The following is a 57,671-nucleotide window of genomic DNA, read 5'->3' as shown; positions in this document are numbered from 1 at the left end:
TTCACCATGACAAGCCAAACTTTTAGAGGCTAGCCTGCGATTAGCCAGCCCCTAGTCTTTGCAAGGCTTAGGCCTTGCGTTCTTTACCTGCGTCATAGGCAAGGTCGTCTGCATCAACATTTGCCCAGCCTGCTTCTTTCGCACCACGTGCGACCACTCGCTCTCGATAAATATCAGAGATTTTGGCTGCATCACCTGCAAGCAAGGCTTTGGTTGAACAGAGCGACGCACACATTGGTAGCTTCCCTTCAGCAATACGGTTAGCACCGTATTTTTGCTTCTCCTCAACTGAGCCAGGTTCTACACCAGGACCGCCTGCACAGAAAGTACATTTATCCATTTTTCCACGCTCAGCAAATGCGGTTTGCTTAGGAAACTGAGGCGCACCAAATGGACAAGCAAATAAGCAGTAGCCACAACCAATACAAAGGTCTTTATCGTGACGGACGATGCCATCTTCAGTTTGCTCGAAACAATCTGCAGGACATACGGCCATACAAGGCGCGTCACTACAGTGCATACAAGCAACAGAGATTGAATTTTCGTTTGGCTCACCATCGTTTAGTGTTACTACGCGACGGCGTTGAATGCCCCACTCCAAAGCATCATCATTTTCGTTCTTACAAGCTGTCACACAACCGTTGCACTCGATACAACGTTTAGAGTCACAAAGAAATTTCATACGTGCCATCTGAATGACTCCTTACGCTTTCGAAATCTTACAAAGGGTTACTTTCGTTTCCTGCATCTGAGTAACAGGATCATAACCATAGGTAGTTGCAATGTTTGCCGACTCACCAGATACATACGGTGCCGAGCCTTCAGGGTAGTTAGGACGTAAATCTTCGCCCTGGAACTTACCGCCGAAGTGGAATGGAATAAATGCCAAGCCCGGTTTTACACGACGTGTCACCATTGCCTTAACATGAATTCGACCTTTTTCTGCACCTTCAACCCAAACCATATCACCATCACGGAAACCTAGGTCATTCGCATCTTTCGGGTTCACTTCTACAAACATTTCTTGCTGAAGCTCTGCTAACCATGGGTTTGAACGGGTTTCGTCACCACCACCTTCGTACTCAACCAAACGGCCAGAAGTCAGTACAATTGGGTACTCACCCGACACGTCTTTGTCTTGAATAGATTTGTATAACGTTGGTAGACGGAACATTGCTTCACTGTCATTCCACGTTGGGTAATCTGTTACAAGGTCACGACGAGGTGTATATAGCGGCTCACGGTGAAGTGGAACAGCATCAGGGAATGTCCATACCACAGTTCGTGCTTTTGCGTTACCAAACGGAATACAACCATGTTTGATAGCAACGCGCTGGATACCGCCAGATAGATCTGTTTTCCAGTTTTTTCCTTCAGCCTGAGCTTTTTCTTCTGCGGTTAGATCATCCCACCAACCCAGTTGCTTAAGCATTTTGTCGCTGAATTCTGGATAACCGTCTTCTAGCTCACAGCCCAGTGAATAGCTGCCGTCAGCCAATAGGCTTTCGCCATTACGTTCAACCCCGAAGCGAGCACGGAAGTTACCGCCGCCCTGTGCAACAGTTTTCGACGTATCGTAAAGAATATGGGTACCAGGGTGCTTCATTTCTGCTGTACCCCAACATGGCCAAGGCAGACCATAGGTTTCACCATCAGCAACCCCACCTTCTGCTTCCAGCGAAGTCTTATGGAAGGTATGCCAGTTTTGCTGGTGCGCTTTCAAGCGTTCAGGGCTTTGACCGGTATAACCAATTGTCCACATACCCTTGTTAAACTCACGGGTGATGTCTTCTATCACGGGTTGGTTGTTTTCAACTTTAATGTGTTTAAACAGCTGATCCGCTAAACCTAGCTTCTGAGAAAGCAGGTACATAATTTCGTGATCAGGTTTAGATTCAAACAGCGGCTCAATAACCTGATCACGCCATTGAATTGAACGGTTAGTCGCCGTCACCGAACCCGTTGTTTCAAACTGCGTGGTTGCCGGTAATAGATAAACGTTATCTTTACGGCCATTCATTACTGCAGCAACACCTGGGTATGGGTCGACAATCACCATCATATCCAGCTTGCCCATTGCTGTACGCATTTCTGGACCACGGGTTTGAGAGTTAACCGCATGCCCCCAGTAGAACATCGCGCGGATATTATCGTTTTGTTCGATGTTTGCTTTGTCTTCTAATACGCCATCGATCCAACGCGATACAGGAATACCGGCATTGTTCATTGGTTTCTTACCGCGGTAATCAGCCTGATCAAAGCGACCTTTTAGCCACTCGTAATCGACATCCCACACTTTTGCCCAATGCTTCCAAGCACCTTCAGACAGACCGTAGTAACCAGGAAGATTATCAGACAACACACCAAAGTCAGTTGCACCCTGAACATTATCATGACCACGGAAGATGTTTGCACCACCGCCCGATTTACCCATGTTGCCAAGCGCAAGTTCAAGAATACAGTAAGCACGTGTATTGTTATTACCCGTGGTGTGCTGAGTACCACCCATACACCAAACAACACAACCAGGACGGTTTTCTGAAAGTAGTTTCGCCGTTTGATAAACATCTGCTTCTGGTACGCCAGATACTCGTTCAACTTCAGCCGGATTCCACTTCTCGACTTCTGCTCGAACTTCATCCATACCCCAAACACGCTGGCGAATAAATTCTTTATCTTCCCAGCCGTTTTTGAATATGTGGTATAGAACGCCCCAAACGAAGGCAACATCAGAACCTGGGCGCAATGACACGTAGTGATCTGACTTAGCAGCAGTACGGGTACGGCGCGGATCGGCAACTACAATTTTACAGCTGTTCTTCTCTTTCGCGATCAAGATATGCTGCATCGCTACTGGGTGGGCTTCTGCTGGGTTAGAACCAATAAACAGAATCGACTTACAGTTATGCATGTCGTTCAGTGAGTTGGTCATTGCACCGTAACCCCACGTGTTTGCTACACCTGCAACTGTTGTTGAGTGACAAATTCGTGCTTGGTGGTCAACGTTATTGGAGCCCCATAGCGACACCATTTTACGGAACAAATAAGCCTGTTCGTTGTTATGTTTAGCGGAACCAAGCCAGTAAACGGAATCTGGGCCCGACTCTTCACGAATTTTTAAGACCTGCTGGCTAACTTCATCCAGCGCCTGCTCCCAGCTTAGTTTTTTCCATTTGCCATCAACAAGCTTCATTGGGTATTTAATGCGACGCTCGCCGTGGCCATGTTCACGAAGCGCTGCGCCTTTTGCACAGTGTCCACCAGCATTAAAAGGGTGATCGAAAGCGGGTTCTTGACCAGTCCAGACACCTTCTTGTACTTCTGCGTAAATACCACAGCCCACAGAACAGTGAGAACAGATTGTACGCTTTACTTCCACCGGCGCTTTTGGATCAACGGCTTTCGCTTGCGCTTTTTTCATCATACTTGGTGCAAACATTGAAGCACCAGCCACACCACCAGCAGCTGCAAGTGATGTATTACGAATAAAGGAACGACGAGAAATACCTAGCTGGTTTTCGTCCTTGCTCACTTTGTCGGAACGTTTTGTCAGTTTCATTTATAGCTCCGCCTTACAAGGTTTCGTAGTAATCGCGAACATGCTTTGTTTCACGATAACCTGTTGTGTTTTCGCTCTTCTCTTCCGGCATTTCAACCCCAGCTTGAACAGCCGTCGTTGTACCAGCTGCAACAGCACCAGCAGCCACAGTCAGACCAATATTTTTTAATAACTGACGTCGGCCTTGATCAGGTTTTTTGTGCTCACTCATAAAAGCTTGCTCCTTTATTATCTTGCTTCCAGATCTGCTTAGGTTACTTAACAGTCGGAAGTCTATTATTTTGCTAAGTTTTTCGATTGTTCGAACGCAATAAGCCTTGTAAATAGCTGTATAGGGTTACGTCGTCACAAAAATCAATTAGGAAGATTTTAGTTCACTTCCACAAAACGCGTTTTCTCGATAGTCATGAATTGCAATAGCAATTCACCCACTGCGCTATAAAACACAGCATTCTTCGCTGATTTCAAATCTAGGCAGAAACGTTCAAACCACGTTGCGATATGGCGATTAAAGAAAGTGCGCTGTAAATGCAGATCACCGCCTTCCACCAGCATTGCCATCACTTCAAGCAATGCTGCAATGTGATCTTCAGGCTCTTTAACCGACTCATCACGCTGAAAGCCCAGCTGAGTTAAATCACGACGAAGGTTGGCAAGCGGCATTTCCATTAAAGACCCGGTTAAGTACCAAGATCCAAAAGGCACAATTTCACCTCGACCAATACCAATGAATAAATCTTGATATTCATCTTCTACCGCTAAAATTGTCGTCTTCTGTGCCGCTAACTTAAGCACAGGCCAAGCCGCTGCTATTGTCGTGGTATTGTGAACAGCGGTTTGCACACCGACGTCAAGATCAGAAAGCCAATCAAGAATTGATTGATCCGGAGCTTGACGTAAAAGCGTGGCAAGCATTGCGTAAATATCTACGCGAAGTGTGTCTTGTTGTGCTGACATTTCGGCTTGCTGAGTACTCATTTTTTGTTCCATTTCTTCGCCCTACACCTTCAACTGGCTTTCTGGATCATCGGTAATGGTGGTAAAAATATCTTTAACTCGACAATCTTCACACATCGATAATCGACGAATTGCATCACCCTGAAAATGAGAGTGACCTTGTAACTTTTCAGTTAACATTTTCACCATAGATGCAGGGGCAAATGGTTTCCCACAACTCGTGCAGCAAGCCGCTTCTTCTTCATGAACAACACGTGCAGTTTGTCGAGCTTCACTTTCCCAAGTTAAACCAGGCTTAAGTGAAATCACTTTTTCAGGACAAGCCTTTTCACACATGCCACATTGAACACAATCTTGCTCAATAAATAATAATCCTGGGCGATCACCAATGGCATGCAATGCCCGAGTTGGACAAACAGCCACACAGCTCATGCATAATGTGCAGTCATCCGTTTTACACTCGACAGATCCATATGGTGCATTTTCAGCAACATTCGAAAATGCTGGTTTCTCAGGAGCTTGAGCATAAAGCGCATCAAGTACAGTAAAGAGCTTTTCCCTCTTAGTACCCTCTAAACGATCATGACGCGCTAACAATGCAGCATTAAAACCTTTGAACGCCTCTGCTTCTGCAAAATCCAATAAAGTAATACGATCTGCTTCGTAGCCAAGTTCAGCTAGAAATGTTTGTGCAATAGTCAGTTCATCACCAAGAACACGATCGATAGTGTCTGGGATATAAGCGGTATTTGTAGCTAAAAGTACTTGATGCGCACCATATGCTAAGGCACTAAACCAAGTATCAATTCCAACTGTCGCTAGCTCTTCCAATGCAACCGGAATAACCGTTGTCGGTAATAAAGGCAAAGCATTGGCAACCGCAGTTTCATCCCGATTTCCAAATAGAAGCAAAGTTGGAGCCTCGCCTCCTTCCTCGAAATAACGTGTTAATAGGCGATAAACAAAATGCTGAGTATTATCAGGATCAGGTAATGCGTAACTAATCGCTTCTGTCGGACAAGCAGTTGCACAAGTACCAACGCCCTGACAAAGGTAAGGATTGATTTCAATAGAATGCCCAGTGCTTGATAAAGCGCCTGCTGGACATGCGTCAACACAACGATCACACCCACTAATGCCACGAGATGAATGGGCACATAAATCAGGATTTAAACGAAAGTACTTTGGTTTATCGAAGGTACCTAACATATCAGGCAATTCTTCAATCACATCTGCGAGTGTTGCTTTACCTGCACCAACGGCATAATAACCCGGAGCAGGAATTTCAACGGCAATCACACCCTCTACTGTCATATCTACCACAAGATCAAAACAGTCAGTACCAATTGCAACTTTTGCGAGGTTCGCTGTTGAAAGTGCATTCCCATCAACAGCACATGTCACATAAAAAGCCCCTAGGTATCCTTTAACTGTCACAGTCTGCGTGTAATATAGATTCGCACATGTTTGAGGTAATTCTGCTTTTTCAGTGGCAAGTAGGGTTACCGAATTCAATGCAGAAAACTGAGCTGCCATTGAGGTAATCGTATCTTCCGCCCCAATAATGACAACGTTACCCCGGCTCTCATAAGAAACCGTAGGGGGAATTAAATTAGACAGCTCAACCGTGCCATTAATTGCCGCTTGACGTGCTTTTCCATTATTACAAGTAAACTTACTATCAGATAATGCTTCGAGTGTACTATTTAACATTCTTATTCCTGTCTATTCGTCACCGCAAGTCAGTGCCGATTGAAGGTCATTTAGGTTATGAGCAATAACCGATCCAACTTTTCACGGAATAAAATGACCTATAAGGCGCTAAAGTCAGAAAGAGACAACTTGGCTAACACTGCAAGCGACAATTTGTCCCACACATTGCTGTATATTGCGCCAATTTGTCCCGATGATTTTTAAGGGTATTATTCCCTTTTTGTCTCAATTATCATTTGTTGTCAGTGCACCGCTCGATGAAGAGTTAGTCTGTGTTATAGCTAGTGCATCCGCACCATTACCGAATAGTGATGCCTCAACCATTTTGTATTTATCATCATCGTAATGCGTTAACGTATCAGGTAATTCAACACCTGATTCAATCTGATCAATGTCATAATTTGCTACTGCTGGTTCAGCACCGCTTGCGTCTGTTAGCAGTTCATCGACTTTTTCTGCTGCTTCATTTACCCAATGGCGAAGTTGTTTGGTGACATTAGAATCAAGTGTTGGGATATTAGAAAAATCTTCAGTGTGATCATCCATATCACTAACATAGTTAAATTCATCTGAATGAAATAGCTTACGTAATGCAGCCTTCTTAACTGATCTTTCAACACCTTCTTTCATAAAAGACGTCACACCAGAATCAAAACTGACTCTTGCCACATCAGCAAATGTCAGTTGCGACTCTTCGTTCTTTCGGCCACCTTCTTCACTAACAGCCAATGAACTTGAAGATGAATCGTCAGAATGCCCTATGCCAGCCTCTTCATCGTTGCTATGACACAGCGGTTCAGCCGTTTGAGTTATCGCTTCATCCGTAGAAGATGCTGTTGATAGAGCATCAACATCATGATTTCCTGTGGCTTTTTCTTCCTTAGCCTTAAGTTTCCTTGTTGACCAACGCTGAAGAAAATTAGTTGCCACTTGAACGCCCTTTTTTCTCTTTACGTTTATCTTTACAACGCTTGCCACGAAATTCGATAAGCTCGCCATGACGACCGATAAACGCTTCCATCCAAGCCTGAACTTGTAGCGGTGCTTTAATGTGAAGCACTTGGTAATCCCCATCCATGTAGCTACCAGCGACACTCTGTGCCGCCGTGACTAATAATGGCGAAAGCTGTTCATTTTCTTCTTCACATACAAAAAATAGGTGCGGGTCTTGCGAGCTCAAGTTAAAGCGGTAATCAGTACGTTCATCACGATATAGCTCTAGTGCAAGCAAATGCCCGTTGTTAGTCTGAACGAGCTGATCTTTTTTTTCTTGGTCGTAAAGACAAACGTCTTCAATAGACCAAGATAGTGTCGACCAACGACCAATTTGCTTTTCTTCAGACACCAAGCGGAAGGCAATAGGCCAAATAGATTCATCTTTATGTAGTTCTGGCACTTTCTCTCCTTAAACCGTTATGCTCATCTGATACTGGATTTCAGTCATACAAGGCAAAGATTAGGCCAACTATGCAAAATCAATCCTTTAGCCTTTATTAGCTGTACTCTGTTATCTTTTTCACCTACTAATTAATTTTGCCTACAATCAGTAATAAATGAACGATGCTTGATTTAACGCTTTAATATCCTGCATACACCCATTTAGAATAATGACTTATGCATTATTGAGAATAGACCGACTCTATAGGTTCGCGAACGCAAGAATGAGATAACATTTCGCTATTTGCCTATAGAACATCGGGACAAAATCTCTTACCTTCGATTTGTATTTGAAACAGCAGGAATTTTTGATGAGCACACTGCCAAAAATCATAAAAACCAACTCATCGGTTAAACAAACCATGACCGTTCACGTTATGGATGAATATGGCGACATGATGGAAAAAGAAATTGCCTGCGAGCATCCTTTAACGGTTTATCTAAATTGGGTTGAAGTCGTTACGCTAATGACACTGGGCGAACGCCCCTCTGCACTCGTCTTGGGCTATTTAAAGAACCAAGGGTTTATTGAAAATATCGATGCCATTGAATCAGTGATCATAGATTGGGAAACCAACTCAGCAGCCGTCATTACCAAAGAAAACACATCAGGTCTTGCTAAACAGCTGGAAAAGAAAACCGTTACCTCTGGCTGTGGCCAAGGCACCATGTTTGGCAATGTAATGAAGAAATTAGAAAATGTGACTCTGCCGCAACCCTCTATTTCACAATCAACGTTATATGGCTTACTTGAATCGCTTACCCATCATAATGAAACCTATAAAGCTGCCGGTGCTGTTCATGGTTGCGCAGTATGTAAAGACACCAACATCTTATCGTTTGTTGAAGATGTTGGCCGCCATAACGCGGTAGACACGCTTGCTGGTGAAATGTGGCTAAAAGGTGAAACTGGCGAAGACAAAATTTTTTACACCACAGGCCGCCTGACCTCTGAAATGGTCATTAAAGTCGCGCAAATGGGGATTCCAGTGCTACTGTCTCGCTCTGGTGCGACACAAATGGGTTACGATTTAGCACAGAAGCTTGGCATAACCATGATTGCCCGTGCCAAAGGTCATCGCTTCCAAGTCTATAGCGGGAAAGAGAACCTTATCCTCGATGTAAAAGGTGAGCGTTAAACGCTAAAAGAATAAACTGCCACCATTAAAAAGCCCCTGCATTGTTAGCGGGGCTTTTCTTTACCCCCTACTTTCTATTTATCGCTTATAGTCTTTATAACGTTATTTTCTTTAACTCTACATTCTGATCGTTCAAAGCTACTTTTTGTACAAATAGAGATGAAAACTTTAAGTGCTAAGTAAGGAAATATGTCGCACTCAAGGCTTTGTTCAATGAGTCTATTATACAATCTATTACGTTTTTATGACAACAATTATGTAAACACTCAATAAAGCACCCTCACAGGTTCATGCCCAGCCTTATGTAAATTCGCATTACCTGATGCCACACTTTGCAATCACTTATGAAACATCTATCGATTAAATACTCGTGAATATGCAATCAAAATAAGCGAAGCACCAACCCTCCATCATTATTTAAGATGCAAACACCTTACCCTAAGTTTTCAAATAATCATTATTTACAACTACTCGAGAAAAAGCCTTGAGCATGTTAACAACTTGTTACCCTGACACCTGTAAAATTGACGATATTTATCACTGGTCGGATGTGAATTATGAAATCTGCTCGTAGATTATGTGAGCTATTACTCTAAATTTAGATATTCCCTGATAGAATAGTGATCTATCACTCATTTCACTGGCTTTCCCTTTGAGCAATTGTGCCACTAAGTGCACACTATTTTCAGTCGTCTGACCAGTAAATTACTCTGCAGTATAACAGGTCATCCGATCAGTAAATTACTCTGCTATTGAATGTTAAAATAATAACCGCGAAGGAGTGGTGATGAATTATTTCATAACCGGCGCAACTGGATTTATCGGTTCACAGTTACTACAACGTCTGGCAAAACGTCCTGGTGAAATCTACATCTTGTCTTATGATCAAATGTCAAACGACAGGCTGGCTGCGCTCATTGAAAAACACAACTTACCTAAGAATAAATTCCATTCTATTAAGGGTTCTATCACTGAAAAGAACCTAGGTATTTCCGCTGAAGATACAAAATCACTGACTGGGAAAATTGATCAATTCTTCCACCTTGCAGCTATATATGATTTGCAAGCTGATGAAGAAGATATGATGCGTGCCAATATTGAAGGTACCGATAATACACTTCGATTTGCAGAACGTATCAATGCGGGCTGCTTCCACTACTTCAGTTCAATTGCTGTTGCAGGCCAATACCGTGGTTGGTTCCGCGAAGACATGCTTAACGAGGCGACAGGCCTTGATCATGCGTATTTCTCAACCAAGCATAATGCTGAGAAGTTAGTTCAAGAGAGCGCAACAATCCCATGGCGTGCTTACCGCCCTGGCATTGTGATCGGTGATTCAAAAACTGGTGAAGCCGATCGCGTTGACGGCCCTTACTACTTCTTCAAAGTTATTCAAAAAATCCGCCGTGCGCTTCCTGAATGGGCGCCACTCATCGGACTTGAAGGTGGTCGCTTAAATCTTGTTCCGGTTGACTATGTCGCCGATGCCATTGACCATATTTCCCATAAAGAAAACCTTGATAATCAATGCTTCCACATTGTTGACCCAGATCCTTACCGTGCTGGCGAAGTCATCAACATGTTTGCAGAAGCAGGCCACGCACCTCGTATGGCAATGCGCCTTGATATGCGTGTATTCCGCATGGTGCCATCACACTTCTGGGGACAACTAGGCCAAATTCCAGTACTGAAACGCTTTATTGATGCCATCAGTACTGAAATGGATGTACCAAAAGACGCAATGGGTTATTTCAATGCCCCTACCCAGTTTGATTGCTCAAACACATTAAGCGCTCTTGAAGACAGCAGCATCTCTTGCCCTCGCTTACCAGACTACGCAGGTAATATTTGGGATTACTGGGAACGTAACCTCGATCCTGAGCTACACGTCGAAAGAACACTTCAAGGCCGAGTGAATGGCAAAGTCGTTGTTATAACAGGTGCTTCTTCTGGTATCGGCCACACCACCGCGATTAAGTTAGCGTCAACTAAAGCCCGTTTGGTTCTCGTTGCTCGTGACCTAGAGCGCTTACAACAAACTCGCAATGATATTGAACGCCTTGGTGGTACTGCCTTTATCTACCAGTGTGACTTGAGCCAAGATGAGCCAAGCAAAGCTGTTATTGAACAAATTAAGAAAGACCACGGTAAAGTCGATATTCTTATCAACAATGCTGGTCGCTCTATCCGTCGCTCTGTAGAAAAAGCAACTGACCGTCTACATGACTACGAACGTACAATGCAAATCAACTACTTTGGCTCACTTCGTATGATCCTTGGTAACTTGCCTGAGATGATTGAAGCGGGCGAAGGCCATATCATCAACATTTCGTCTATCGCTGTGTTGACTAACCAACCGTTGTTCTCTGCTTACGCCGCATCTAAATCGGCGCTGGATAGCTTTACACGTACTGCCAGTATCGAGCTAGGCAGCCAAGGGATCAACTTTACGACCATTAACATGCCGTTAGTTGAAACTCGCATGATTTCTGATCACTATCGCGAAGCTGAAGGCGGTATTCCGCTATTGAGCCCTGAAGAAGCAGCGGATCTCATCATCAAGGCGATTATCGAAAAGCCGAAACGTATTGCGACCAAGTTGGGTCTGTTGGGTGCCTTCATCCACGGTGTCTATCCGAAAATGGGTGAATTGCTAATGGCTACGGGTTACAACCCTAACCACGGCAAAGAGCTAGAAGAATCAGATAGCAGCGAAAAGAAAAAACCAACTGCAGATGTTGTGGCATTAAATAGCCTCATGCGCGAAATTCACATGTAAGGGTAGAATATGCAAGTCTCCGTAATTCATGATTACAAAGAAAACTTAGATACTCTACTGCGTTACTTCAGTGAAGAAGAGCTGATTGTTGAAAAATACCAGCAGCTTGGCGCCAAGAATGTACGTGTAACTAAGATTGCTGAAACTGATGATGGCTTTATCGTTGAAACGCAGCGTGAAATGCCAGCAAATGTGCCAGGTGTATTGAAGAGCCTGCTGGGTAGCCATAACGTTATTAAACAATCTGAAACTTGGCATTGGCAAGAAAACGACCAGCTACTGTGTAAGCTGAACGTTGAAATTATTGGAGTACCAGCCTTCATTAGTGGCCAGATGATGTTTAGCGAACCTGCCGACAGAAATGGCATTGCGACGCAGAATAACGTGTCTATGGACGTGACATCATCAATACCGCTTGTTGGTAGTACCCTTGTCTCATTCATCTGTAATGATATGAAAGCGCAAATGGATGGCGAATACGATTTCTTATGTCGTGCTTTACCGCAGCTTGTGACTGAAGAATAACAGCATGATCACTGATACCGTCAATCGAACTGCTTAGCGGTTTGATTGACGGTTATCATGTAAAGACAAGGAAAGGACTATGAAAACCAAAGATAGGATTTTATCGGTCAGTCTTGAACTGTTTAACCGTGATGGTGTTGCTCAAGTCAGCACGTTAATTATTGCAACTGAAATGGGGATTAGCCCTGGTAACTTGTATTACCATTTTAGAGGCAAAGAAGAGATCATATCGACGTTAGTCGCTGAACTTCAAAACTCGATGACAACAATCAGTAATGAATATGTAAAACAAGTCAAAGACTTTGATGACTACTGGCCATTTATGCATACTGGTATGGCCTTGTTTACCCATTACCGATTTTTGTTCCGTAATCTTGACAACCTCAATGGCCAAAATCCGCTGCTTAAACGGAAAATTAAAACATTAATATTAAAATTCCGTCACTTAATCCTCGATATGCTGACCCACTTAGTTGATCTTGGCAAACTCAAGTGTGACAAAGAAACGTTGCCATTGTTAGCTGATAACTTGCTGTTAGTGAGTTTAAATTGGTTAAATTACCAAACTCTTCTTGATGGTAAGTACAGCGAGAGCGACCTTGTTCGAGCTGGCGTGTTAAGGCTAATTTCAATGGTAGAGCCCTACCTAACAGAAAGTGCTGAGTCCCCTTTCTATACCCATCAAGACTTGCTTGATGAGCTGGTTAGCTAGCTTTACCTACCAAGAACAAGTTTTAAAACCAAGGTTTCGGCCTTGGTTTTTTATTAGTGGCACACCGACTAACTACACTTGATTTAGGCATAGGTATATTAAGGCTCTGATAATGTCAAAACATGTGTTGACCATCTTCTATGATGGCGCCTGCCCGAGTTGCATCAAAGATCGCGATTGGTTTGAACGAAGGCTGGGGAAGCAAAGTAATGTGCGTTGGTGTGACATTACAGGCAAAGAAGACTATTTAAAGTCAATAGGAATAGACCCTTACTGGGCTGTTAAAGAATTGCATGTCCAGCATGAAAACGGTTTTATTTATAAAGAGCTTGATGCCTATATTCTATTATTAAAGCAAGTTTGGTACCTGCGTCCGCTGGCCTGGTTAATGAGCATTCCATTGATAAAAAAACGATTATCCCGGCGATACCGAAAAGCGGTTGATCTACGCCTCGAACAACAAGGTAGAACGTCTAAACGTTAGTTTAAATCCACACCACCCTATCATTCATCGATAGCTCGCTCACAACCCACTTGTACTGGCTCTATTTAACTAACTTGCTTTCTTAACAACGCCCTTTGCACGCTTAAATTGCTCAGTTATAAAACCCACCATCAACTTTCGTGCTTCTCGTGCTTCGCTGAGCTGTTGGAACAACGGATAAACATGAGGTACACCCTTGACGATATGGATGGTGACATCATTGCCAGCCTCACCCATGCGTTCAGCAAGGTGAATCGAGTCGTCCATCAAAAGCTCTTCTGTACCAGCGGTGATAAAGACAGGCGGCAAGTCATGGTGATCGGCATAGTATGGTGAGATATCAGGGTCACAGGGATTCTGCGTTCCGATATAATTGTTTCTCATTAACAATAAGGTACTGAGATCAAAGAAGGGATCATCTTTACACTTTTTAAATGCTGACTCGCCCGTTACTGCCATATCAGAAACCGGTGACATCATTATCGCCCCTGCTGGCAATGGTAGGTTAGCATCCCGGAGTCGCAACATGGTTGTCAGAGCGAGATTGCCACCAGCAGAATCACCAGCTAAAAAGATTTGATGCGGTTGGTAACCTTTTACCAGTAGAGACTGGTACACAGCGAAACAATCATCAGGCGCGGCAGGATAACGATGCTCAGGCGCAAGGCGATAGTTCACCATTAAACCACGTGATTTGGTTTGATTTGCAAGGCGAGCAAGAAAGGCATTGTGAATTTTGGGACTATGAAAACAAAAGCCTCCACCATGAAAGTAGAGAATAATTTTATTTCCACTGCTGTTGGGCATATTTACCCATTGGCATGGCACATCTGCGAAATTAGCGGGAATCACCTCCATACCTTTAGGTGAAGCAATGAAAGGTCCATAATTATCAACAGATAAGATCAGGTCTCGCATCTCTTCTGTCGAATTACAATTTGCTAGCCGCTGCCTCATGATTCGGAATAAAACCTTGTTAAAAGCCCTATTTCGCCAACTTTCCATATACGCCACCTTTGTTACATATCTTTTACAAAGTTAGAGTTAAATAACMCATTTGGTCAATATTTGGCATTAAATGATCGACTAATTACTCAGAATACTGCTTAAATTTCTGTCAATTATGACAAACACTGCTGTTTTATTCTGCTGACACTCACTCTTCACTTTGTAAGTAGTTCGTGATATAACAAAAAAGTTGCGCGTGCATGGCCCACGCGCAACCTAAAAAGCATTGTCATCAGCAGACTGGGTTTGTGATAACAACGCCAACAGGGTTACTTATCGTCTGGCTGGCTATAAACGTAACCCTGCATTGGCAGTTACTCTGCTTCTGCCAATTTCTCGACCGCGTAAGTTAGCTTATCGATTTTCTCATCCATACGTTCTAACTTTTCACGGTCTACGCCACTTAAGCGGTAGAACAAGTCATTCATACCTGCTTCCACTTCTTCTGTGGCTTTTTCTGTGTTTTTACCAATGCATTCTTTTGCTTGGATTTCAACTTCTTTACCGCGCTCAACAAGATCGTCAAATGCTTGGTTTGATTTCTCATTAATTTGTTGCGCTTCTTCAAGGCTACGGCTGTAAAGACCTAGACCAGCTAACCAAATGTTGCGCGCAACGCCTTCACCGCTTTCTACGACATTTTTAGCCGCTTTTACTACTGTATTATCACTCATAATCATTTCCCCCTGCGTTAATACGCTGGATTAAAGTATCTAATTACTATCATTGGTCGTTGACCGGTAAGTCACTTAAACCACTGCTGGCTTAACGCTATCCACTGCTTTTTCAACGTCTTTTTTTACATCCGTAACAGGTTTAGCTGCTACGTTTTGTGGCTTTACCGGCGCTTCTGTCTCTTTCTTCACTTCATCAACTTTCGCAACTACAGGCTCAGCTGCTTTTACTGTTTTACGGCGAGCAACACTTGGCTTTTTAGCGGCTGCTGGCTTATCTTCAGCTTTAACTGCGCGTGAGCGAGTTACTTTTTTTGCAGGTGTTTGCTTTTCAGCTTGTTGACGCTCAAGAAGTGCTTCAATGTTCGCTGTTAATTGATCAATCTTGTCGTCAACACGATCAAGACGCTCATTATCAACACCAATAAACTTTTGCACCATGTTGTGCATACGTTCTTCAATCGCAACTGAAGTTTGGCTGCGTGCAGTGTGCACTTTCTCTTTTGTTTTTGATTCAACAGCGCGGCCGCGCTCAATTAACTCATCAAACAAACTTTTGCTTTTATCAGAAAGTTGGTTCACTTCTTCTGCGCTTTTTGCATAAGCACCTAGACCAGCTAACCAAATGTTGTATACCATTGCGTCACGAATCTGCTCTTTTTTTGATTCTGCCGCAGTCTCTTTAAATAGACCCATCAGTGTGCCCTCCATACTAATTGCAACTGTGCCAGCCATTGGCTCTTGCCTGACTGCTTAACTACAATTTACGAATTTCAATTAGAATGTTCTCCCTAAAACAACAATTTATCGTTAAAAGATTCATTCAGGCTTGGAAGTACAGAAGCGATACCTAAAAAAGATATTCAGAGGTAAGGTAAGTAGTAAGGTAAATAGTATGTAAGTTGGTCGTTAGCGATCAAAAAAGGGCTCAAAAGAGCCCTAATAAGGTTTAAATCGTTATACCCGTCTTCAAGACGTCTTTACGCAAAGGTAATCAAATAACCATTGTTAACTTGCGAGTAAGAGTTTATCAAGCCGTTCAGAAATGTGAGATTCAATACTGCCAGCAAAAAAACTGGCCGCAAAACCAACAAGCTGTAGCTCAATCGTTATTTTACCCTCTTGAGCATGGAGAAAGCCCCTAGCAGAAGCATGGTTAATATGTAGTTTATTCTCTTGCCAAGTCCAGGTTAGACCATATTCTTGTTCTAACTCATCAGCAATTTTTTGACTTAAGTTCGTAATATCATCATGAGGTTTGTCATGATGACGTTCAATTAAAATTGTCACAGATGTTCCCATGCATTAGTGTTTTTACTCAGTTACCTTTTTGTAACATACTGTGAAATGCATTGAGTTTCTGTGTGCAAGATCGAAGTCTTCGTATTTAGTTGGGGTTGTCAGTAATAATATACATACAAAAAGTCACAATTTAGAGCGGTTTGGCCAATCGCCTTGCAATTGTACTGATCAATAAACTTGATCCTACCGCTATTTTTGCCCCTAACACGGCCTTTTTGTAGGGAGAGCGTTCAGAGGTAGAAGCAACTGCGCCGAGCATGATACCTACCCCTGCGATTTTTAAGATTGGGGTACTGGCACTCAATGTGATGTAGCCACCAGCCGCGGCAACGACAAGCCGCTGAAACTGCGTACACTCTATGGGTAAGCCATGAGCTTCTCGAACAAATTGTTCACAGTTTTGATCTAATAAATTGTACGGCCTGCCTATTTGGCTCAAAGCATGACTCACTGCGAGATGCGGCGCATCGCTACCTATCCGGCTAACCCGAATCGTATGCCCTTCTGCAAAATCTGTTTCTGTATCAAGCGAGACTCTCCGCCACTTTTTGGAGTTATGAATTACATTTCCCTGACCATCTGCAAGCCCATAATGCCAGTAAGTACTACAACGAATCTTCAATACCGTTCCTGCTGGATACACACTTTCTTGCATAATTTCTACCTATACCAACCACTTAATCTACTTATAGCCTAGCTGGTTATCACTATTCGTCTAAGTTGTCGCGAATAAAAATAGAAAAAATAGTCACCCCGCTTCAAATGATGTAGCCACAGCGTCGAGTCCTTGGCGTACCACTTAGATAGACAAATTAGTTTCAAGTTTCGATACAAAAACCAATTTAGAGACATTGCACTCTAAATTTCACTGCTAAGATAATATTGCAGTCAAAAAAATGACACTCTAATGATAAGTAATTACTAAAAAATGAAAATATTATGATTATTCATTATCTCTTTTTGCTTTCAGTTCTAGCCATAATGACAGGGTGTCAGAGCTTAACCGCGCTGGGCGAGAATGAACAACCAGAAAAAATACTGCTTACACAAGTAGATATAGCTCCAAGCACATTTAAGCAGCATTGCGATGTTCATCAAACACTTTATGATGGCAGCTATGTCGCGACAGGGTTTCCTGATGCAAAAAACACATCGCTAACTACAGTTACAACGTCTGATCCAACAGGTGAAATAGACCTCTGGGATACGCTCAGCGATCAGTTCACAATGACTGTGCCAAATAATCGGCGGATTCGTTATTACAAGCGGTGGTTCACCAACAACCCTTACCATATAAAAGTCGTTACCCAGCGAGCTGAACCTTTTTTATATTATATCTACCAACAAGTCGATGAGAGAGACCTTCCGATTGAGCTCGTATTGCTCCCCTTTATTGAGAGCAGTTTCGATCAATTTGCATACTCTCCGAAAGGGGCTGCTGGACTTTGGCAGATCACAGCCCCCACAGGTCGTTCATTTGGGCTCGATATTGTCAGTGGTTATGATGGTCGCCGAGATATCATCGCATCAACAGATGCAGCATTAGACTTGCTTGAATACCTATACGATAAATTTGACCATAACTGGCTACACGCTATAGCAGCGTATAATACCGGAGGGGGACGTGTTCGAAATGCAATTAAGCGCAATCGCTCTGCGGGTAAATCAACTGACTTTTGGTCGTTAAAACTACCAAAAGAAACCAGAATGTATGTGCCAAAATTATTAGCCATGGTCGAGTTAGTCAAAGAGAGAGAACAAAACAACCTGCCCTTTGCTTCGATTAAATCAGCGCCGATTATGGATGAAGTTATTATTAGCCAGCGTGTGAAGTTAAAACACATTGCAGGCCATGCAGGACTATCGAGTAAGGCATTCTTTAAACTTAACCCAGGATATACTGGCGGCTACACGTTTCAGCAGCGTGACAATAAAATATTAATACCGAAGAAGAATAAGACACTGTTTTACGAGAATAAAAACAGCTATCGCTATGTAAAAGAAAAGTTTGATGTTTATGACATTCAAGCAGGTGACTCACTAAGCGAACTCGCACAAAACAACAACACATCCGTTTCATTGATAAAGCAAGTAAACAACTTATCAGACTCAATTATTTTTGCTGGGCAAAAGTTACTGATACCAACTCAGTAGACCCAAGTCGTGATTCTGTGGCTAACCTGACATCGGTTAGCCTGAAAATGACTGAACTTCGCTTTCTGTTAAAAAGCGCCATTGCCCAACATTAACATCGAGGCATACTTCCCCTATTCTTTCACGGTGAAGCGAAACAACACGATTTCCAACCGCAGAGAACATACGCTTAACTTGATGAAACTTGCCTTCTGTTATCGTTAAATAAACATCTTTTTCACTAATGATTTCAAGCTTAGCAGGTAACGTCAGTCGTTTTTCACCTTGTAACTTGATACCATTTTCAAACTTGCTCGCAGCGTCCTCAGCAATAGGCTTAGATAACCCTACGCGGTAAACTTTTTCACAGTGCTTTGTCGGTGTAATGATATTAAATGACCAATGCCCATCATCGGTGATCAATACTAACCCTGTTGTATCAGCATCTAAGCGACCCGCGACATGAAGCTCAGTCACATTTTCAACATCGATATGGTTAAAGATAGAAGGATAAAACTCATCAATATTTGAACAAATCGTATCGGCTGGCTTGTGCATTAATATATAACGAAAAGGACGACGTTTTAGCCTTTGGCCATTAAGGGTAACCTGATTGTTTTCATGAACCTGCGCCCTTTCATCAACAATAACCTCACCATTAACCTTCACTTCACCATTCTGTATCCATTGAATAGCTTCTTGTTTCGTTAGCTCGGTACTTTTACAAACAAATTTATCAAGGCGCATTAGGACAACTTTAGGTCGATAAACAAAGCGGGTCATTATCCCTGCTATTCGATAATAAGCAACGATCGAATAATCATTACCATGAAAGCTCTTCACCATCCCACGACAAAAAACGACCAGAGTGATCTAGCGTCAATCCATTAATCAAAGCGACCAAACCAGCGGCACTTTCTTCAACAGAAATATCAGCCCCTTTTCCTCCCATATCTGTTCTCACCCAACCAGGGTTTACAGGACAAACAATAATGCCATCTTGTTTATACTCATTTGCTAATACTTGCATTACTTTATTGAGTGCGGCTTTTGAGCTTCGATAAGCATAAGTGCCAATACTTTGCCCGCTTAAAGATGCCATTCCACTTGAAATAGAGACAATTCGAGGCCGCGATGACTGCTGCAAGTTACCCTTCAAAGACGTTGCAAGATGGAAAGGTGCCAATGTATTTACTGCAAATGTTTTTAACCACTCGTTATAGTCCATATTATTCGCACTTTGATTGTCTCCTCCCAGCACACCTGCGTTATTAATTAATACATCGACAGTAACCCCAGAAAGAGCAGTACAAAACTCAACGACATCGCTCTCGTTAGTCAGCTCTAAAGAGTGAGTACTGAGTTTTCCTCTACTCGTTAGCATATTCAGTTGATCTGCTTTCGACTTATCTCTACACGTTGCAATAACGTGCCAACCTAAATGAAGAAACTGTTTCGTGAGTTCGAGGCCAATCCCTCTATTTGCTCCTGTGATAACAATTGTTTCCATCCTGAAAATCCTTTTCGTTATAAACCTCTATTTATAAACAGAAACTTAGTTAATTCAAAAGTGAAAGCTTCATTCTAATATGCTCAACCTTTGTGGCTGGGGACTCATGAGCTTCTCCATCAAAAATAAACCCCACAGACTGATACAACGAAACTGCTGTAAGCCTTGCATTTAAGAAAATGGTTTCTGACTTCAATACCTTCGCTTTATTAACAAGTCCATTTAGTACTTGTTTACCATAGCCAAGGCCTTGATACCTAGGGTTAACAACCATTTGAGAGATTTGATATTCCGACAGAGAATGCTGGCTCAATCGACCATAAGCAACAAGTTCAGATTTTTTAACCAGCGCCAGATGAAAACTGTTCTTCTCTTTGCCATCAAATAAAATATCCCTCGGATGATTCATCTCTTCAAAGAATAAGTGATACCTAAGATCAAGCGCTTGTTTATGAAAAATTGAGCCAACCTCAATTTCCAGTAATTCCATTTACGTATAACCTTATGTCTTAATAAAAAATAGCTGCTATTTATTTATCAGGTATTTCTCAATACGCTCCAAACCAAACTTTTCAGCATGAATATTATACGCACCAGAACTTTCATTCATAAAACCATGTTCATATACTGTTATTTGACTCTCAACATTGAGATAACATTCGAGAATGTCATGCAGTTCACTAACATTAAATGTGTTTTCTGTCTTAGGGAAAATCACCTCAACCTTGTTTTGTGGAATAACATCAAGATGATTACGTATTTGCGTTGGGTAAAAGCAAAATAATTTTTTGCATCCGGTATTCTGAATACCAGAAATTTTCCAAGCAGCACTTGCACCAGCGCTAAAGCCAATGATCAATTCTGGCTTCAGTCTTAATACATAGTCTAAAGCATGAACAAAATAATTTTCATGCCCACATTTGTTAACAAAGGCACGATAAGCTTCCTGTTCATTTTTAAAGTTATGGCGTACTCCTTGATAGGGTTCGACAATGACTACATCATTAACGTAATGGCTCAAAAATGATGAGAGATTATCTGTTGAATCGCATAATCCAAATATATCGGTAATAATCACGACAGTCATAATCTTATACCTTTCTGTTAATGTCTTTCACAAGGCGACGTGTTAATTCTATTGCGCTAATTTCTTTACAACCCGATGTATTATCTCCGCACCATAAAGGCGAAAAACCAGCATCGCCTTGTTTTTCAAAATGAGCACGCAATTGGGTCATTTCTATTGATGCGTACGGAAACACAGGGGCCGACGTATTGATATAACCAAGTTCTTTCATCGCGCGATTGACAATGCCGCGAGCTGGCCTGCCAGAGAAAACATTTGTAAGCGCTGTATGCTGTGATTTTTCGCTCTTGAGCGCTGAACGGTGTAATTGAGACGTTTTTGCTTCAGAGCAAAGCAAATACGCAGTGCCTACCTGAACAGCTTCGGCTCCATGCATTAAAGCGGCTTTAACGGTTTGGCTATCACAAATACCACCTGCCGCAATAATTGGCACTTTTACTTTATTGGCCATTTGGGACACTAAATCAGACATCGTCATTTGAGTCGCTATATCACCGGACAAAAACATTCCTCGATGGCCACCAGCTTCAGATCCTTGAGCAATAATGCCATCAACCCCTTTAGACTCTAGCCACACTGCCTCTTCAATCGTTGTTGCAGAAGACACTATTTTTGCTCCCCAACGTTTTACGCGATTAAGCAGTTCCTTATCGGGAAGACCAAAATGGAAACTAATAAACTCAGGGTGGAATGGCTCTATAGCATCTGCAATATCATGATTAAACGGTGTTCTATTCGCACTCTGAGGCCGGCTCTCACACTCTATGCCTAATTCAGTGAAATACGGTTTTAATTTTGCTTGCCATTTTACGTGCTGATTTTCATCATAATCGGGCATATCGTGACAAAAAAAGTTTAGATTGTAAGGGGTACCTGTTGCCTCTTTTATCACCACTATTTCATTTATAATGTCATCAATATTTAACATTCCACAAGGTAAAGAGCCTAAACCTCCCGCTTTACAAACAGCAATAGCCAGTTCACTTCCTTGAACGCCAGCCATTGGTGACTGAATGATTGGAAGAGCAGTGCCAAGCAGACTTTTAAAATTCTCATTGTGCATAATCGATTCCTTTCAATACATGGGCAGTAGTAATAAATAATCCTTATAAATCTAACACTTAATATATCAAATCCACTCTACCCCAAATTAAAGTGAAACAAAAAGGTAAAATTTCCCCTAAAAGCTTGTTATATGCCTTAACACATAGATAATGTAGCTAAAATACCGTGTTATTGTATTTGAACCATTGGTGAGCCTGTTTCAAATATCTCTTTTTATCGAATGTAGGTGTAATGAAGATACCCAAACGATTATTGCCATTGGTTGAAGATGGCTTAGTGGATGAAGTACTTACTCAGTTAATGAGTGGTAAAGAGGCTTCAGTCTACATTGTACGTAGCCAAGACAAAATTTGTTGTGCGAAGGTATACAAAGAAATTGAGCAGCGCAGCTTTAAGCAAGCCGTAACCTATCGCGAAGGCCGTAAGGTGCGAAATAGCCGTCGAGCTCGTGCAATGGAAAAAGGGTCTAAATTCGGCCGAGATGAACAAGAGAAAGTATGGCAACGCGCAGAAGTCGATGCTTTATACACTTTGTCTGATGCAGATGTACGCGTACCTACACCTTATGGTTGTTTTCACGGTGTCTTGTTGATGGAGTTGATGACTGACGAGGAAGGCAGTGTTGCCCCACGTCTAAATGATATCACCCTGACAAAAGAGCAAGCATTAAGAGATCACGATCTGATCATCCAATATGTCACTCGTATGCTTTGTGCAGGTATCATCCACGGCGATTTGTCGGAATTTAATGTGCTTGTTGATGAGTCGGGCCCCATTATTATCGACCTACCGCAAGCTGTTGATGCTTCAGCAAATAACAATGCCAAATGGATGTTAGAACGTGATGTCATGAATATGACTAACTATTATGGCCAATACGTTCCAGAACTGCTTGATAAGCAGTATGCCAAAGAAATGTGGGCCTTGTATGAAGCCGGTGATCTTACACCAGCGACTGAACTTACAGGGCACTTCGTCGAAAGTGATGACGATGCCGACATCGACGGATTAATGGCTGAGATTAATGCGGTAATGGAAGAAGCTGCGTTACGCAGAGAACGACTCAGTGAAGAGCAAGAAGCCGATTAAATAAACCCGCATTAAACGAATACTATCCCGTTTGCTCCCATTAACAATGGATCGAACGGGATACTTAAATTCGAACGAGCTTGGCAAATCCCCCCTCTAGTCCCGCTTAATAAAACGCATAAAACTCGAAACCACCATCATCTATTTTTTCGAACAAGTTCAGCTGTTTTTTCCACTTTCAACGCTAACTGCCCAGCTGTATAGTAACAATCAAGCGATACGGCACTAGAACTTAAGGAAATAATAATGGCAAATTTACTTGTACTAAAATCGAGCATTTTAGGTGATTACTCTCAATCTAACGGCCTAATTGATCATCTTGTTTCGTCTTGGACAGACACACAGTCTGTTATTGAGCGAGACCTTGCTGCACAGCCTCTTCCTGTTCTTGATGGTGAAATTGCAGGCGGATTACGCGGTGGTGATAACCTAACCCAGAAGCAACAAGATGCGCTGGCTCTATCAGACCAACTTATCAACGAAATTCACGCCAGTGATACCCTTGTTATTGCTGCACCAATGTACAACTTTTCAATACCCACTCAATTAAAAAATTGGTTTGATTTGATTGCACGAGCTGGCGTGACATTTAGCTACACGGAAAAAGGTCCTGTAGGTCTACTTACCGATAAAAAAGTCATTGTTGTTACGACACGTGGCGGTATGCATAAAGATGGCGCAACAGATACCATGGTGCCTTACCTAAAAACCATTCTTAGCTTCGTTGGACTTACTGACGTTACGTTTGTATATAGTGAAGCGTTAGCTATGGGTGAAGAGCTTGCAGCTAAAGCTTTACAAGAAGCGAAGGGTGAACTTGAAAAATTAACGGTCTAATAACCGTATTTATTCTGTTAGCCAATAATGACAAAGCCCCGCCTGTTTTATTCAACAAACAGCGGGGCTTTGTTTCATCAAAAATCAATAATCAAAAATCGAACTGGACGTAAACAGTATTATAGTTACTGCCGCCTTTTATGCGCCCAAACTGGGAAGCACTCTCAAAAATTGCAGAACGGTGATGCAAACTGTAACCAACCCACACCCCATCCATTGATTTTTCATTGAAAAGGTCACCGAGGTTCACATCAAACGAGAAGTCGAGATAGTTCAGCAGATTACTTGACTCATACCCCTTTCTATCCATTTCACTTTGCTCAATGTATGAAATGTTAGAAATGTACGATAAACCTTCAGCAACACCAAAGCGCCACTTCACAGGCCAGTTCACGGTATAGTAGGCTTTTATCGCCATAATATATTCTTGCGTTGAAGACTGAACATCAGAACTCCAATGCCATGCAACCCCTGGGGTTAAATAAATATCCAGCGGCAAACCAAACAACTCATCCGTTAACGGATGGCCGTAGAAAACCGATGTCAATTGATTGTTAAACTCATCTTTTTCTCTGTTACCAGAGAAAATTTCACCGATATTAGATGGTGTAGCCCAGCCGTGTGCCACCCGAACATACGGTTTTGTACTGATAGACGATTTACGTGGCTTATTTGCATCATTAAAGAAACCGAAACCTAAGTAAGCTTCACCTTGCCAGTCACTCGATACAATATCGGAATCACGAATATTACTATCAAAGTACCTTGCATGCGCTCCACCTAACAAATATAAATTAGATGCAACATGGTATGCAGCGTTAACCCCAAAGCGAACATCGACTCCCGCATTAATCGATTCTTGATTAAGCCCATAGTAATAACTGTTGTATTTACTTTCTTTCCAGATTAACGACGCTTCTGGCTTTAATGTCCAGTTATCAACTCGAAACTTAGTCCCTAGCGTCGCTTGTGAGCTAATACGGCCGTCTGGGTCAGACAATAACTCTAGGTTACTGTATGTTGTCTCATCCCAGCGATATTTATACTGTAAGCCAAAGTCAGCAGTATCTCCGCCAATCTCATTTTGAAAAGAGCTTGGGATATCAATAAAGTGAAGTCGCGTGAAAAAATTAGCTTCCCAGTCTGGTTCACGGTACAAATTAATACCGCCTTCCGTTCCGTTCAGGTATAAGCGCTCCCCTTTAAAGAACATCATTGGGACAAATGTTGATACGGTCGTATCTTCTACAACACTGTCAGTTGCATACGGTATGGAAGCATTACGAAATACCGCAGCGATCCCCCACGGCTGTTCACCGTCTCTTTGGAGACGTAACTCGTACGGCGAAATGAATCCTTCATCTAAATTTTCTTCTGGTTCATTCCCTGTCGCTGAAGCGACAACAGGCGCACAGCACAATAACCATCCCAAGGGCTTAAACAATCAACATATCCTCATCTACAACACTACAAATACACTTTAGTGCGCTTTTCAAATATAAACACATATTATAGCTTTGTTTTATATCAAAATTTATCTTAATGATTGTCTAACGTGTGTAAAAAAAGCATAAAAAAACCCGAACAGAGTCGGGTTTATAGACTGAAACTAGGAATTTAATTACTGACTCGCAATTTCCGCTTTCTTCAGGTCTTTAACGTTCTTGCTGACTTCTCGGCGTTCTTTAGAAAGCTCGGCGCTGATGATGATGTGATCATCAACACGATCTTCGTAATCACCCTTCATATTCTCAACAATCTCAACGATTTGATCGTGTGTCATGTCAGCCTTGATATAATCAAGTAGGTTTTCCAGTAACTCAACGCGCTTACGGTTATCGCGAACTTTACGATCATTGTCTAAAATCTCGCGCTTCAATTTGTTCTTGCGACGAGTTTGACGAACTAGCTCTAGGATAGTGTTCATGATTTGTCCTTTAAATGAATCTACAAAACCTAACTGCCCCCGTTATAACAGAAAGCGATGTTGCTACTCAAGTCACATTTCAACCAATTAAAAAAGATCACTCTTTCTTTTGATTTATTACAGCTAAAATCGCGAATTCACATGAAGGAGTAAAAAAGTTCTTTCAGTATCATTAAGATGAAATGCGAGAGCAACTAAAAAATGCCTGTCAAAAACTTAACTTACCTTCAACTTTGGTCAGGCTGATAGTCAAACATGTGAATATCTCCACAAAAACCTTAAATTTCTATTTGCAAATAGCATAACCCTGCCTAATCTTTAAGAGACCAGTAGTGTTTGGCAGTAATACAACAATGTGAACGAATCGCTCCATCTAGCATTACCTGTAAACAGTAAAACTAGAGCAAGAGATTCAATTGTTACGCGAGTTAAATAGTTATTGGCATTTGTATAGATGTAAGATATTCAGGAGACAACATGTCTAAAGCAACAGGTACCGTTAAGTGGTTTAACGAAGAGAAAGGTTTTGGTTTTATCACTCAGGATAACGGCGGTGCTGACGTATTCGTTCATTTCCGTGCAATTACAGGCGACGGCTTCAAAACACTAGCTGAAGGTCAAAAAGTTGCATATGAAACTGAGCAAGGCCCTAAAGGTCTTCAAGCTGCAAACGTAGAAAAAGTCTAATTTGCATCCGCTTAGTTTCTAGTTAAAAGGGCTCTTTAGCCCTTTTTTACTTTCTGCTAAAAAGCACTGTTTATTTTATACTCACCCCCCTGAAATCCCTTCATTTCCATATATACATCTTTATCGAACCAATTTTTAGCGATTTACGACTAAGCTATTGTGGCTTAATGTGAATGCTTCTTTCAGGTTGATAAAAAGATCACACTTTTCCCATAAATCACTAAATTTTAAAGTATTTGCTTGCCCTGCCATAACGCTTATGGCCTAATAGTTCACGGCCTGTAATGCAGACCTATTTATGCCAAATTGAAATAGAAAACTTCGTTCCACCGCTTCAACTAGCGCCGTTGTCCTGAAGAGCTCAAAATTCTTTTGTCCATAAGTAATACATTATGCTGGCTTAAGTACGCGTTAAGCGTGATTTCAAAAAATATTTTTCAGGAGACATAAAATGTCTAAAGCAACTGGTATCGTTAAGTGGTTCAACGATGAGAAAGGTTTCGGTTTCATCACTCAAGACAACGGCGGCGCTGACGTATTCGTTCACTTCCGTGCTATCTCTGGTGACGGTTTCAAATCACTAGCTGAAGGCCAAAAAGTATCTTTCGACGTTGAACAAGGTCAGAAAGGTCCTCAAGCTGCTAACGTTGAGCGTGTTTAATTAAACACCAAGCGTTAAAGCTTTGAAAAAAGAGCATCTCTTGATGCTCTTTTTTATTACCTTAAATTCGCTCACCTGACACCCTCCTCTATCAGCACTTCCTATCTAATCCCTCTGTGCTTCTTTAAGAATCCACCTTTATTATTAACAAATCGCATAGTAATTGTGACCATACGAACATAATTGACGTTTACATTCGTAAAATAATCCTCATTGCGAATCATCCATTTACATACGCATGTCAATACCACATTATCAGTTAACTAACAGCAACACCGTAAAGAAAATATTCCAAGGTGTTGTGCTTTATCCCAAATGACACATAGGAAGTAATCAGATGGTATTTCACATTAAAGGACTCGTCGCTTCAATCTCAATTGCTATCACCTCTTTTAGCGCTGTCGCACTGGCGAACGACAATGTGTACGTTCAAGCAAGTTCAGGTAGCTTTAACAATGCGGCAATTAATACACTTTATAGCAAAACAGAGCTGACCCAACCTAGCTACGTCTTTTCAGGCACACCGCTACAAACATTTGTGGCTGCCAATAATGATGCTGCTTTGGCTTTTACCGCACTCGAAAACTCAACAATTGAAGGTAATCTGGTAAGGGCGACCGTAGCGGCGATACAAGAATATCAAGTTGTTGAAGTAGAAGCGGGAATTCGCACGTCCATTGAAATGTGTGTATTACGTTCAAAGAGTGATGTGGAAGCAAATATCCCTCTGGTACAAATTGCATCCCACCCTGCGGCATTAAAACAAATTGACCGCTGGAAAGGTCAATATACCGAATTACAAGAGCTAGAGATCCCGAAAGGTACCGCAGAAGCCGCTCGTATGGTTGCCACAGGAGAGCTGCCAAATGGAACAGCCGCAATCGGCGCATGTATGCTTGAAGAACTTTACCCGCAAATCACGGTGACTGCGAAAGCAGTTCAAGATAATAAAGACAACAAAACACTCTTTGCACTAATGAAAGTAACCAAAAGAACGAGCCCTTTGAGTGTAACTGACGCTGAAAATGAATTACGTGCTGTTATTCGCCAAGCTGAAGCCTATGATGCAACGTTGTAAATTATAAATAGAGCAATGAGCGGGCAGATACAGACTGCCCGCACAACTTGATATCCTTTCAGGAATTACCCTGCTTATACCCTACCTAACCATGAACATATCTCTGAAAATATGACTGCGTTTCGTTATTCCGTGGCGAGACTTCACATCTATTAAACACGTCACAATTTTACTAGGCCTCGCTACATGTCTTTTTTGTTACACTTATAATGCATTTAAAGCAAGTCAAAAGGATATGGATTTCAATGAAAAGAGCCCAAGCTACAAACTCAATAAAGCGCCTACTCATTTATGGGGCAGCCACTATTCTAGTGTTTCTCATTGCTTTCTTTTATACCGAACAAAACCTTAACGCAAAACGAGCTCAACTTGTTACGCTTGAAATTGAAATTCTGAATGCATCAAATGAAGTACTCATGATGCGCCGACATGAAAAAGATTTCATCGTGCGAGTCGAGCAAAAGTATCAAGCTGAAATGCAGTCTGCTTATTCATTAACCTTGCAAAAATTACATGCCATAAACAGCCTTATTACTGATAGTGGAATCACGACAGACTACAATGCCCAATTAACACTCGACTCTATTGATGACTACTATCAGCAATTTGACTCACTTGCTACCATGGTATTGCTTATACATGGCCAAAATGGTGGCAACGGATTTATTGATTCATTAAAAGATAAATCACTGATAATGAAAAATGCGCTTATCGACATTAACAGCCGCTCGCTCAACCAATTAACACTCCGCATCGAAGATTTAATATACCAATTCTTTTCTGATTTCGATGAAAGTACCTTAAGCGATATTGATATTAACCTCGATAAAATGCACGAAGAGATAATCAATACCGGTTCTCCCTCTACCCTAAGCGCCTTCACCAATTTTCGTCAGGCATTTTATACATTACAAAAGAGTTATGAAACATTTGGGTATGACCATAATTCAGGTAAGCATGGCGATTTAAGAAAAACAATTCACATTCTAGAAAACAAACTGAACACGTTATTTTCTGAGATCCCAGAACAAATAAATCAGCAGTTAAAAATCTATGAATTTTACATGCGACTCGCCGCATTTATTCTGGCTTTATCCGTTATTTCAGTACTCATTTATGTTGTACACCAAATCGGAAATATGGAGAAAAATCTCATTCTTGCACGTGAGCAAGAGAAACAGGCTAACCAAGCCAAAAGTGCCTTTTTAGCCAATATGTCGCATGAAATTAGAACACCGTTAAACGGTATATTAGGCATGACCGAGATTCTATCCGACTCAAAACTAAGTGCGATTCAAAAAGACTACTTATCAACAATTAACGTTTCATCGCAAACGCTGTTAATGCTGATAAATGATATTTTAGACCTGTCAAAAATAGAGTCTGGACACTTAGAAATTTGCCCACATACGTGTGCCATTAAGGAAGTGTTATTTGATACCGCGGCACTGATCATCCCAAAAGCACAGCAAAAGAAAATTGATATTGTGGTCGACCTCGATCCCCAATTACCGAACTATATCAAAGCCGATGAACAGAAAGTGCGTCAGGTATTAATGAACCTGGCCTCGAATGCGATTAAGTTCACCGAGCAAGGCTCTATCACATTTACAGCCCGCCAAACCTCGGAAACGTCCTCTTCAGTCGTTATTTTCTTTGCCGTGACAGATACTGGAATTGGGATCGACGAAGATAAGCAAGCACATATTTTTGATGAATTTAAACAAGAGAATTCAGACACTTCAGCGCAATATGGAGGGACAGGGCTAGGGCTTGCCATTTCATCGAAGATGATTGAGCTAATGAACGGAGAGATTAATATTAACTCGGCAAAGGGTAAAGGTAGCCAGTTTTATTTTGAAGTCGAATTCAGCAAAGACGATCAAGTACTCAATCAAGGTAACGCCTTCAATATCGCTTACTGTACCACCAATGCAAACCCGTTATTAATCGCAGAGCTAGAACGATTAGGTTACCCGTTTACACTGATAGATGGTAACACTCGTTTAATTGCAGATATTGAGCAAGACAATCTGGTGATAGTTGACTCACCTGCCATATTAAAAGTGGTGGAGCAGCAACTGCCAACCCACCGTGCTGTGTACATTCGTAATAACATCCAAAATATCGATATAGAATCAAGCCAGGTTGTCGCGTTCATTACAGCGCCACTATTTGGCATGCGGCTCAACAACACCCTCAGAAACGCCTATGAAAATGATCAAACCGATGAAGTCAAAGAGCAGCAGATTCAAAGCCAAGTTTCATCAACAAACAACCAAATTCTGATCGTCGAAGACAACAAAATTAACCAACAAGTTGTCTGTATTAACCTCAAGCGCATGGGGCTAGACTACGTCATCGCGAACAACGGCCAAGAAGCGATTGATATTTACGAAGCCAACCATGATGCCATCGGCTTGATCCTAATGGATTGTATGATGCCAGTGCTTGATGGTTTTGGGGCGACAGAAGCCATTCGTAAGTTTGAAGGTAACAACCAACTCCCTCGCAAACATATCATCGCCCTAACCGCTTCGATCTTAGATGACGATATTCAGAAGTGTTTCGACAGCGGCATGGACGATTACCTACCGAAGCCTTTCAAACGTGACGTGCTACTTGAGAAATTAGATAAGCAGGTTAGCTTGTTGAACTAACTTCATATTATCAGAGGCAGCTGGCTGCCTCTGATGTTGCAAACATGACACAAAATATACGTTTAACACTTAAATAATCACGCATTTTCCTTGGAATAAAAAATACACACCATATAAAATCAGTTGCACAATGTTAAAGTGTGTTAACTGATGACTCTTTTTCTAAAGGAATAGATTTTAATGAGAATAAGCAAAACGTATTTAATGATACTAGCCCTGTCCCCTCTTTCAGTCAGTGCTGCAGACTCAAATATCATTTCAAGCTGCAGTGATTTACTGGCAATTGAAAACAATAGTACTAAAACATATATCCTCGAATCTGATATAGATTGCTATGGCTATGAGCTTAGTGAACCAATAATGTTCCGAGGCCACCTTCTAGGTAACTCCCATACAATATCGGGACTGTCGATCAAAAGTAATAACCGCTATCTCGGCTTATTCAGCCACATTCCAAATGGCTATATTGCCGACCTCACCCTCAATGACTTTAAATTAGAAAGTACTTATTCATCATATACTTATGCGGCTGGTTTTCTAGCTGGCTATCTTGAAAATGGTAATATCGATAATGTTGTTATCCAAAACAGTATCACAGTAAATCAGCCAGAAGGCTTATATGGCATTGGCTCTCTTGCCGGACGTGTCAGTGGTACTCGCCTATATAATGTTTCAAGTATAAACAACCAAATAGATACTACAGACCAATCAAAGAAAGTGGGTGGATTAGTTGGCTGGATGGAAGACGGAGCTTGGTCGAACCGAGCATCTGTGCTTAATAACAACATCGTCGTTAAAAATGAAAAGTATGGTAGTGGCGATATTGGCGGCGTCTACGGTAGACTTGATGATTCCGAGGCAATCTTCACGTCTATAACAGCAACGACCATCAATGACTCTGACAACGGCAAAAGCGGCTACAATGGCTTGGTTGTCGGTCGTATGTTTAAGTCATATTTATCAAATGCCGAGATCATCAACACTTCAGGTAATTTTCGCCCTCATGCAACACGAAATTACAACGGTATAGCCGCTGGCTTTATTGCTATAGATGAAGAATCGGCAAAAAATGTGCTGGAAAACATCTCAACCAACGATGCTGCAGTATCATTACCTTGGTTTACTTACGATAGCAAAAAACCAGAGCCACTGACGACAAACCTATACTTCGACGACACCGAACAGAGTACACTTCCACCCGATATCTGTCGTTTATAATACCTACGATCTATAGGCTACATTTAGTAGCCTATTTTTGTTTATCTCTATAAGTGATTTCCAAATTATCTATTCGATATTGCAGCCAGCTAAATTACGCCTTAAAAGGCGAAACACTCGAAAAACTGACTGTGCGAGTGTATTAAGCATAATGCTAATTATAATATTTTCTAGCCACTATGTGACAAGCTTTACTATTATGACCTGTCATCGTTTGGTTATTAACAACCATAGATTTTTCTATTATTAACCCATTTACTATATTTTCGATTTCAGACTGAGTTCCGTGCCACATTGGAACCCCAACACCTGAAGTGAAAAATCGGCCTTCATCAGAACAAAATTCAGCCAAATAAATGACCCCATTTGGCTTTAAAACCCTTAATAGCTCAGAAACAACATTTACCCTAATTTGCTCTTCTGGAATGCAAGTAAAAACAGCACACGTGACAATGGCATCAAACGAAGCATCCAAGAAAGGAAGCCGTGAACCTTTCGAGTAACTCAGTTCAAGGTGAGGAAATTCATTATTCCCACGATTAATCATTTCCAATGAAGAATCAACACCACAAATACTTTTATAACCTAAGCTGTAAAGCTCATTAGCTACTCTTCCATACCCACAACCAAAATCGAGAACTTGGCTAGAATAAGGAACCGTATTAATAAGTAATTCGCTAATTAATTGAAGATTAAACTCAACTTTATCAGCAACATCATCCCAATTACTCAAAGATTTCTCCTTAAATCATATAATGCCCTGTTAAGCTTCGAGCCAAATTGAGCCTATTATACTCAAGAGCCACTCAGGGTTGTCTAGCGCTATATCATGACCATCTACTTCATTTGAGATGACCGAAACATTCCACGCACTTGCAATAGCTTTAGTTGCTTTGGTATTTACTAGCCTATCATTTTCGGAGGAAATAAAATGTATATCGCATTCAGGACGCGCAACTACAAATTTACTGGCTGCTAATAGCTGTCGCCAGAAGTTAGAAATGTTCATCGGATACTTTTTATTATAGTTTGCCCATTCGTTTACGGTAGTTAGGTTGAAAGGCTGGTTTGATACCATTTGATAAATTACCGCCTCTCGATTGTACGGTCTCGAAACTAGAGCCTTTACAATCTTTAGGTAATTTCGGGGCAACAGCCTTTCGTAGAAAGGGCTATAGCCCTTTGCGCTCGTATTTACACAGATCACAGACTCAATTTCTTCTGGGTAAAGCTCTGCCCACTTTAGTCCTATCATACCGCCCATTGAAACAGCCAAAATATACGCTTTACCTTTGCCACTACGCTGTTTCCTGACGCTTTCAACCATTCCGGAAATAGTCGTTGGTGACACTTCCGAAGACAAATAACCATTGCCTGGAATATCAATGCAAGTAACTACAAATTCTGGAAAAGTGCTGTGTAATCGCTTAGGAAAATCACCCCAGTGGTAACTACCTCGAAATAAGCCTCTTAACAGTATTAACTCACCAGACATAGTAGAAACCTCCTAGAAGCCTAACGAATGACATGGACTCCCTTCTTCAAACTTAAGAATACGAAACGTTTTAGGGCTACCATAACCTCTTTCGTGATGAACATGGCTGTTACCCTACAAGCTCTTGCCATTGGTTGGATCCTTGAGTGCTAGTTGCTCAAGTCTAATACCCAGACAAGGCTTCCCGCTGCTATGACCAGTTCAAAACCAATTAAATTTACAAATACAGTCATGTAGAGTGTCTTGCTTATTAGAGTGCTTGGCAGCATCCACAAAAACAACTTAATCGAGACACCCTGAACAATGACAACTATTCATCATCATCCTGTACAAATTTATTACGAAGATACCGATCATTCAGGTGTTGTTTATCACCCAAACTTCTTGAAGTATTTTGAACGAGCTCGTGAGCACATTATCGACAGCGATAGACTCGCAACCTTATGGAATGAGCATGGCCTTGGTTTCGCTGTGTATAAAGCCAATATGATCTTTCAAGATGGTGTTGAATTTGCAGAAGTTTGCGATATTCGCACCAGCGTTACGCTAGATGGAAAATACAAAACCCTGTGGCGACAAGAATTATGGCGCCCTAACGCTACACGCGCCGCCGTGATTGGCGATATTGAAATGATCTGTTTAAACAAGCAAAAGCATCTACAACCGATCCCACAAGATTTGCTTGATAGCATGGCATCTATGGTTTAGAGACAAGATTTAAAAACAAGTTGCTTTACGATTGGCAATGAAGGCACAGCAACCTAATCATTGAGTACACTCACTAGAGAAACTCTACGGGCGTAAATAGAAGACACATCCAATTTACGTCCTTTCACCATCAAGCCAAAACGATAGCTTGCTGACAAACGCCCTAAAAATATGGACCATACTTGCCCTCCCGCTTGCTCACTGTAATCAAAGCATGTGTCTTCACCTGCACTGCCTTCCCCCACACAGCCTTCCAATGTATTTACCACAATACCCGTCACTATTTCGAGTGATTGTTCACTCGCCGGTTTTTCATCGAAAAGTGATAGCAGCTGTTTATTGCTTAAAGAAAAATCAAAACCAAATGATTTTAACGATTGAGCAAGCCCAAGCCCTGTCGCTTTAATATACGACTCTTTAAGCACCCACAAATCAAAGAAACGTCGGCGCTGATCGCTCAGCTCCAACTGCATTAATGATTTTATTTCTTGTGGTTGAAAGTAATTTTCCATGATAGTGCTAATAGACAGCTCTTCTCTTTCACACTCGATATCAACGCCTAGCTCTATCTCTTGATCTGCCGTTTGCGTAACAGCCAGCAATACTTGATCACCACTATGGCTTAAATTAAAGACCAAGCCTGTTTGCTGACGCTGTGTTTTACACAAATTCGGTTTGCCTTGCTCGCCATATTCAAAACACCATTCGTGAGGAAGTATACGCGCATAACGAGACAGGGTTACACGAAGAAATGCACGTATGTAAATGGCGTGCATACGTGCCAAAGGCTGTCGGTAGCGCATCGCTTTGGCTAACTCTTCTTCGTTAAGTAAAGGGCAAGCTTGATGAATCAAATAGGAATGATCAATTGCCACCGTAGAGGAAAAAGCTTCTACATTTTTATGCATTGTTGGTAATGCGAGAAACCATAAGTCCACCGTATTTTTCAGCGTCAATTCCAATCAGTCCAAGTAAAATTTGTAGTATGTATTATACGTCACTGTGTCGTCAAAACAACTCAGTAACAGGTCGACAACCCAACATAGCACAGGTCAGACGACTGACCAATAAAATTTATAATCCATCACATCAAACCCTCACCACACAAGGAGCAATAAAACTTTTTTTCACAAAATGTTACGCAGATCACTAAAGTATGAAAAATCGAGTATTTACACCAAAAAACCCCAGCGCTAGCTTTAATATCAATAAGTTAAGGTAAATATCATTACAAAATACAGGAATTAATAAATCTGAACTGGTCTGAAGAGATCCAACCTCTTACTCAGGCGATTGTAACCACTATCCGCCTCGGGTAGGCTGCTCAACCATTGACTGATTCAGCGATAAACATTGCAGTGGAATCTAAATTCCACAAGATGCATAACGCTGCTGCTCTACAGGATAGTAATGGATACGAGCACTATGGATTACCTGACAACATTGCCTTGTCAAACTGATAAAACACCTGCGTTTTAACATGCAGTTGTCTACTCACTCTTCATCTTGGCACTATCCTGCCTCTACTTATTTTTTTATAAGCGCATCTTCGTGCTTACCTCAGTGCTGAGCGGAGACTCATAATGAGCCAACCCCCAAAAACCACATCTGAATCGCAAGAAAATCAGCGACTCAATAAACGCTTAAAAGACATGCCTGTTGCTATTGTTGGCATGGCGAGCATTTTTGCTAACTCTCGTTACTTAAATAAGTTCTGGGATTTGATTAGTGAAAAAATTGATGCGATTACAGAAGTTCCAGACACGCACTGGCGCCCTGAAGACTATTACGATGCAAACAAAAGCACGCCAGATAAGTCTTACTGTAAACGTGGTGGCTTCATACCTGAAGTCGATTTCAACCCTATGGAGTTTGGTCTTCCGCCAAATATTCTAGAACTAACAGATACGTCACAGCTGCTATCACTGATTGTGGCAAAAGAAGTATTAGCCGATGCAAAACTGCCTGAAGGTTACGACCGCGATAAAATTGGTATTACTTTAGGTGTAGGTGGCGGACAAAAAATCAGCCAAAGCCTAAATGCACGTTTGCAATACCCTGTTCTGAAGAAAGTCTTCGCTAGCAGTGGCATCAACGAGCAAGACAGCGAAATGCTGATCAAAAAGTTCCAAGATCAGTACATCCATTGGGAAGAAAACTCGTTCCCAGGCTCGCTCGGTAACGTTATTGCGGGTCGTATTGCTAACCGCTTCGATTTAGGTGGTATTAACTGCGTGGTTGATGCGGCATGTGCAGGCTCGCTTGCAGCACTTCGTATGGCGTTAGGTGAGCTTGTTGACGGTCGCAGTGAAATGATGATCACAGGTGGTGTGTGTACCGATAACTCACCAACCATGTACATGAGCTTTTCAAAAACCCCCGCTTTCACCACTAACGAAACTATCCAACCTTTTGATATCGATTCAAAAGGTATGATGATTGGTGAAGGCATCGGTATGGTCGCGTTGAAACGACTTGAAGATGCAGAGCGTGATGGCGACCGTATTTACTCAGTAATCAAAGGTGTTGGCGCATCATCTGACGGTAAATTCAAAAGTATTTATGCACCGCGCCCTGAAGGCCAAGCCAAAGCGCTTAAACGCGCTTACGATGATGCAGGTTTTGCACCTCAAACGCTGGGCTTATTAGAAGCTCACGGTACAGGTACAGCAGCAGGTGATGTTGCAGAATTCAACGGGTTGAATTCTGTCTTTAGTGAAGGTAATGACCAAAAGCAACATATTGCATTAGGCTCTGTGAAGTCTCAAATTGGTCATACTAAATCAACAGCAGGTACAGCGGGTTTAATCAAAGCTGCCCTAGCCCTTCACCATAAAGTTCTACCGCCAACAATTAATGTTTCTAAGCCAAACCCGAAACTAAATATCGAAGACTCGCCTTTCTACCTCAACACAGAAATGCGTCCTTGGATGCAACGTGTTGACGGTACACCACGTCGTGCAGGTATCAGCTCTTTCGGCTTTGGTGGCACAAACTTCCACGTCGTGCTTGAAGAGTACACATCTGAACACCAACGTGACGACCAATACCGCCAACGTGAAGTTGCTCAAACACTCCTGTTTAATGCACCAACCCGTGATGCCCTGATTGCTGAGCTCAAAGAACACATCAAACTTGTTCAAACGGATGACACAGCACTGACTGCGTTAGCTAAAACACATGGCCTGCGTGAAATTGCAGCGGGTGATGCACGTTTAGGCTTAGTGGCGAAATCCGTCGATGAGCTACAAACATTGCTGACTCAAGCCTTATCACAGCTAGAAAAACAAGATACAACACAATGGCAACTGCCAAACGGTACTAGCTACCGTGCTTCAGCACTGGTTGGTGACAAGCAAACTGGCAAAGTGGCAGCATTATTTGCCGGTCAAGGTTCACAATACCTGAATATGGGCCGTGAACTGGCATGTTACTACCCTGAAATGCGTAACCAGTTAGCTAATGCCGATCAGGTGTTTGGTCAGAACAATAAAACCGTTCTTTCTCAAGTGCTATTCCCTGTTCCAGCCTTCAGCAAAGAAGATGTGGCAGCTCAAGAAGCGACACTTACCAATACCGCCAACGCACAAAGCGCAATCGGTGTGATGTCTATGGGTCAATTCGACCTGATGACACAAGCAGGTTTTATAGCCGACATGGTTGCTGGCCACAGCTTTGGTGAACTCAGTGCTTTATGCGCATCTGGTGTTATTTCGCAAGACGATTACTACAAGCTCGCTTTTGAGCGCGGTAATGCGATGGCTGCTAAGCCTGCTGAAGGCGATAGCGGCACTATGTACGCCGTTATCCTTGATGCCGACAAGCTTGCCGATGTTGAAAAGTGTATCAGTGCCTTCGAAGGCGTCAGCATTGCGAACTACAATGCACCAAGTCAGCTTGTGATTGCAGGCCCTACAGTTGGCGCACAGCAAGCAGCAAAAGCATTGACAGAGCAAGGATTCAAAGCGATTTCACTGCCTGTTTCGGGCGCATTCCACACGCCTTTGGTTGCTCACGCCCAAAAGCCATTTGCCGCTGCAATCGATAAAGCATCGTTCACTGCACCCGCTTTACCTTTGTATTCAAATGCAACAGGTGAACTGCATAAGAAAGATGGCAAAGCGATTAAGAAAGCCTTCAAACAGCACATGCTGCAATCTGTTCGTTTCAGTACTCAGTTAGAAGCCATGTATCAAGCGGGTGCACGTGTATTCGTTGAGTTCGGGCCGAAGAATATCCTGCAAAAACTGGTTGAGAAAACACTGCAAGCTAAGTCTGATGAGTTATGCACCATCAGCCTAAACCCAAACCCTAAAGGTGACAGCGATCAGCAGTTACGTTTAGCCGCAGTACAACTGGCCGTTGCTGGTGTCTCGTTAAATACGATTGACCCTTACCAAGCGGAAATTGCAGCACCAGCAGCTGCATCGCCAATGAACATTAAGCTTCATGCAACCAACTACATCAGTGATGCGACTCGCAAGAAAATGGCGAAATCGTTAGCAACTGGCGCAATTGCCCCACTCACTGAAATTGTTGAAGTTGAAAAAGTGGTAGAGAAGATTGTGGAAAAAGAAATCATTAAAACCGAAATCCGCGAAGTGAAAGTGCCTGTTTCAGTAGCAGATACGGCTGTAAACTCAGCACCTGTCACGTCAGTGCCAGCACAAATACAAGCTCAGCAGCATGCAACAGCGCCTGCTACTACATCAGCATTTACTTCAGTAAGTGATGATTCATTAACGGCATTCTTCAACGCACAACAACAAGCTGCTGATCTTCATCAGCAATTCCTTGCTATCCCTCAGCAGTACGGCGATACCTTCGCGGCACTCATGACAGAGCAAGCGAAAATGGCAGCTGCCGGCATTGCCATTCCAGAAAGCCTACAGCGCTCAATGGAACTCTTCCACCAGCATCAAGCGGATACCTTAAAAGCACACGCTAACTACCTTTCACTGCAAGCAAACAGCAACAATGCAGCATTAGGTATGGTATCAACACAGCCAGTTGCACGCGTTCCAGCTCAAGCGCCTGTACAAGCAGTCGCTACAGCTCAGCCTGTGGCTCAAACTCAGACAATCACAGCGCCAGCAGTCTCTGTATCAGCAGCGTCTGCGCCAGTTGTTAAAGCTGAACCGAAAGTAAACACAGTTGCAGCTTCAGAAGCACCAAGACCTAAAGCAACTGCACCAAAACCTGCTGCTCAACAAACGGTAGTACCTGCTCAAGCACCGTCGCTATCTGCCACCATGCAATCAGCGGCTGCACCGCAAATCACGGTATCCGCACCCGCAGCAAACCCTGAAAAAGTAATGCTCGATGTTGTTGCTGAAAAAACGGGCTACCCAACTGAAATGCTTGATCTAGATATGGATATGGAAGCCGACCTAGGCATCGATTCTATCAAGCGCGTTGAGATTTTAGGCACAGTTCAATACGAACTACCTAACCTGCCAGAACTGAACCCTGAAGATCTGGCTGAGTGTCGCACACTTGCTGAAATTGTTAGCTATATGAATAGCAAAATGCCAGCAAGCGCGGCATCTACAACAACAGCAGCACCTGTTCAAGCTACACCAGCTCAAAGCGCTAGCAGCTTAGGCGCAGAGCAAGTACAAAACACCATGCTAGAGGTTGTAGCGGATAAAACCGGTTACCCAACTGAAATGCTTGATCTAGAAATGGATATGGAAGCAGACCTTGGTATCGACTCTATCAAGCGCGTTGAAATTCTAGGAACAGTGCAAGATCAACTGCCAACACTGCCAGAACTGAACCCTGAAGATTTAGCTGAGTGCCGTACACTTGGTGAAATCGTTGATTACATGAATAGTAAGCTAGCTGCTGTTTCTGCCCCAGTGTCTGTGGCCAATGTAGCGGCTGCGCCAGTTGCAGCTTCAACAGTCGCTTCAATAACCGCATCTAGCGGTTTAGATGCCGCGCAAGTTCAAACCACCATGCTAGACGTTGTAGCCGATAAAACAGGTTACCCAACTGAAATGCTAGATCTTGGCATGGATATGGAAGCAGACCTTGGTATCGACTCTATCAAGCGCGTTGAAATTCTAGGGACAGTGCAAGACCAACTACCTTCACTGCCAGAGCTGAATCCAGAAGACTTAGCTGAGTGCCGTACGCTTGGCGAAATCGTTGATTACATGAATAGCAAATTACCTGCTGTTTCTGTTCCTTCATCGGTAACAACAGCATCTGCAACAGTGGCTCCTGTAGCCGCATCTAGCGCTTTAGACGCGGCACAAGTGCAAACAACCATGCTTGAAGTTGTAGCTGATAAAACAGGCTACCCTACTGAAATGCTAGACCTTGCAATGGACATGGAAGCAGATCTTGGTATCGACTCTATCAAGCGCGTTGAAATTCTAGGGACAGTGCAAGACCAGTTGCCTTCACTACCAGAGCTTAATCCAGAAGATCTAGCTGAGTGCCGTACGCTTGGCGAAATCGTGGATTACATGAACAGTAAACTACCTGCTGCTTCATCAGTAACAGCTGTGGATGCGTCAGTAGCTACTCCAACAGTCGCATCTAGCGGTTTAGATGCCGCACACGTGCAAAGCACCATGCTAGAAGTTGTGGCTGATAAGACGGGTTACCCTGCAGAAATGCTTGACCTTGCTATGGATATGGAAGCTGACCTTGGTATCGACTCTATCAAGCGCGTTGAAATTCTAGGGACAGTGCAAGACCAATTGCCTTCACTGCCAGAGCTGAATCCAGAAGATCTAGCTGAGTGCCGTACACTCGGTGAAATCGTTACCTATATGCAAAGTAAGCTTACTGCGGACTCTTCTAGTGCTAACGCATCAGCACCAGTCGCGACTGAAACTGCATCGATTTCAACAGCAAACGCCGATCTTCCTCCGCATAACGAGGTAGCGCTAAAAAAGTTACCAGCGGTAGATAAACTATCAGACTGTTTCGCTCAAAATGCATGTGTTGTGATCACCGATGATGGTCACAACGCTGGTGTTCTAGCAGAGAAATTAACGGCAAATGGCTTACAAGTCGCTGTTGTTCGCAGTCCACTATCTGCCGCATCACCGCTAAGCACTGAAATCAAAAGCTACGACTTAGCAAGTATTGATGACGCAAGCATCACTGCGGTTATTGCTGATATCGAAAAAGAACAGCAAGAGATTGCTGGTTTTATTCACCTTCAACCGCACTCAGAAGCAAAAGACACAACAAGTATTGCCCTAAATGATGATGCAAAGGCCAATATCGACGTTGCATTCTTATTTGCCAAATTACTTAACAGCCAATTAAACAATTCAAACTCAACAGGCCGTCGCGTGTTCTTCACGGTAAGTCGCATTGATGGTGGTTTTGGTTATGCGGATGCAGCACAACTAGCAACAGCAGAACTCAACCAAGCAGCACTTGCTGGTTTAACCAAAACCCTAAGCCATGAGTGGCAAAATGTATTCTGCCGTGCAATTGATGCAGCGCCAGTATTGGATGCACGCCACCTTGCAGAAGCTATCTACGCTGAGTTATTCGATATTAATACTCAAGCAGTAGAAGTTGGCTTTAACTTGGTAGATGAAAACACAGTTCGTTCGACTTTGATTGCTGTTGAAGCAGGTCAAGCCGCGACCAAAAACGCAGCGGCTAAGCTAACCAAAAACGACAAAGTGCTCGTTACTGGTGGCGCTAAAGGCGTGACGTTTGAATGTGCACTTTCACTTGCCAAACAATGCCAATCACATTTCATTCTTGCTGGTCGTAGTAAACACATTACTGCATCAGAATTGCCAGAATGGGTTCAAGGTAAGGAAGAAAATGAATTGAAGTCAGCGGCAATTCGCCACCTTCAATCATTAGGTGATAAGCCAACACCAAGGAAAGTCGATGCCCTACTTCGCCCAGTATTAAGTAGCCTCGAAATTAACACTGCTCTTTCTGCATTTAAAGCCGTTGGTGCAACTGCTGAATACATCAGCCTTGATGTATCTAACAGTGAGTCTGTGGCCAATACACTGTCGAAAATCGACGGTATTACTGGCTTGATCCACGGCGCGGGAGTGCTTGCTGATAAACATATCCAAGATAAAACCCTAGATGAGTTAAATCTTGTTTACGGCACCAAAGTGGGTGGTTTAAAAGCAGTACTTAGCGCGATTGATAACAGCAAACTAAAACTAGTCGCAATGTTCTCATCGGCGGCAAGTTTCTACGGCAATATCGGCCAAAGTGACTACGCAATGTCTAACGACATTTTGAACAAAGTAGCGCTGCAATTCTCTGCCCGTCATCCTGAAGCGAAAGTTATGAGCTTCAACTGGGGGCCTTGGGATGGTGGCATGGTAAATCCAGCACTGAAGAAGATGTTCACTGATCGTGGTGTGTACGTTATTCCACTACAAGCAGGTGCCGATCTATTCAGCAACCAACTACTCAATGAAACAGGTATTCAATTGCTTGTCGGCACAAGTATGCAAGGTGCTGATAACAAGGAGAATGCTGTAAAAAAGCCTAATGCGGAGTCTATGCAGTTAGCACAGAGTCCGCTGAATACAAGCATCACTGTAACACGCGACCTTGACCCGAAAGCGATGCCTTTCGTCAAGGACCACTGTATCGCTGGCAACCCTGTGTTGCCAACGGTATGTGCCATTCAATGGATGCGTGAAGCAGCACAGCAATTGTTAGGAGCGAACGTTAGCGTTCGCAACTACAAGCTGCTTAAAGGTGTGATTTTTGAAAATGATGATGTGCAAACACTCACATTGAATATTTCACCTGATGCCAAAGTGACAGAAGAGTGGAAAGCGTTAATTAGCTGCAACGGTCGCCCTCAGTATCAGGCACAACTTGTTCTTGATAGTGAGTATGCGGAACTAGACAGCAATAAAACGTTTACCGCCGATTCAGCAAAACCTGTAACCACTGCGAATGACTTATACAGCAATGGCACCCTATTTCATGGGCCTCGCTTGCAAGGTATTCAATCTGTAACACGTTTTGACGATCACGGTTTAGTGGCTAAATGTCAGTTACCCGATATCTCTGATAGCGATTGTGGTGCGTTTATTCCAACGCAACATGCTGGTGGTAGCCAACCGTTCGCGGAAGACTGCTTACTACAAGCTATGTTGGTATGGGCAAGATTGAGATACGGTTCTGCAAGCCTGCCATCTGCTATTGGCGAGTTTGTTTCGTATGCACCAATGCAGTCTGGTGACTGCGGCTGGATTGAGCTGGAAGTGATTAAAAGCACAGCCCGTTCGCTACAAGCCAATATTGCGTTATACCACCAAGATGGACGCCTAAGTGCCGTAATGAAAGGGGCTAAAGTGACCATCAGCAAAACCCTCAATGAGGCATTTTTGGTGAAAACCCAATCAGAAAAGGAGCTTCTGTCATAGTGGCTGACTCTTCTATTAATAAAGCGATGCCATTGCGCATCGCTCTTTTAGCCCAGCCTCGCGCTGGGCTTTCTGCCAACCTTTTACCTTCGTCATTAATGATTGAAAACATCAAACTTTCTGACGATTTTACTGCCACACTGAATACTGCTATTCAGGTAGTTAACCAAGGTAAAGCGGTGGCATTAACCTCTCAGTCGGGTCGTTCGATTGTGTTAATGGCTGGCTTAACCGCAGCTCAAAATCGTATCCATCCACATGCTTACTTATCAGGCGTAGCGGCAAGTTTACCGCTTGCCATTGAGCAATCACGCCGCCAACCTGATGACGTTAGCATCAAGCAAACATCTACCGCATCAACGGCGACGGAGCAATTTTCAGCGCTGTACCAGCTTATTGATGACATTGCTGCACGACGTCAGCAACCTCGACATAAGCAAGTCGATGGTGATGATTGCCACTATTGGTTTACTGAACCAAACAGAGCACGGGTTGCTAGCTTGAGCTTTACTGCTGAAAATCTCTCCTTTACTGAAAACCAAGCAAACAGCACTAGCCTGGTTTTAACCCAAGCGACAGGCTTAAAAGAAGCGAAACCGCTGCTCGATACCTCTCGTTTATTTTTCATTATTACGGGAAATACAGAGACTGAGCTATCAGCCAAGCTCGCGGAACTATCAATAAAGATCACTGAGCTCAGCCAGAACTTAGGCTCTGATTCAGTATTAAGTTCAGCCGCTTTAATTGAATTAATGCATCAAAACTTGGTGCGTTTTCAAGCGCTATCTATCCAACTAAAAGCAACACAGCCACCAGCAGCACAATTAACCATTGTGTTGCAAGGCACTTCAACAGCTGCTGTATTGTTAGAAATCAACGCGCTAACAAAGGTGTTACCCAACATCATTGCAGAACAAACCGACTACAAAACCCCTGCGGGTAGCTACTTTTCGCCAGCACCTGATAGCCGAGGTAAAGTGGCCTTTGTTTACCCAGGAGTAGGCACAGTCTACCCGGGCATGCTGCGTGATTTTTACCAGTATTTCCCAGAGCTTTACGCTCGTTTAGAGCGTGAAGGTAATCTCAAGGAAATGCTGCAAGCGGATAAAACCTACGCGGCGACTAGCAATGAAAAGGCTGGGAATTCCTCCCAAGAGATGACACTTAGTGAGCTTGCTATTGCAGGTGTTGGAAGCAGTTACATACTGACTCAACTACTGTGTGACTCTTTTTCGGTCAAGCCTGACTTTGCCCTGGGTTATTCCAAAGGTGAAGCCTCTATGTGGGCCAGCTTAGGCGTGTGGCGTAATCCTCATGCTTTGATTGAGATGACCCAAACGAGCCCGATTTTCACCACCGCAATATCGGGGGAATTAACGGCAGTACGTGAGGTATGGCAACTCAATCAAGACGAAGAAATCACATGGAATAGCTTCCTTGTCCGCAGTGAACCCGCAGCAATCGAAGCTTTGTTACCTGAGTTCCCTCGTGCTTACCTTGCCATTATCCAAGGTGATACCTGCATCCTTGCGGGCTGCGAACAAAACTGCCGTGCCCTACTCAAGCAACTGGGTAAACGTGGTATTGCCTCTAACCGCGTGACGGCTATGCATACTACACCGGCTTTAAGCCAGCATGCTCAAGTCACTGATTTTTATAATCAGCCGTTATGTGATGCGCTCCCGCACCATATTCGTTTTATTAGCGCAGCAGAGTTACTGCCACAAAACGCTAATCAGCCAGTGAGTATAGATAGACAAAGTATTGCGACATCTATTGCCGATACTTTTTGTTCAACGCTTGATTTTACTTCGCTCATTCGTGCAGCGCGTGAACACGGCGCGCGTTTGTTCATCGAGTTAGGCGCTGACCGCCAAACCAGTACCTTAATCGATAAGATCAATCGTGCAGATAAAGTGACAGATAGCCTTGCTGTGGCAACTAATGCTAAAGGCGGTGATGACATTCAAACCTTATTGAAATGCATCGCTCAGTTGATCACCCAGCAGGTGCCTTTATCTATTTCGCCATTAGTTGACGGCCTTGTCTGCCAACTCGCCGCTTCAGATGCTCAATCTTCAGTTCAGACACAAGGAGAGCCAGTATGAGTTCTCAACACCATTCGGCTAACAAGGCGGCAAAAATCGCAATTGTTGGCCTCGCCAATCAGTATCCGGATGCCGATACGCCAAAGGATTTTTGGAACAATCTACTGGATAAAAAAGATTCGCGCACAACATTACGTCCTGAAAAGCTAGGTGCAAACCCAGACGCTTATCAAGGCCAACAAGGTGAATCAGACCGCTTTTACTGTGATAAAGGCGGCTACATCGAAAACTTCGCCTTTGATCCTAATGGCTACCGTTTACCCACTGATTATTTCAATGGCTTAGACGATAGCTTCTTATGGGCGCTAGATACCAGCCGTAAGGCTCTATTAGACGCTGGCATTGCACTTGATGCCGATGTACTTGAACGTACTGGCGTTATCATGGGGGCGTTATCATTCCCGACAACGCATTCAAATGATTTGTTCCTGCCGCTCTATCACTCAGCCGTAGAGAAAGCGCTACAAGACAAACTGGCTAACCCACAGTTTTCATTGTTGCCATCAAACGAACAGCCGCACGTTTTAAATACTGCCAATGGTGCTGCTGCACACAACGCATCAAAAATTGTGGCTGATGCGCTTGGCCTTGGTCGTGCCCAGCTAAGTCTAGATGCGGCTTGTGCTAGTTCAGTTTATTCTTTAAAACTGGCTTGTGATTACCTCAGTACAGGCAAAGCCGACATGATGCTGGCGGGTGCAGTTTCTGGCGCTGACCCATTCTTCATCAATATGGGCTTCTCAATTTTCCACGCCTACCCAGATCACGGTGTTTCTGTTCCTTTTGATAGCAACAGTAAAGGCTTGTTCGCCGGTGAAGGTGCTGGTGTCTTAGTACTAAAACGCCTAGAAGACGCCGAGCGCGATGGCGACCATATTTATGCTGTTGTCAGTGGCATTGGCCTATCGAATGATGGTCGTGGTCAGTTTGTGTTAAGCCCAAATAGCAAAGGTCAGGTACAAGCCTTTGAGCGCGCTTATGAAGCCACAAACTTGTCACCAGAAAGTATTGAAGTGATTGAGTGTCACGCAACAGGTACCCCTTTGGGTGACAAAGTTGAGTTAACCTCAATGGAGCGTTTCTTTGCTGACAAACTCAACGGTAGCCAAGTACCTTTGATTGGTTCAGCGAAATCAAATTTAGGTCACTTACTCACCGCCGCTGGCATGCCGGGGATCATGAAAATGATCTTTGCAATGAAAGAAGGCGTGCTCCCACCAAGTATTAACCTGTCAGAGCCTCTGTCATCACCTGAAGGTTTATTTGGTGCTCAAACGCTGCCAACCCAAGTGCAACCTTGGCCAGATAAAACAGGCAATCCTGAACGTCGCGCTGGCGTTTCAGTCTTTGGTTTTGGTGGCTGTAATGCTCACCTGTTACTTGAAGCCTATTCAGACGCACAGTCGACAACACGCTCAACAACAGGCTCAGCGGAGAAAACGGCAGTTTCAGAAGCCAATTCATTACCGCGTCACTCAACAGCACTAAAAGTGACAGGTCTTGCTTCGCACTTCGGATCATTAAAAACCATTAATGCCCTTAGCCATGCGATTCAACATAATGAAAATGCATTTGTTGCCTTACCGAAGAAACGCTGGAAAGGTTTAGACCAACACCCTGAGCTATTAAGCCAATTTGGTCTACCGACTATCCCACATGGCGCTTATATCGATCAGTTTGAATTGGATTTCTTGCGCTTTAAAGTGCCGCCAAACGAAGACGATCGCTTAATCTCACAGCAACTCTTGTTGATGAAAGTCGCCGATGAAGCCATTCGTGATGCCAAGCTAGCACCAGGCCAGAAAGTTGCCGTATTAGTTGCAATGGAAACTGAGCTTGAAATGCATCAGTTCCGTGGACGCGTAAACCTGCATACTCAGCTTGCTGACAGCCTTGCGAACATGGGCGTTACGCTGACAGAATCAGAATATGAATCACTTGAAGCCATTGCAATGGACAGTGTGTTGGATGCAGCCAAGCTGAACCAGTACACCAGCTTCATCGGCAACATCATGGCGTCACGTATTGCGTCGCTATGGGATTTTAACGGTCCTGCTTTCACCATTTCTGCTGCCGAGCAATCTGTCGCTCGTTGTATTGATGTGGCTGAAAACCTCATGAGCCAAGAATCGCTTGATGCTGTTGTAATCGCCGCGGTTGATTTAAGTGGCAGTGCTGAGCAAGTGATCTTGAAAAACAGCATTCGCCCTATTGCCAACACAGTACAAGATTCAGGTTGGCACGTCGGTGAAGGTGCTGGCGCTGTCGTACTGACAGATGCAAGTTCTGATTCTAACTCTGACTCGCACTCATACGGTGAAATCACAGCATCAGGCTTTAGTGCTACCAGTCAAAGTCACACTGTCACGGATCGCTTGTTAACATCAACGGGTGTACCAGTCTCTGCCATCAAGGTATTGGAAATTAACCAAGCCCCAAACAGCACTGAGGCATTACAGTTACCACTGCACACCGTTAAACCTACATACGCCAATCAACGTTTAGGTCATAGCTTTGCCGCTTCAGGCATGGCGAGCTTACTGCATGGTTTAATTACATTAAATCACACAGCAACGCACGAGCCGACCAAAGCAGCCATTGTTACCAGTGTGAGCGAAAACCAGTGTTCGCAACTGCTCGTTTCGCAGTCGCAAGCCGAAACGCAAGCGTTAAACACTCGCCTAAGCAATGAACTGGCAAACGACAATAAACGCCAGCTCATCAAGCAAGTAACGCTTGGTGGCCGTGACATTTACCAACACATAGTCAGTGCCGAACTCGCAGAGATAGCGTCTATCCAACAAAAAGTGGCCAATACTGCACCGCGAATTAAACCGCATAAGCCAGTGTTCAACCCTATTGCGCCTTCGCAACCATCCGTATCCCCGATTTTGGCCACAACACGCCAAGCGCCGATTACAGGAATTCCAAGCAATATGACCAACGTCCTATCCGCTAATAACAGCCAGAATACTCAGACAAACAGCCCTGCATCATCGCAGCAAGCGGCATTTATCGAAAACCAACGACTTGCTCAACAAGTTCACCAAGCCTTCTTACAAAATCGTGAACAAGGTTTGAAGATGGCTGACGCTTTATTAAAAGCGCAATTGAACGAAGTGACAGCACAAATGGAAGCGGGTTATAACCCACAACCTGCGCCTGTATCTGACCTAGCACAAACAACAACACAAGCTGTCGCGCAACCGGTAAACGTGTATGCAGCACCAGTCAAACCAATCCGTAAACCATGCATTTGGGATTACGATGATTTGGTTGAATACGCTGAAGGTGATATCGCCAATGTCTTTGGCCCAGACTATGCCATTATCGACAACTACTCACGTCGTGTAAGGCTGCCAACCACAGATTACCTCTTGGTTTCTCGTGTCACGAAACTTGACGCGACTATGCTTGAATACAAACCAAGTACCATGACAACGGAATACGATATTCCTGTCGATGCGCCTTACTTGGTTGATGGCCAAATCCCTTGGGCGGTTGCCGTTGAATCTGGTCAATGTGATTTAATGCTGATCAGCTACTTAGGTATCGACTTTGAAAACAAAGGCGAGCGTGTATACCGCCTGCTCGATTGTACCCTGACCTTCCTTGGTGATTTACCGCGTGGTGGTGACACACTACGTTACGACATCTCGATTAATCACTTCGCCCGTAATGGCGATACCTTGCTGTTCTTCTTCTCGTACGAATGTTTTGTTGGCGATAAGATGATCCTGAAAATGGATAACGGCTGTGCAGGTTTCTTCACCGATGAAGAACTTGCTGACGGTAAAGGCGTTATCCGCACTGAAGACGAAATCAAAGCACGCAACCTAGCAATGAAGCAGCACTTTAATCCGTTACTGCATTGCCAGAAAACACAGTTCGACTACCACACGCTGCATCACTTGCTAAGCGCCAACATTGCGGGTTGTTTTGGTGACAGTCATATCTCTGATCGCCACCAACCTTCATTGTGCTTTAGTTCTGAAAAATTCATGATGATTGAGCAAGTAAGCCGCGTTGAACCACAAGGTGGTGCGTGGGGACTTGGCTTGATCGAAGGTCATAAACAACTAGAACCTGAACACTGGTACTTCCCTTGTCATTTTAAAGACGACTCCGTAATGGCAGGATCTTTAATGGCAGAAGGTTGTGGTCAATTACTCCAGTTCTACATGATGTACCTAGGTATGCACACCCAAGTACAAAATGGTCGATTCCAGCCGCTTGAAAACGCGCCACAAAAAGTACGTTGTCGTGGTCAAGTACTGCCACAATCTGCGGTATTAACTTACCGTATGGAAGTGACAGAAATTGGTTTGAGCCCTCGCCCATATGCCAAAGCCAATATCGATATACTGCTTGATGGCAAAGTCGTGGTGGATTTCCAAAATCTTGGTGTGATGATCCGTGAAGAAGAGGAATGTACACGTTACCTTAGCTCATCTGATTACGTTGTCGAGGATTCGCCAGCACAAGTTGAAGTAGCACTTGACGTTGAAGTTACAAGTACACCAAAAGCGAATGTGAGCAAAGCAGCATCGGCGAATGCCCCGCTGATGGCGCAAATCCCTGATTTAGCAACCGCGACCAATAAAGGTGTGATCCCGCTACAACACGTAGAAGCACCGATTACGCCTGACTACCCGAATCGCACCCCAGACACAGTACCGTTTACGCCGTACCACATGTTTGAATTTGCAACGGGTGATATTGAAAAATGTTTCGGCCCTGACTTCTCAATTTACCGCGGAATGATCCCACCTCGTACTCCATGTGGTGATTTGCAGCTGACGACTCGTGTTATTGAAGTTAATGGCACACGTGGTGATTTCAAAACACCATCATCATGTATTGCAGAATACGAAGTGCCTGAAAACGCATGGTACTTTGACGAAAACAGCCATCAAACATTGATGCCTTATTCGGTATTGATGGAGATTTCTCTGCAGCCAAATGGCTTTATCTCTGGTTATATGGGTACAACCCTTGGCTTCCCAGGTGAAGAGCTATTCTTCCGTAACCTTGATGGAAGCGGCAAGATACTACGTAAGGTTGATTTACGCGGTAAAACCATCGTTAATGATTCTCGCCTGCTTTCAACCGTTATGATGGGCACCAACATCGTTCAGAGCTTCAGCTTTGAGCTAAGCACAGATGGTGTTCCTTTCTATCAAGGTACTGCGGTATTTGGTTACTTCAAAGGCGCGGCACTGAAAGATCAACTTGGTCTTGATAACGGTAAAGTCACCCACCCTTGGCATGTTGATAATAATCGTACGCCAGATGTGACGATTGACTTGCTTGATAAAACCAGCCGTTACTTCAACGCACCAGTGTCTGCAACCGGTGAAAAACAGCCGCACTACCAGCTTGCTGGCGGTCGCTTGAACTTCATTGATACCGTGCAAATCACCAGTGATGGCGGTAAAGAAGGCTTAGGTTACTTATACGCTGAGCGCACTATCGACCCAAGTGATTGGTTCTTCCAGTTCCACTTCCATCAAGATCCTGTTATGCCAGGTTCATTAGGTGTTGAGGCGATTATTGAGCTAATGCAGACCTACGCCCTAAACAAAGATCTTGGTGCTGGTTTCCGCTCACCTAAATTTGGTCAAATCCAATCGGAAGTGAAATGGAAATACCGTGGTCAAATCAACCCACTGAATAAGCAAATGTCGCTCGATGTACACATCACAGCAATTAAAGATGAAGACGGTAAGCGCATTATTATTGGTGACGCAAACTTGAGTAAAGACGGCCTACGCATTTACGAAGTAAAAGACATCGCTATTTGTATCGAAGAAGCTTGAGTTAAGGATTAGAACATGACAACGCAAACAACCCTAAATAACGAAAAGCTTTCTCCTTGGCCATGGCAAGTTGAAGAAAGTGTCACTCAATTCAATACCGAAGCAATGGCTAAAGTATTAAAAGACCTCAGCCGCGGCTGCTACGTCATCAATCACCCTGAAAAAGGGCTTGGGGTAAGCCAAGAGGCAGAACTGACCTCTGGTGATAGCGCAAGCGCTAGCAGTACACACCCAGTCAGTGCATTTGCGCCAGCACTTGGTACACAAAGCCTTGGTGACAGTGATTTTTGTCGTGTACATGGCGTGAAATATGCCTACTACGCAGGTGCGATGGCGAATGGCATTTCTTCTGAAGAATTAGTGATTGCACTGGGTCAAGCAGGTATTCTTTGTTCATTCGGTGCTGCGGGGCTCATCCCTTCACGTGTAGAACAAGCGATCAACCGTATTCAAGCAGCGCTGCCTAACGGCCCTTACGCGTTTAACTTGATCCACAGTCCAAGCGAACCAGCACTTGAGCGTGGCAGCGTTGAGCTATTCCTAAAACATAAAGTACGTACTGTAGAGGCATCTGCGTTCTTAGGCCTAACACCGCAAATTGTACAATACCGCGCTGCTGGCTTAAGCCGAGATCAAAAAGGCGATATTGTTATTGCTAACAAAGTTATCGCTAAAGTAAGCCGTACCGAGGTGGCGAGCAAATTCATGGAACCTGCACCTGCTAAAATGCTGCAAGGTTTGGTGGATGAAGGTCGAATCACACCAGAACAAATGGAATTAGCACAGCTCGTTCCAATGGCTGACGATATTACAGCTGAAGCTGATTCGGGTGGTCATACCGATAACCGCCCTCTGGTGACGTTATTACCAACCATCTTGGCACTAAAAGAAGAGATTCAAGCGAAATACCAATACAAGACACCGCTTCGTGTCGGTACTGGCGGCGGTGTTGGCACACCCGATGCGGCACTGGCAGCCTTTAATATGGGTGCAGCTTACATTGTTACAGGCTCTGTCAACCAAGCATGTATTGAAGCGGGCGCGAGTGAGCATACGCGTAAACTGCTTTCGACCACTGAAATGGCCGACGTCACCATGGCTCCCGCTGCAGACATGTTTGAAATGGGTGTTAAGTTACAGGTTGTTAAACGCGGCACGCTCTTCCCTATGCGGGCGAATAAGCTTTATGACATTTACACTCGCTATGATTCTATTGAAGCGATCCCTGCAGACGAGCGCCATAAGCTGGAAACTCAGGTTTTTCGCTCAACACTCGATGACATCTGGGCTGGCACAGTTGCGCACTTTAACGAGCGCGATCCAAAGCAAATTACGCGTGCCGAAGGCAACCCTAAACGGAAGATGGCATTGATTTTCCGTTGGTACCTTGGCCTTTCTAGCCGTTGGTCAAACACCGGTGAAACGGGTCGTGAAATGGACTATCAAATCTGGGCGGGCCCTGCTCTTGGTGCGTTCAATGCATGGGCGAAAGGCAGCTATTTAGATGATTATAAAAACCGCCAAGCTGCTGATGTTGCAAAACATCTGATGCACGGCGCCGCTTATTTAGCTCGAATTAATCTGCTGGCTTCACAAGGCATTAAGCTATAGCAACCGTCACCTTGGTTGCTTTGTTATATTTTTAATTGGTTATGTAAAACAAACAGCAACGTTTCACTATCGTATGTGTGGTTGCACCACTGGTGTTTATTCGCTATCGAGCTAGGTACTAACTCATCTATACGCACGCTGGCAAAACCAAACTTTTGGTAGAAATGACTCAAATGAGAAAAAGGTAAACAAAAAACCTTTTCGTAAGAATGAGCGTTTTGAACAAGAAAGCCGACAATTTTGGATGCTAAGCCTAAACCTCTATACTCTTTCTCGACAAATATCCCACCGAGTTCAGCAGCAGATTGCTCGACCCTTTGCAGCCGACCAACCCCAACCCTTTCGCCATTAACCTCTGCAATAGCTATCAGCTCATTGTCATAGTTAGAATGCTTAAACCCTACCGTGTCATATTGAGAGTTGACCCATGACATTTCGTTTAACTGCGCGATTCTAATGATTACATTTTGATTCACTACACTCTCCAAAAGTATTACGCCGAACATAAGTTGCGCCACGATGAATCCACCAAGCTCCATACCAAAAATGCCGCGTGTTAAGGGGCAACTTGCACAATTTATTATATTTTTACTGCCGTATAATTGCCGATTTGACGATAGTAAAGCCGATTAACCCCAACAGAACACCTGTCACTTTATCAATGTAATATGCTAGGCGAGTAAACTGCCTTCTTACTTTTGGTGTAGAGAGGAGAGAAATAATTGCAGCATCCCAGATAAATACAACTAACGTCATCCAAATACCTAAACCAATTTTAAAAGAAAATCCTACATCATTGGTTAACACCACAGTGAAAAGACTTAAATAGAATAATAGATTTTTAGGATTTAGGATCCCAGACATAAAGCCTGTGATGAATTCCCGGATAAAAGTAGTCTGGTGAGATATTTTTGACACTGTAATATCGATATTTTCATATGCATTTTTTCTTGCTCGTATTGCTTGTACAGCAAGGTAAATAAGAAACAAACCACCAATAATTTTAAGTGTGATCATTATAGGAACTGAAGCTGCTAAAATTGAACCAACGCCTATTAAACACAAACCTATATACACCGCATTTGCTGTAGCAATCCCGAATGCCACGCCTAAAGCATTTTTTCCACTATTTCGAATGGCACTTTTTACAACGATGACAAAATCAGGGCCTGGACTTAGAAGAGCTAAAAAATGAGCAATCGCTACTGTGACGAAAATACCTAGCAAACTAGCATCCATACAAACAACCTCCTTGTTGATTTATAAAATGCAACTATCGCATAAAAGAGCAAAAATGTTGAATAAAAATATAACGCTTGCCAGAAGGTGTGCCCCACAGAACCAACAAAGCGCTCCCAACTTCACACCAAAACTGCCGACTGTAAAGCATCACCTTGCTGGCTTTGTTAAATGACCATGATTCTTAAACATTTAAACACCAAAAATCAGAACGCTTACATTCATGGTATCAAAACATTTGATGTGTAATAACACGTAATACCATCTAATACGCATTGGATTACATTTAATGTATTACTTCTTGAGTCAGACTTTCAAGTACAACAAGTAATCAACAACCACACACAAAAAACAAGGCGAGGGATTAACATGTCAACTGAAGGAAAATTTTATGTGGAAAATAGCTCTAATGTTTCTATAACAGGTAGCGTAACTTATCATGATAGACCGGAGTCCCGAATAAATTTCACAAACTTAAAACCGGGAGAAAGCACTCCGAAAAAAAGTTTCAGCTCTGGTGCAGGAACTAAAGATTCATGGTATTACGATTACTCTCAAGGAAACAACATCCGAAAAGGAGATAAAGACTGCGCCTTTTATGACAAGGATCAAGCTGGTCCAGTAGTTATCAGTATTGGTGATAATTCCTTTAAAGTTTCTCCAGATATAAGTGGTTCTTGCGTTAAGGACTTTTAATACACTAAAATCAATAAACCTTCGCCTCATTTTTAATGGGGCAAAGGGGCGTTTTTATTGTAGAGCAATTAATCATACTTGGATACTTCGAATAAACATCCGGTGGTGGTGACTTAAAAGCCCGAAAATTTTTTATTCCCCGCTCTGTGGCCTCGTACGCAAGAAATATACTCCCAGAAGAACCTAATATTTCTTATTAAGTGTCATCATAGAACATATATTCAAAAATCACATTCAGGTAATAACTCTAAACTCTTTCTCGGCCATACGCTGCATCGATATCTATGAATCGCAGTTTCTATGTACTCTTTTGTAATCTTCTCAGGTTGTAATTTACTAACTTGTCCACATTTAGGGCACTCAGACTCAGCATCCCGAATTAAAGTAGAGTTAGGGGAGATAAAGTAACAGCTATTACACCTTAAACCTTCACCATCATGCTCTTGAAAAACAAGTTTATCCGCTTCTATCATAGCTACGATTCGCTTTTGTTGGAGCTCTTTTGTTATCGCCTTACGCCGCTCAATCAACTTTCTTTGCTCTCTATCTAAGCGCTCTTGATCTTCAATCAATAACCTTGCACGCTCCTCTCGTAACCTTTTTCTCTCCTCTTCCGCTTGAGATTCAGAATTAATCCTTAACTCATAGTCATTCAGTTTGTAATCTTTTAAGTAAAAAGACTTTAAGTCTCTGCTACGACTAAGAACATCACAAGCGACTAAATGCTCCAAATAACTTAAAACGGCATAATAGGGAGAGATTATCCTTTCGTTTTCCTCCCATGTTAAATACCAGGCTCCTCTCCAGTTTGATTTTGAGCCTTTCGCTAAAGCTTTTTGCCTAGCTTCATACTGTGCAATGTTTAGACGGTTCATATGCTCATTTATACCAGCAAACTTCACAACAAACTTTTTCACATCGTTAGCATTAAACGCTCTATCCATCCCATTTTTATACAAAAAACTGAGAATGAGCGCCTGCCAATGTTCACAACAACAATTGAAGATCCAATATCCATCGACCCTTATTCCGATTAGACAATCTACAGTTTCTAGATCAACCCATTTAGGAAATACGGGAACTAGCTTACGCTTAGAGTATTCATATTCATTTATCCATTCACTAGATAAGCTATTTAACCACGATAGATCTGCATCAAGTTTTGAACGTAGCTGTTGTTTAGCTTCTTCACGCCTTTCTAATCGAACCCTCTCTTTTTCTTCTTCAATTCGTTGTCTAGCTAGTTCAGCCTTTTGACGTTGAATGATCTCATAATTCAACCTGTCAGCTTCCTCTTGAAGCTTTGCATACAATGGCTTTAAGAACTCCACCGCTCTGGGGTGATGTATCCACTTAGCATTTTTAGAATTAAATACGGCGGAACGAATTGCTTTATCATCATAGAGCTCATCGGTTCCATATAAGCTAGTTAAAACTACCTCAATTGCTGGCTGTTCTGCTTTTTCTATGGCTGAAATTTTTTCAGGTGTATTATCATGAGAAACCGTGATCTCGATAAATAAAGAACGCCCTTTTAAAGTTGCAAAACTATCGATTCTAAATTGATTCCATGAATACTCACTTTGGATATTATCTAGTGAAGTTTCTATCTCTGGAATTGTAAATGTCTCACCTGTTATAGATGAACCATCTTTGAGCTTGATTTTAGGGGTATGAGAAAACTCTGGCAGTACTATCTTGCACTCAGACTCTATAAGCTGCTGAGCGTACTGATGTAAGTACGTCATCGCATGATAATCATAACACTCAGTATCTTTTGCGTGCGAAAAATGGGGACGCCTGCGCTCTCCCTGATTCTTTGCAATCAGAGGCTGCCGACATTCCGGACAAATGCAACCGCATGCAAGACCATTAGGAACACTTTCGACATGAAATATTTGATTATCTTTAAGCCCGAATGGTATCAACATCTCAATCATTCACAAAATCAATCCTTTCAGCCATGATAACGATCGAGTGCAGATAATTCTAATAAGATGCTTGAGTAAAATGTCTCAACTTATTTCAGTCTTTGCGTATAAATACCCAACCCCACCGGTCTGTCTAACCTCATAGCGACGAACCAAATATGCCCATTCACTTGCCAAAGCCACTGCTTACGAGTAAAGCTGATATTACTCCATCGTGCTTTGCGGGTTTCACCTATACGGGAACCATGACAAAACATCATCATAATCAACATACGGACTGGCGGCTTCTGCTCATCAAAGCTTTGTAATACGCTCGGGATTGCATCAACAGATAATCGACACCCTTTATGAGATTTGTACTTTCTTTTCTCTACCAGGTACACCGTGCAAACAAGCCGAAGCATTGCAGTTATTAATTCACCGCGTTCATG

The 57,671-nt window shown here is 43.0% G+C and carries 44 protein-coding genes and 1 pseudogene; 19 read left to right on the top strand and 26 right to left on the bottom strand.

What is annotated here, in order from left to right; all coding sequences use genetic code 11:
* Window positions 1-67: 67 nt before the first annotated feature.
* The 7 genes from fdh3B to L4D78_RS19980 all read right to left on the bottom strand — a co-directional run bounded on the left by fdh3B (window position 68) and on the right by L4D78_RS19980 (window position 7,625).
* Window positions 68-691 (bottom strand): formate dehydrogenase FDH3 subunit beta, encoded by a 624-nt coding sequence (gene fdh3B, locus L4D78_RS20010; protein WP_428468568.1) that lies wholly within the window; start codon window positions 689-691, stop codon window positions 68-70.
* Between the two features lie 12 nt (window positions 692-703).
* Entirely contained in the window at window positions 704-3,559 is a 2,856-nt protein-coding gene (locus tag L4D78_RS20005) for a formate dehydrogenase subunit alpha (protein ID WP_428468567.1), read from the bottom strand.
* Between the two features lie 13 nt (window positions 3,560-3,572).
* Complete coding sequence (locus L4D78_RS20000; RefSeq protein WP_428468566.1) at window positions 3,573-3,770, bottom strand: formate dehydrogenase subunit or accessory protein; 198 nt, start codon at window positions 3,768-3,770, stop codon at window positions 3,573-3,575.
* A gap of 158 nt (window positions 3,771-3,928) precedes the next feature.
* On the bottom strand, window positions 3,929-4,537 hold the full coding sequence (locus tag L4D78_RS19995; RefSeq protein ID WP_428468565.1) for a TorD/DmsD family molecular chaperone: 609 nt from the start codon (window positions 4,535-4,537) through the stop codon (window positions 3,929-3,931).
* 21 nt (window positions 4,538-4,558) lie between these two features.
* Window positions 4,559-6,229, bottom strand: coding sequence for a 4Fe-4S binding protein (locus tag L4D78_RS19990; RefSeq protein ID WP_428468564.1), 1,671 nt, complete (start codon window positions 6,227-6,229; stop codon window positions 4,559-4,561).
* Between the two features lie 225 nt (window positions 6,230-6,454).
* A complete protein-coding gene (locus tag L4D78_RS19985; RefSeq protein ID WP_428468563.1) occupies window positions 6,455-7,159 on the bottom strand; it encodes a DUF3306 domain-containing protein in 705 nt (234 codons plus the stop codon).
* The gene (locus tag L4D78_RS19980; RefSeq protein ID WP_428468562.1) at window positions 7,149-7,625 is read right to left on the bottom strand and encodes a DUF3305 domain-containing protein; all 477 of its coding nucleotides are present in this window, start codon (window positions 7,623-7,625) and stop codon (window positions 7,149-7,151) included. Before L4D78_RS19980 ends, L4D78_RS19985 begins: the two co-directional genes overlap by 11 nt.
* Window positions 7,626-7,977: 352 nt before the next feature.
* Between L4D78_RS19980 and fdhD the strand changes: the two genes are divergently transcribed.
* From fdhD to L4D78_RS19955, 5 genes are all read left to right on the top strand, one after another.
* The gene (fdhD, locus tag L4D78_RS19975; protein ID WP_428468561.1) at window positions 7,978-8,805 is read left to right on the top strand and encodes a formate dehydrogenase accessory sulfurtransferase FdhD; all 828 of its coding nucleotides are present in this window, start codon (window positions 7,978-7,980) and stop codon (window positions 8,803-8,805) included.
* A 787-nt stretch (window positions 8,806-9,592) separates the two neighbouring features.
* Window positions 9,593-11,584 carry an SDR family oxidoreductase gene (locus L4D78_RS19970; protein WP_428468560.1) on the top strand — a complete coding sequence of 664 codons (1,992 nt, stop codon included), beginning with the start codon at window positions 9,593-9,595 and terminating at the stop codon, window positions 11,582-11,584.
* A 9-nt stretch (window positions 11,585-11,593) separates the two neighbouring features.
* A complete protein-coding gene (locus L4D78_RS19965; RefSeq protein WP_428468559.1) occupies window positions 11,594-12,109 on the top strand; it encodes a DUF2505 domain-containing protein in 516 nt (171 codons plus the stop codon).
* A gap of 79 nt (window positions 12,110-12,188) precedes the next feature.
* Complete coding sequence (locus L4D78_RS19960; RefSeq protein ID WP_428468558.1) at window positions 12,189-12,821, top strand: TetR/AcrR family transcriptional regulator; 633 nt, start codon at window positions 12,189-12,191, stop codon at window positions 12,819-12,821.
* A gap of 112 nt (window positions 12,822-12,933) precedes the next feature.
* The gene (locus L4D78_RS19955) at window positions 12,934-13,305 is read left to right on the top strand and encodes a thiol-disulfide oxidoreductase DCC family protein (protein ID WP_428468557.1); all 372 of its coding nucleotides are present in this window, start codon (window positions 12,934-12,936) and stop codon (window positions 13,303-13,305) included.
* Between the two features lie 69 nt (window positions 13,306-13,374).
* Here L4D78_RS19955 and L4D78_RS19950 read toward each other — a convergent pair whose 3' ends face one another.
* The 5 genes from L4D78_RS19950 to L4D78_RS19930 all read right to left on the bottom strand — a co-directional run bounded on the left by L4D78_RS19950 (window position 13,375) and on the right by L4D78_RS19930 (window position 16,944).
* Entirely contained in the window at window positions 13,375-14,310 is a 936-nt protein-coding gene (locus tag L4D78_RS19950) for an alpha/beta hydrolase (RefSeq protein WP_428468556.1), read from the bottom strand.
* A 317-nt stretch (window positions 14,311-14,627) separates the two neighbouring features.
* The gene (locus tag L4D78_RS19945) at window positions 14,628-14,987 is read right to left on the bottom strand and encodes a phasin family protein (protein ID WP_428458935.1); all 360 of its coding nucleotides are present in this window, start codon (window positions 14,985-14,987) and stop codon (window positions 14,628-14,630) included.
* A 75-nt stretch (window positions 14,988-15,062) separates the two neighbouring features.
* Complete coding sequence (locus L4D78_RS19940) at window positions 15,063-15,722, bottom strand: phasin-related domain-containing protein (RefSeq protein ID WP_428468555.1); 660 nt, start codon at window positions 15,720-15,722, stop codon at window positions 15,063-15,065.
* A 273-nt stretch (window positions 15,723-15,995) separates the two neighbouring features.
* A complete protein-coding gene (locus tag L4D78_RS19935; protein ID WP_428468554.1) occupies window positions 15,996-16,277 on the bottom strand; it encodes a polyhydroxyalkanoic acid system family protein in 282 nt (93 codons plus the stop codon).
* A 142-nt stretch (window positions 16,278-16,419) separates the two neighbouring features.
* Window positions 16,420-16,944: a lecithin retinol acyltransferase family protein gene (locus L4D78_RS19930; protein ID WP_428468553.1), complete on the bottom strand. Its 525-nt coding sequence runs from the start codon at window positions 16,942-16,944 to the stop codon at window positions 16,420-16,422.
* 284 nt (window positions 16,945-17,228) lie between these two features.
* Between L4D78_RS19930 and L4D78_RS19925 the strand changes: the two genes are divergently transcribed.
* Entirely contained in the window at window positions 17,229-18,443 is a 1,215-nt protein-coding gene (locus L4D78_RS19925) for a transglycosylase SLT domain-containing protein (protein WP_428468552.1), read from the top strand.
* 36 nt (window positions 18,444-18,479) lie between these two features.
* Here the strand turns inward: L4D78_RS19925 and L4D78_RS19920 are convergent, their stop codons facing one another.
* The 5 genes from L4D78_RS19920 to L4D78_RS19900 form a co-directional block, all read right to left on the bottom strand.
* Window positions 18,480-19,169, bottom strand: coding sequence for a pseudouridine synthase (locus tag L4D78_RS19920; RefSeq protein ID WP_428468592.1), 690 nt, complete (start codon window positions 19,167-19,169; stop codon window positions 18,480-18,482).
* A gap of 76 nt (window positions 19,170-19,245) precedes the next feature.
* Entirely contained in the window at window positions 19,246-19,932 is a 687-nt protein-coding gene (locus tag L4D78_RS19915) for an SDR family oxidoreductase (RefSeq protein ID WP_428468551.1), read from the bottom strand.
* Window positions 19,933-19,981: 49 nt separating this feature from the next.
* On the bottom strand, window positions 19,982-20,422 hold the full coding sequence (locus L4D78_RS19910; protein ID WP_428468550.1) for a GNAT family N-acetyltransferase: 441 nt from the start codon (window positions 20,420-20,422) through the stop codon (window positions 19,982-19,984).
* Window positions 20,423-20,458: 36 nt separating this feature from the next.
* Window positions 20,459-21,019: a dienelactone hydrolase family protein gene (locus L4D78_RS19905; protein ID WP_428468549.1), complete on the bottom strand. Its 561-nt coding sequence runs from the start codon at window positions 21,017-21,019 to the stop codon at window positions 20,459-20,461.
* Between the two features lie 4 nt (window positions 21,020-21,023).
* Entirely contained in the window at window positions 21,024-22,082 is a 1,059-nt protein-coding gene (locus L4D78_RS19900; RefSeq protein ID WP_428468548.1) for an NAD(P)H-dependent flavin oxidoreductase, read from the bottom strand.
* A 233-nt stretch (window positions 22,083-22,315) separates the two neighbouring features.
* On the opposite strand from L4D78_RS19900, the gene L4D78_RS19895 reads away from it, so the two are divergent.
* Both L4D78_RS19895 and L4D78_RS19890 read left to right on the top strand, forming a co-directional pair.
* The gene (locus L4D78_RS19895; RefSeq protein ID WP_428468547.1) at window positions 22,316-23,173 is read left to right on the top strand and encodes a PA4780 family RIO1-like protein kinase; all 858 of its coding nucleotides are present in this window, start codon (window positions 22,316-22,318) and stop codon (window positions 23,171-23,173) included.
* 246 nt (window positions 23,174-23,419) lie between these two features.
* Entirely contained in the window at window positions 23,420-24,010 is a 591-nt protein-coding gene (locus L4D78_RS19890; protein WP_428468546.1) for an FMN-dependent NADH-azoreductase, read from the top strand.
* 91 nt (window positions 24,011-24,101) lie between these two features.
* Here the strand turns inward: L4D78_RS19890 and L4D78_RS19885 are convergent, their stop codons facing one another.
* Together L4D78_RS19885 and L4D78_RS19880 are read right to left on the bottom strand one after the other, a co-directional pair.
* A complete protein-coding gene (locus L4D78_RS19885; RefSeq protein WP_428468591.1) occupies window positions 24,102-25,361 on the bottom strand; it encodes a MipA/OmpV family protein in 1,260 nt (419 codons plus the stop codon).
* Window positions 25,362-25,631: 270 nt separating this feature from the next.
* Window positions 25,632-25,937, bottom strand: a complete 306-nt coding sequence (locus L4D78_RS19880; RefSeq protein ID WP_428458944.1) for a DUF496 family protein — start codon at window positions 25,935-25,937, stop codon at window positions 25,632-25,634.
* 477 nt (window positions 25,938-26,414) lie between these two features.
* Here L4D78_RS19880 and cspE (L4D78_RS19875) point away from each other — a divergent pair, with 477 nt between their 5' ends.
* The 5 genes from cspE (L4D78_RS19875) (at window position 26,415) to L4D78_RS19855 (ending at window position 32,241) form a co-directional block, all read left to right on the top strand.
* On the top strand, window positions 26,415-26,624 hold the full coding sequence (cspE, locus tag L4D78_RS19875; RefSeq protein ID WP_068327593.1) for a transcription antiterminator/RNA stability regulator CspE: 210 nt from the start codon (window positions 26,415-26,417) through the stop codon (window positions 26,622-26,624).
* A 451-nt stretch (window positions 26,625-27,075) separates the two neighbouring features.
* Entirely contained in the window at window positions 27,076-27,285 is a 210-nt protein-coding gene (cspE, locus tag L4D78_RS19870) for a transcription antiterminator/RNA stability regulator CspE (RefSeq protein ID WP_428468545.1), read from the top strand.
* 337 nt (window positions 27,286-27,622) lie between these two features.
* A complete protein-coding gene (locus L4D78_RS19865; protein WP_428468544.1) occupies window positions 27,623-28,363 on the top strand; it encodes a prephenate dehydratase domain-containing protein in 741 nt (246 codons plus the stop codon).
* Between the two features lie 245 nt (window positions 28,364-28,608).
* Complete coding sequence (locus L4D78_RS19860) at window positions 28,609-31,023, top strand: hybrid sensor histidine kinase/response regulator (protein WP_428468543.1); 2,415 nt, start codon at window positions 28,609-28,611, stop codon at window positions 31,021-31,023.
* A gap of 180 nt (window positions 31,024-31,203) precedes the next feature.
* Window positions 31,204-32,241, top strand: a complete 1,038-nt coding sequence (locus L4D78_RS19855) for a M26 family metallopeptidase (protein WP_428468542.1) — start codon at window positions 31,204-31,206, stop codon at window positions 32,239-32,241.
* Between the two features lie 154 nt (window positions 32,242-32,395).
* Here the strand turns inward: L4D78_RS19855 and L4D78_RS19850 are convergent, their stop codons facing one another.
* Window positions 32,396-32,974 carry a class I SAM-dependent methyltransferase gene (locus L4D78_RS19850; protein ID WP_428468541.1) on the bottom strand — a complete coding sequence of 193 codons (579 nt, stop codon included), beginning with the start codon at window positions 32,972-32,974 and terminating at the stop codon, window positions 32,396-32,398.
* Window positions 32,975-33,004: 30 nt separating this feature from the next.
* Window positions 33,005-33,736: an alpha/beta fold hydrolase gene (locus L4D78_RS19845; protein WP_428468540.1), complete on the bottom strand. Its 732-nt coding sequence runs from the start codon at window positions 33,734-33,736 to the stop codon at window positions 33,005-33,007.
* 303 nt (window positions 33,737-34,039) lie between these two features.
* On the opposite strand from L4D78_RS19845, the gene L4D78_RS19840 reads away from it, so the two are divergent.
* Complete coding sequence (locus tag L4D78_RS19840) at window positions 34,040-34,444, top strand: thioesterase family protein (protein ID WP_428468539.1); 405 nt, start codon at window positions 34,040-34,042, stop codon at window positions 34,442-34,444.
* A gap of 53 nt (window positions 34,445-34,497) precedes the next feature.
* Here the strand turns inward: L4D78_RS19840 and L4D78_RS19835 are convergent, their stop codons facing one another.
* Window positions 34,498-35,382 carry a 4'-phosphopantetheinyl transferase family protein gene (locus L4D78_RS19835; RefSeq protein WP_428468538.1) on the bottom strand — a complete coding sequence of 295 codons (885 nt, stop codon included), beginning with the start codon at window positions 35,380-35,382 and terminating at the stop codon, window positions 34,498-34,500.
* 645 nt (window positions 35,383-36,027) lie between these two features.
* Between L4D78_RS19835 and L4D78_RS19830 the strand changes: the two genes are divergently transcribed.
* The 4 genes from L4D78_RS19830 to pfaD are packed head-to-tail and all read left to right on the top strand — an operon-like array spanning window position 36,028 to window position 53,374.
* Entirely contained in the window at window positions 36,028-43,836 is a 7,809-nt protein-coding gene (locus tag L4D78_RS19830) for a phosphopantetheine-binding protein (RefSeq protein WP_428468537.1), read from the top strand.
* A gap of 26 nt (window positions 43,837-43,862) precedes the next feature.
* Window positions 43,863-45,944: a PfaB family protein gene (locus L4D78_RS19825; protein ID WP_428468590.1), complete on the top strand. Its 2,082-nt coding sequence runs from the start codon at window positions 43,863-43,865 to the stop codon at window positions 45,942-45,944.
* On the top strand, window positions 45,941-51,763 hold the full coding sequence (locus L4D78_RS19820) for a hotdog fold thioesterase (RefSeq protein ID WP_428468536.1): 5,823 nt from the start codon (window positions 45,941-45,943) through the stop codon (window positions 51,761-51,763). Before L4D78_RS19825 ends, L4D78_RS19820 begins: the two co-directional genes overlap by 4 nt.
* A 15-nt stretch (window positions 51,764-51,778) precedes the next feature.
* Entirely contained in the window at window positions 51,779-53,374 is a 1,596-nt protein-coding gene (gene pfaD / locus L4D78_RS19815) for an eicosapentaenoate synthase subunit PfaD (RefSeq protein ID WP_428468535.1), read from the top strand.
* Window positions 53,375-53,397: 23 nt separating this feature from the next.
* Here pfaD and L4D78_RS19810 read toward each other — a convergent pair whose 3' ends face one another.
* The gene (locus L4D78_RS19810) at window positions 53,398-53,850 is read right to left on the bottom strand and encodes a GNAT family N-acetyltransferase (protein ID WP_428468534.1); all 453 of its coding nucleotides are present in this window, start codon (window positions 53,848-53,850) and stop codon (window positions 53,398-53,400) included.
* Window positions 53,851-53,962: 112 nt separating this feature from the next.
* Window positions 53,963-54,613, bottom strand: a complete 651-nt coding sequence (locus tag L4D78_RS19805) for a LysE family transporter (RefSeq protein ID WP_428468533.1) — start codon at window positions 54,611-54,613, stop codon at window positions 53,963-53,965.
* Between the two features lie 369 nt (window positions 54,614-54,982).
* On the opposite strand from L4D78_RS19805, the gene L4D78_RS19800 reads away from it, so the two are divergent.
* Window positions 54,983-55,309 carry a hypothetical protein gene (locus L4D78_RS19800; protein WP_428468532.1) on the top strand — a complete coding sequence of 109 codons (327 nt, stop codon included), beginning with the start codon at window positions 54,983-54,985 and terminating at the stop codon, window positions 55,307-55,309.
* 221 nt (window positions 55,310-55,530) lie between these two features.
* Here L4D78_RS19800 and L4D78_RS19795 read toward each other — a convergent pair whose 3' ends face one another.
* Together L4D78_RS19795 and L4D78_RS19790 are read right to left on the bottom strand one after the other, a co-directional pair.
* Window positions 55,531-57,249, bottom strand: a complete 1,719-nt coding sequence (locus L4D78_RS19795) for a competence protein CoiA family protein (protein ID WP_428468531.1) — start codon at window positions 57,247-57,249, stop codon at window positions 55,531-55,533.
* Between the two features lie 80 nt (window positions 57,250-57,329).
* A pseudogene (locus L4D78_RS19790) lies at window positions 57,330-57,671 on the bottom strand (hypothetical protein); the annotation flags it as partial.

This window comes from Photobacterium minamisatsumaniensis (assembly GCF_050336695.1).
GTDB lineage: Bacteria > Pseudomonadota > Gammaproteobacteria > Enterobacterales > Vibrionaceae > Photobacterium > Photobacterium minamisatsumaniensis.
The sequence above is the reverse complement of the archived record's forward strand: the minus strand, read 5'-3'. Positions and strand labels throughout refer to the sequence as shown.

Coding starts and splice junctions, on each gene's coding strand:
- L4D78_RS20000 (WP_428468566.1), bottom strand. CDS start 3,770: ATGAGTGAGCACAAAAAACCTGATCAAGGCCGACGTCAGTTATTAAAA.
- L4D78_RS19825 (WP_428468590.1), top strand. CDS start 43,863: ATGCCATTGCGCATCGCTCTTTTAGCCCAGCCTCGCGCTGGGCTTTCT.
- L4D78_RS19950 (WP_428468556.1), bottom strand. CDS start 14,310: ATGGAAAGTTGGCGAAATAGGGCTTTTAACAAGGTTTTATTCCGAATC.
- L4D78_RS19970 (WP_428468560.1), top strand. CDS start 9,593: ATGAATTATTTCATAACCGGCGCAACTGGATTTATCGGTTCACAGTTA.
- L4D78_RS19925 (WP_428468552.1), top strand. CDS start 17,229: ATGATTATTCATTATCTCTTTTTGCTTTCAGTTCTAGCCATAATGACA.
- L4D78_RS20005 (WP_428468567.1), bottom strand. CDS start 3,559: ATGAAACTGACAAAACGTTCCGACAAAGTGAGCAAGGACGAAAACCAG.
- L4D78_RS19805 (WP_428468533.1), bottom strand. CDS start 54,613: ATGGATGCTAGTTTGCTAGGTATTTTCGTCACAGTAGCGATTGCTCAT.
- L4D78_RS19915 (WP_428468551.1), bottom strand. CDS start 19,932: ATGGAAACAATTGTTATCACAGGAGCAAATAGAGGGATTGGCCTCGAA.
- L4D78_RS19995 (WP_428468565.1), bottom strand. CDS start 4,537: ATGAGTACTCAGCAAGCCGAAATGTCAGCACAACAAGACACACTTCGC.
- L4D78_RS19840 (WP_428468539.1), top strand. CDS start 34,040: ATGACAACTATTCATCATCATCCTGTACAAATTTATTACGAAGATACC.
- L4D78_RS19880 (WP_428458944.1), bottom strand. CDS start 25,937: ATGAACACTATCCTAGAGCTAGTTCGTCAAACTCGTCGCAAGAACAAA.
- fdhD (WP_428468561.1), top strand. CDS start 7,978: ATGAGCACACTGCCAAAAATCATAAAAACCAACTCATCGGTTAAACAA.
- L4D78_RS19960 (WP_428468558.1), top strand. CDS start 12,189: ATGAAAACCAAAGATAGGATTTTATCGGTCAGTCTTGAACTGTTTAAC.
- L4D78_RS19940 (WP_428468555.1), bottom strand. CDS start 15,722: ATGGCTGGCACAGTTGCAATTAGTATGGAGGGCACACTGATGGGTCTA.
- L4D78_RS19945 (WP_428458935.1), bottom strand. CDS start 14,987: ATGAGTGATAATACAGTAGTAAAAGCGGCTAAAAATGTCGTAGAAAGC.
- L4D78_RS19955 (WP_428468557.1), top strand. CDS start 12,934: ATGTCAAAACATGTGTTGACCATCTTCTATGATGGCGCCTGCCCGAGT.
- L4D78_RS19900 (WP_428468548.1), bottom strand. CDS start 22,082: ATGCACAATGAGAATTTTAAAAGTCTGCTTGGCACTGCTCTTCCAATC.
- L4D78_RS19930 (WP_428468553.1), bottom strand. CDS start 16,944: ATGCAAGAAAGTGTGTATCCAGCAGGAACGGTATTGAAGATTCGTTGT.
- L4D78_RS19865 (WP_428468544.1), top strand. CDS start 27,623: ATGGTATTTCACATTAAAGGACTCGTCGCTTCAATCTCAATTGCTATC.
- L4D78_RS19830 (WP_428468537.1), top strand. CDS start 36,028: ATGAGCCAACCCCCAAAAACCACATCTGAATCGCAAGAAAATCAGCGA.
- L4D78_RS19800 (WP_428468532.1), top strand. CDS start 54,983: ATGTCAACTGAAGGAAAATTTTATGTGGAAAATAGCTCTAATGTTTCT.
- L4D78_RS19795 (WP_428468531.1), bottom strand. CDS start 57,249: ATGATTGAGATGTTGATACCATTCGGGCTTAAAGATAATCAAATATTT.
- L4D78_RS19890 (WP_428468546.1), top strand. CDS start 23,420: ATGGCAAATTTACTTGTACTAAAATCGAGCATTTTAGGTGATTACTCT.
- cspE (WP_428468545.1), top strand. CDS start 27,076: ATGTCTAAAGCAACTGGTATCGTTAAGTGGTTCAACGATGAGAAAGGT.
- L4D78_RS19990 (WP_428468564.1), bottom strand. CDS start 6,229: ATGTTAAATAGTACACTCGAAGCATTATCTGATAGTAAGTTTACTTGT.
- L4D78_RS19905 (WP_428468549.1), bottom strand. CDS start 21,019: ATGACTGTCGTGATTATTACCGATATATTTGGATTATGCGATTCAACA.
- L4D78_RS19910 (WP_428468550.1), bottom strand. CDS start 20,422: ATGGAATTACTGGAAATTGAGGTTGGCTCAATTTTTCATAAACAAGCG.
- L4D78_RS19965 (WP_428468559.1), top strand. CDS start 11,594: ATGCAAGTCTCCGTAATTCATGATTACAAAGAAAACTTAGATACTCTA.
- fdh3B (WP_428468568.1), bottom strand. CDS start 691: ATGGCACGTATGAAATTTCTTTGTGACTCTAAACGTTGTATCGAGTGC.
- cspE (WP_068327593.1), top strand. CDS start 26,415: ATGTCTAAAGCAACAGGTACCGTTAAGTGGTTTAACGAAGAGAAAGGT.
- L4D78_RS19860 (WP_428468543.1), top strand. CDS start 28,609: ATGAAAAGAGCCCAAGCTACAAACTCAATAAAGCGCCTACTCATTTAT.
- L4D78_RS19920 (WP_428468592.1), bottom strand. CDS start 19,169: ATGCGCCTTGATAAATTTGTTTGTAAAAGTACCGAGCTAACGAAACAA.
- L4D78_RS19895 (WP_428468547.1), top strand. CDS start 22,316: ATGAAGATACCCAAACGATTATTGCCATTGGTTGAAGATGGCTTAGTG.
- L4D78_RS19820 (WP_428468536.1), top strand. CDS start 45,941: ATGAGTTCTCAACACCATTCGGCTAACAAGGCGGCAAAAATCGCAATT.
- L4D78_RS19855 (WP_428468542.1), top strand. CDS start 31,204: ATGAGAATAAGCAAAACGTATTTAATGATACTAGCCCTGTCCCCTCTT.
- L4D78_RS19845 (WP_428468540.1), bottom strand. CDS start 33,736: ATGTCTGGTGAGTTAATACTGTTAAGAGGCTTATTTCGAGGTAGTTAC.
- pfaD (WP_428468535.1), top strand. CDS start 51,779: ATGACAACGCAAACAACCCTAAATAACGAAAAGCTTTCTCCTTGGCCA.